The 54974-nt window shown below is 71.1% G+C and carries 56 protein-coding genes and 1 tRNA gene (2 of these 57 cut by a window edge); 23 read left to right on the forward strand and 34 right to left on the reverse strand.

The window, feature by feature from the left end; genetic code table 11:
• Window positions 1-534, forward strand: the 3' portion of a protein-coding gene (locus FCN18_RS27210; RefSeq protein WP_112272190.1) for an enoyl-CoA hydratase/isomerase family protein. Its footprint begins 225 nt before the window's first position; 534 of the gene's 759 nt are visible here — the last part of the coding sequence; its start codon lies beyond the left edge, outside the window; the stop codon is at window positions 532-534.
• A 199-nt stretch (window positions 535-733) separates the two neighbouring features.
• Here the strand turns inward: FCN18_RS27210 and FCN18_RS27215 are convergent, their stop codons facing one another.
• Window positions 734-1117, reverse strand: coding sequence for a VOC family protein (locus tag FCN18_RS27215; protein ID WP_112272191.1), 384 nt, complete (start codon window positions 1115-1117; stop codon window positions 734-736).
• A gap of 96 nt (window positions 1118-1213) precedes the next feature.
• Between FCN18_RS27215 and FCN18_RS27220 the strand changes: the two genes are divergently transcribed.
• Complete coding sequence (locus tag FCN18_RS27220; protein ID WP_112272192.1) at window positions 1214-1594, forward strand: VOC family protein; 381 nt, start codon at window positions 1214-1216, stop codon at window positions 1592-1594.
• A gap of 9 nt (window positions 1595-1603) precedes the next feature.
• Here FCN18_RS27220 and uvrB read toward each other — a convergent pair whose 3' ends face one another.
• The 3 genes from uvrB to FCN18_RS27235 form a co-directional block, all read right to left on the reverse strand.
• The gene (gene uvrB / locus FCN18_RS27225) at window positions 1604-3763 is read right to left on the reverse strand and encodes an excinuclease ABC subunit UvrB (protein ID WP_112272193.1); all 2160 of its coding nucleotides are present in this window, start codon (window positions 3761-3763) and stop codon (window positions 1604-1606) included.
• 55 nt (window positions 3764-3818) lie between these two features.
• Complete coding sequence (locus FCN18_RS27230; RefSeq protein ID WP_228714157.1) at window positions 3819-4052, reverse strand: hypothetical protein; 234 nt, start codon at window positions 4050-4052, stop codon at window positions 3819-3821.
• Between the two features lie 291 nt (window positions 4053-4343).
• Window positions 4344-5603 carry a PucR family transcriptional regulator gene (locus tag FCN18_RS27235; RefSeq protein WP_112272195.1) on the reverse strand — a complete coding sequence of 420 codons (1260 nt, stop codon included), beginning with the start codon at window positions 5601-5603 and terminating at the stop codon, window positions 4344-4346.
• Window positions 5604-5660: 57 nt separating this feature from the next.
• On the opposite strand from FCN18_RS27235, the gene FCN18_RS27240 reads away from it, so the two are divergent.
• The 5 genes from FCN18_RS27240 to FCN18_RS27260 all read left to right on the forward strand — a co-directional run bounded on the left by FCN18_RS27240 (window position 5661) and on the right by FCN18_RS27260 (window position 9884).
• Window positions 5661-6179 (forward strand): DUF402 domain-containing protein, encoded by a 519-nt coding sequence (locus tag FCN18_RS27240; RefSeq protein ID WP_112272196.1) that lies wholly within the window; start codon window positions 5661-5663, stop codon window positions 6177-6179.
• A gap of 81 nt (window positions 6180-6260) precedes the next feature.
• Complete coding sequence (locus FCN18_RS27245) at window positions 6261-7166, forward strand: ABC transporter ATP-binding protein (RefSeq protein WP_112272197.1); 906 nt, start codon at window positions 6261-6263, stop codon at window positions 7164-7166.
• A gap of 13 nt (window positions 7167-7179) precedes the next feature.
• Entirely contained in the window at window positions 7180-7923 is a 744-nt protein-coding gene (locus tag FCN18_RS27250) for an ABC transporter permease (protein WP_228714152.1), read from the forward strand.
• 12 nt (window positions 7924-7935) lie between these two features.
• Window positions 7936-9261, forward strand: a complete 1326-nt coding sequence (locus FCN18_RS27255; protein ID WP_137096446.1) for a sensor histidine kinase — start codon at window positions 7936-7938, stop codon at window positions 9259-9261.
• Entirely contained in the window at window positions 9258-9884 is a 627-nt protein-coding gene (locus FCN18_RS27260; protein WP_323808377.1) for a response regulator transcription factor, read from the forward strand. Before FCN18_RS27255 ends, FCN18_RS27260 begins: the two co-directional genes overlap by 4 nt.
• A gap of 5 nt (window positions 9885-9889) precedes the next feature.
• Here the strand turns inward: FCN18_RS27260 and FCN18_RS39235 are convergent, their stop codons facing one another.
• Window positions 9890-10420, reverse strand: a complete 531-nt coding sequence (locus FCN18_RS39235; RefSeq protein WP_158303185.1) for a helix-turn-helix domain-containing protein — start codon at window positions 10418-10420, stop codon at window positions 9890-9892.
• 99 nt (window positions 10421-10519) lie between these two features.
• On the opposite strand from FCN18_RS39235, the gene FCN18_RS39240 reads away from it, so the two are divergent.
• The gene (locus tag FCN18_RS39240; RefSeq protein WP_158303186.1) at window positions 10520-10876 is read left to right on the forward strand and encodes a hypothetical protein; all 357 of its coding nucleotides are present in this window, start codon (window positions 10520-10522) and stop codon (window positions 10874-10876) included.
• A gap of 188 nt (window positions 10877-11064) precedes the next feature.
• On the opposite strand, the gene coaE is transcribed toward FCN18_RS39240, so the two are convergent.
• A complete protein-coding gene (gene coaE / locus FCN18_RS27270) occupies window positions 11065-12270 on the reverse strand; it encodes a dephospho-CoA kinase (protein WP_112272201.1) in 1206 nt (401 codons plus the stop codon).
• A 156-nt stretch (window positions 12271-12426) separates the two neighbouring features.
• Between coaE and FCN18_RS27275 the strand changes: the two genes are divergently transcribed.
• A complete protein-coding gene (locus FCN18_RS27275) occupies window positions 12427-12639 on the forward strand; it encodes a hypothetical protein (protein WP_110339826.1) in 213 nt (70 codons plus the stop codon).
• Between the two features lie 222 nt (window positions 12640-12861).
• Here FCN18_RS27275 and rpsA read toward each other — a convergent pair whose 3' ends face one another.
• On the reverse strand, window positions 12862-14364 hold the full coding sequence (gene rpsA / locus FCN18_RS27280) for a 30S ribosomal protein S1 (RefSeq protein WP_112272203.1): 1503 nt from the start codon (window positions 14362-14364) through the stop codon (window positions 12862-12864).
• Between the two features lie 272 nt (window positions 14365-14636).
• Here rpsA and FCN18_RS27285 point away from each other — a divergent pair, with 272 nt between their 5' ends.
• The 6 genes from FCN18_RS27285 (at window position 14637) to FCN18_RS27310 (ending at window position 20497) form a co-directional block, all read left to right on the forward strand.
• The gene (locus FCN18_RS27285) at window positions 14637-15485 is read left to right on the forward strand and encodes a class I SAM-dependent methyltransferase (RefSeq protein ID WP_137096448.1); all 849 of its coding nucleotides are present in this window, start codon (window positions 14637-14639) and stop codon (window positions 15483-15485) included.
• Entirely contained in the window at window positions 15482-16354 is an 873-nt protein-coding gene (locus tag FCN18_RS27290) for a GNAT family N-acetyltransferase (RefSeq protein WP_137096449.1), read from the forward strand. Before FCN18_RS27285 ends, FCN18_RS27290 begins: the two co-directional genes overlap by 4 nt.
• Before the next feature lie 21 nt (window positions 16355-16375).
• Window positions 16376-17302: a GNAT family N-acetyltransferase gene (locus FCN18_RS27295; protein WP_113641363.1), complete on the forward strand. Its 927-nt coding sequence runs from the start codon at window positions 16376-16378 to the stop codon at window positions 17300-17302.
• Between the two features lie 71 nt (window positions 17303-17373).
• Window positions 17374-18030 carry an ATP-binding cassette domain-containing protein gene (locus FCN18_RS27300; RefSeq protein WP_113641362.1) on the forward strand — a complete coding sequence of 219 codons (657 nt, stop codon included), beginning with the start codon at window positions 17374-17376 and terminating at the stop codon, window positions 18028-18030.
• Window positions 18027-19922: a YhgE/Pip family protein gene (locus FCN18_RS27305; RefSeq protein ID WP_137096450.1), complete on the forward strand. Its 1896-nt coding sequence runs from the start codon at window positions 18027-18029 to the stop codon at window positions 19920-19922. The genes FCN18_RS27300 and FCN18_RS27305 overlap by 4 nt, the downstream gene beginning before the upstream one ends.
• On the forward strand, window positions 19919-20497 hold the full coding sequence (locus FCN18_RS27310) for a TetR/AcrR family transcriptional regulator (RefSeq protein WP_137096451.1): 579 nt from the start codon (window positions 19919-19921) through the stop codon (window positions 20495-20497). Before FCN18_RS27305 ends, FCN18_RS27310 begins: the two co-directional genes overlap by 4 nt.
• Here FCN18_RS27310 and FCN18_RS27315 read toward each other — a convergent pair.
• Window positions 20491-21096: a Rossmann-fold NAD(P)-binding domain-containing protein gene (locus FCN18_RS27315; RefSeq protein WP_228714153.1), complete on the reverse strand. Its 606-nt coding sequence runs from the start codon at window positions 21094-21096 to the stop codon at window positions 20491-20493. The two genes, FCN18_RS27310 and FCN18_RS27315, sit on opposite strands and share 7 nt — an antisense overlap.
• A 101-nt stretch (window positions 21097-21197) precedes the next feature.
• Window positions 21198-23918 (reverse strand): DNA polymerase I, encoded by a 2721-nt coding sequence (gene polA / locus FCN18_RS27320; RefSeq protein ID WP_137096452.1) that lies wholly within the window; start codon window positions 23916-23918, stop codon window positions 21198-21200.
• Between the two features lie 60 nt (window positions 23919-23978).
• Between polA and FCN18_RS27325 the strand changes: the two genes are divergently transcribed.
• A complete protein-coding gene (locus FCN18_RS27325; protein ID WP_112272218.1) occupies window positions 23979-24422 on the forward strand; it encodes a PaaI family thioesterase in 444 nt (147 codons plus the stop codon).
• A 31-nt stretch (window positions 24423-24453) separates the two neighbouring features.
• On the opposite strand, the gene FCN18_RS27330 is transcribed toward FCN18_RS27325, so the two are convergent.
• On the reverse strand, window positions 24454-25086 hold the full coding sequence (locus tag FCN18_RS27330; protein WP_112272220.1) for a dihydrofolate reductase family protein: 633 nt from the start codon (window positions 25084-25086) through the stop codon (window positions 24454-24456).
• Between the two features lie 156 nt (window positions 25087-25242).
• Here FCN18_RS27330 and FCN18_RS27335 point away from each other — a divergent pair, with 156 nt between their 5' ends.
• Window positions 25243-26202: a LysR family transcriptional regulator gene (locus FCN18_RS27335; RefSeq protein WP_112272222.1), complete on the forward strand. Its 960-nt coding sequence runs from the start codon at window positions 25243-25245 to the stop codon at window positions 26200-26202.
• On the opposite strand, the gene FCN18_RS27340 is transcribed toward FCN18_RS27335, so the two are convergent.
• The gene (locus tag FCN18_RS27340) at window positions 26197-26997 is read right to left on the reverse strand and encodes an alpha/beta hydrolase family protein (protein ID WP_113641357.1); all 801 of its coding nucleotides are present in this window, start codon (window positions 26995-26997) and stop codon (window positions 26197-26199) included. The two genes, FCN18_RS27335 and FCN18_RS27340, sit on opposite strands and share 6 nt — an antisense overlap.
• 152 nt (window positions 26998-27149) lie before the next feature.
• On the opposite strand from FCN18_RS27340, the gene FCN18_RS27345 reads away from it, so the two are divergent.
• A complete protein-coding gene (locus FCN18_RS27345) occupies window positions 27150-28787 on the forward strand; it encodes a hypothetical protein (protein WP_137096453.1) in 1638 nt (545 codons plus the stop codon).
• Window positions 28788-28959: 172 nt separating this feature from the next.
• On the opposite strand, the gene FCN18_RS27350 is transcribed toward FCN18_RS27345, so the two are convergent.
• The 6 genes from FCN18_RS27350 to FCN18_RS27375 form a co-directional block, all read right to left on the reverse strand.
• Entirely contained in the window at window positions 28960-29673 is a 714-nt protein-coding gene (locus tag FCN18_RS27350; RefSeq protein ID WP_112272228.1) for an ABC transporter ATP-binding protein, read from the reverse strand.
• Window positions 29660-30589 (reverse strand): ABC transporter ATP-binding protein, encoded by a 930-nt coding sequence (locus tag FCN18_RS27355; RefSeq protein WP_112272230.1) that lies wholly within the window; start codon window positions 30587-30589, stop codon window positions 29660-29662. The genes FCN18_RS27350 and FCN18_RS27355 overlap by 14 nt, the downstream gene beginning before the upstream one ends.
• On the reverse strand, window positions 30589-31725 hold the full coding sequence (locus FCN18_RS27360; RefSeq protein ID WP_112272232.1) for a branched-chain amino acid ABC transporter permease: 1137 nt from the start codon (window positions 31723-31725) through the stop codon (window positions 30589-30591). The genes FCN18_RS27355 and FCN18_RS27360 overlap by 1 nt, the downstream gene beginning before the upstream one ends.
• Window positions 31722-32732 (reverse strand): branched-chain amino acid ABC transporter permease, encoded by a 1011-nt coding sequence (locus tag FCN18_RS27365; protein WP_112273168.1) that lies wholly within the window; start codon window positions 32730-32732, stop codon window positions 31722-31724. Before FCN18_RS27365 ends, FCN18_RS27360 begins: the two co-directional genes overlap by 4 nt.
• A gap of 93 nt (window positions 32733-32825) precedes the next feature.
• Entirely contained in the window at window positions 32826-34019 is a 1194-nt protein-coding gene (locus FCN18_RS27370) for a branched-chain amino acid ABC transporter substrate-binding protein (protein ID WP_113641376.1), read from the reverse strand.
• A gap of 447 nt (window positions 34020-34466) precedes the next feature.
• Window positions 34467-35087 carry an ANTAR domain-containing response regulator gene (locus FCN18_RS27375; RefSeq protein WP_112272234.1) on the reverse strand — a complete coding sequence of 207 codons (621 nt, stop codon included), beginning with the start codon at window positions 35085-35087 and terminating at the stop codon, window positions 34467-34469.
• Between the two features lie 196 nt (window positions 35088-35283).
• On the opposite strand from FCN18_RS27375, the gene FCN18_RS27380 reads away from it, so the two are divergent.
• Window positions 35284-35357 (forward strand) — tRNA-Leu (locus FCN18_RS27380).
• Window positions 35358-35718: 361 nt separating this feature from the next.
• Here the strand turns inward: FCN18_RS27380 and FCN18_RS27390 are convergent.
• From FCN18_RS27390 to FCN18_RS27425, 8 genes are all read right to left on the reverse strand, one after another.
• On the reverse strand, window positions 35719-36156 hold the full coding sequence (locus tag FCN18_RS27390) for a DUF4383 domain-containing protein (protein ID WP_112273172.1): 438 nt from the start codon (window positions 36154-36156) through the stop codon (window positions 35719-35721).
• 93 nt (window positions 36157-36249) lie between these two features.
• The gene (locus FCN18_RS27395; RefSeq protein ID WP_112272236.1) at window positions 36250-36429 is read right to left on the reverse strand and encodes a hypothetical protein; all 180 of its coding nucleotides are present in this window, start codon (window positions 36427-36429) and stop codon (window positions 36250-36252) included.
• 249 nt (window positions 36430-36678) lie between these two features.
• Window positions 36679-37524 (reverse strand): ferredoxin, encoded by an 846-nt coding sequence (locus tag FCN18_RS27400; RefSeq protein WP_113641354.1) that lies wholly within the window; start codon window positions 37522-37524, stop codon window positions 36679-36681.
• Window positions 37525-37533: 9 nt separating this feature from the next.
• A complete protein-coding gene (locus FCN18_RS27405; protein ID WP_112272240.1) occupies window positions 37534-37962 on the reverse strand; it encodes an antitoxin YezG family protein in 429 nt (142 codons plus the stop codon).
• Window positions 37963-38003: 41 nt separating this feature from the next.
• A complete protein-coding gene (locus tag FCN18_RS27410) occupies window positions 38004-38444 on the reverse strand; it encodes a hypothetical protein (protein ID WP_113641353.1) in 441 nt (146 codons plus the stop codon).
• On the reverse strand, window positions 38431-42390 hold the full coding sequence (locus FCN18_RS27415) for a hypothetical protein (RefSeq protein WP_137096454.1): 3960 nt from the start codon (window positions 42388-42390) through the stop codon (window positions 38431-38433). Before FCN18_RS27415 ends, FCN18_RS27410 begins: the two co-directional genes overlap by 14 nt.
• Window positions 42390-42701, reverse strand: a complete 312-nt coding sequence (locus FCN18_RS27420) for a type VII secretion target (RefSeq protein ID WP_112272246.1) — start codon at window positions 42699-42701, stop codon at window positions 42390-42392. Before FCN18_RS27420 ends, FCN18_RS27415 begins: the two co-directional genes overlap by 1 nt.
• 25 nt (window positions 42702-42726) lie before the next feature.
• Window positions 42727-43308, reverse strand: coding sequence for a YbaB/EbfC family nucleoid-associated protein (locus FCN18_RS27425; RefSeq protein WP_112272248.1), 582 nt, complete (start codon window positions 43306-43308; stop codon window positions 42727-42729).
• 175 nt (window positions 43309-43483) lie between these two features.
• Between FCN18_RS27425 and FCN18_RS27430 the strand changes: the two genes are divergently transcribed.
• Window positions 43484-44044 (forward strand): hypothetical protein, encoded by a 561-nt coding sequence (locus tag FCN18_RS27430; protein ID WP_228714154.1) that lies wholly within the window; start codon window positions 43484-43486, stop codon window positions 44042-44044.
• Here FCN18_RS27430 and FCN18_RS27435 read toward each other — a convergent pair.
• From FCN18_RS27435 to FCN18_RS27445, 3 genes are read right to left on the reverse strand one after another with little or no spacing between them, the layout of a single operon-like run.
• Window positions 43999-44586, reverse strand: coding sequence for a hypothetical protein (locus FCN18_RS27435; protein ID WP_137096455.1), 588 nt, complete (start codon window positions 44584-44586; stop codon window positions 43999-44001). The two genes, FCN18_RS27430 and FCN18_RS27435, sit on opposite strands and share 46 nt — an antisense overlap.
• Window positions 44587-44601: 15 nt before the next feature.
• A complete protein-coding gene (locus FCN18_RS27440; RefSeq protein ID WP_137096456.1) occupies window positions 44602-45651 on the reverse strand; it encodes a hypothetical protein in 1050 nt (349 codons plus the stop codon).
• Window positions 45652-45676: 25 nt separating this feature from the next.
• Window positions 45677-47182, reverse strand: a complete 1506-nt coding sequence (locus FCN18_RS27445) for an MFS transporter (RefSeq protein ID WP_137096457.1) — start codon at window positions 47180-47182, stop codon at window positions 45677-45679.
• Between the two features lie 155 nt (window positions 47183-47337).
• Between FCN18_RS27445 and FCN18_RS27450 the strand changes: the two genes are divergently transcribed.
• On the forward strand, window positions 47338-47532 hold the full coding sequence (locus FCN18_RS27450; protein WP_137096458.1) for a hypothetical protein: 195 nt from the start codon (window positions 47338-47340) through the stop codon (window positions 47530-47532).
• Between the two features lie 91 nt (window positions 47533-47623).
• On the opposite strand, the gene FCN18_RS27455 is transcribed toward FCN18_RS27450, so the two are convergent.
• From FCN18_RS27455 to FCN18_RS27470, 4 genes are all read right to left on the reverse strand, one after another.
• The gene (locus tag FCN18_RS27455; RefSeq protein WP_137096459.1) at window positions 47624-48583 is read right to left on the reverse strand and encodes an NAD(P)/FAD-dependent oxidoreductase; all 960 of its coding nucleotides are present in this window, start codon (window positions 48581-48583) and stop codon (window positions 47624-47626) included.
• Window positions 48584-48669: 86 nt separating this feature from the next.
• Window positions 48670-49467, reverse strand: a complete 798-nt coding sequence (locus FCN18_RS27460) for an ABC transporter ATP-binding protein (RefSeq protein ID WP_113641347.1) — start codon at window positions 49465-49467, stop codon at window positions 48670-48672.
• Complete coding sequence (locus tag FCN18_RS27465) at window positions 49464-50168, reverse strand: FadR/GntR family transcriptional regulator (RefSeq protein ID WP_137096460.1); 705 nt, start codon at window positions 50166-50168, stop codon at window positions 49464-49466. The genes FCN18_RS27460 and FCN18_RS27465 overlap by 4 nt, the downstream gene beginning before the upstream one ends.
• A 97-nt stretch (window positions 50169-50265) precedes the next feature.
• Window positions 50266-50619 carry a hypothetical protein gene (locus FCN18_RS27470; protein ID WP_137096461.1) on the reverse strand — a complete coding sequence of 118 codons (354 nt, stop codon included), beginning with the start codon at window positions 50617-50619 and terminating at the stop codon, window positions 50266-50268.
• A gap of 235 nt (window positions 50620-50854) precedes the next feature.
• Between FCN18_RS27470 and FCN18_RS27475 the strand changes: the two genes are divergently transcribed.
• Window positions 50855-52126, forward strand: a complete 1272-nt coding sequence (locus FCN18_RS27475) for a YeeE/YedE family protein (protein ID WP_137096462.1) — start codon at window positions 50855-50857, stop codon at window positions 52124-52126.
• 84 nt (window positions 52127-52210) lie between these two features.
• On the opposite strand, the gene FCN18_RS27480 is transcribed toward FCN18_RS27475, so the two are convergent.
• Window positions 52211-52699, reverse strand: a complete 489-nt coding sequence (locus tag FCN18_RS27480; RefSeq protein ID WP_112272264.1) for a glutathione peroxidase — start codon at window positions 52697-52699, stop codon at window positions 52211-52213.
• Between the two features lie 23 nt (window positions 52700-52722).
• Window positions 52723-53172, reverse strand: a complete 450-nt coding sequence (locus FCN18_RS27485; protein ID WP_113641345.1) for a YdeI/OmpD-associated family protein — start codon at window positions 53170-53172, stop codon at window positions 52723-52725.
• A 373-nt stretch (window positions 53173-53545) separates the two neighbouring features.
• Between FCN18_RS27485 and FCN18_RS27490 the strand changes: the two genes are divergently transcribed.
• Window positions 53546-54974, forward strand: the 5' portion of a protein-coding gene (locus tag FCN18_RS27490; protein WP_137096463.1) for a glycosyltransferase family 39 protein. It continues 77 nt past the right edge of the window; the window shows 1429 of its 1506 coding nt (coding positions 1-1429); the start codon lies at window positions 53546-53548; its stop codon lies beyond the right edge, outside the window.

Consider the following 54974-nt stretch of genomic DNA (forward strand, 5'->3'; position numbering starts at 1 on the left):
GCGGAGTTCCTGCCCGCCCTTTCGGACGCGTTCCTGAGCGTGTTCGACTTCCCGCTCCCCGTGGTCGCGGCGGTGAACGGGCACGCGATCGCGGGCGGTGGCGTGCTCGCCGCCGCGTGCGACCACCGCGTGCTCGACGCGGGGCACGGGCGCGTCGGCTGGACCGAGCTGCTGGTCGGCGTGCCGTTCCCGCTCGTGGCGATGGAGATCCTGCGCTGCGCCTACGGCTCGGCGCGCCTGCCGGGGCTCACGTTCACCGCGGGCACCCCCTCCGGGGAGGAGGCGCTGGCGCTCGGCCTGGTCGACGAGCTCGCCGAGGCCGGCCGGGTGCTGCCGAGAGCGCTGGAGGCGGCCCGCGCGCTGGGCGCCGTGTCCCCGGCCGCGTTCGCGCACACGAAGAACCAGATCCACCGGCCGTACAACGAGCGCATCGGCGAGCAGCGCGCCGCCGACGACGCGAGGGTCGAGCAGCTCTGGTCGGCGCCGGAGACCCTCGCATCGATCGGCGACTACGTGCGCTCGGTGCTCGGCTAGGCCATCGCTGCGGCTCGGCAACGGTCAGCCCCACCGGTACTCGAGGAGCTTCCCGTCGAGGGCCACGACCCCGTCAGCCAGAGCCTCGTCTTCGCGGCGACGGCCGCCGGGCGGCTTCCTGCTTCGTCAACATGGCGCCGGCCGTAGTGCCGTTACGTTGCGCCGGTCTTCCGGCGAAGGGGCGGATCCTCGAGCCGGGTCACCGCACGCGGAACTCGTTGCCCTCCGGGTCCTGCAGGACCAGACACCGTCCCGTGGCGTCGTGCACCTCGCGCAGCACCGTCGCCCCGCCCTGGGTGAGCACCGCTGCGCGCGCCCGCACCTGCTCCCAGCCCTGCTCCGTGCCGGGGCGCGGTGCGCTGGCGTTGACGTCGATGCGCACGCGGTTCTTCACCGTCCTGCCGTCCGGCACGCGCTGGAACAGCAGCCGCGGCCCCTTGCCGGCCGGATCCACGACGGCGGCCAGCAGGCCCTCCTCCCCCGGCCCCTCCGGTTCGACCTCGTAGTCGAGCGCGAGCGCCCAGAACTGCGCGAGCCTGCGCGGGTTGGCCGCTTCGAAGGTCACCTGCACGCCGAGTGCCATGTGGACAAGTGTGCCCCGGGGGCACGGACGATTTCCGGCGTAAACTTCGCCGATCAACAGCTCGCACACGGCCCACCCCGGCAAGGAGGCCGCCATATGTCCCGCCCAGTCCACTTCGAGATCTACGCGAGCGACCCGGAACGCGCGATCACGTTCTACGCGACGGTCTTCGAGTGGTCGTTCGAGAGATGGGGCACCAACCCGTACTGGCTCGTGTCCACGGGCGAGGGGCCCGGCATCGACGGCGGGCTCACGCAGCGGGACGGACCGGAGCCGGCGAAGGACGCCCCGCTGAACGCGTGCCCGCTCACCATGGACGTCGAGCACCTCGACGCCGCGCTCCGGAACGTGGAGCAGGCGGGCGGCACCATCGCCGAGCCCCGGCGCGCCATCCCCGGCGTCGGCTGGGTCGCCTACTGCCGGGACACCGAGGGCAACCTGTTCGGGCTCATGGAGAACGACCCGAGCGCGGAGTGACCCTGCCCCCTACTTGACGCCCGCGGCGTCCATGCCGCGCATCTCCTTCTTCAGCTCGGCGATCTCATCACGCAGCCGGGCGGCCAGCTCGAACTGCAGATCGCGTGCGGCCTGCATCATCTGGTCGGTCATCTGCTGGATGAGGTCGGCCAGCTCCGCGCGCGGCATCGTGCTGACGTCGCGATCGGTGAGCACACCCGAGCTGCGCACGCGGTCGCCCTGCTCCGGCTTCTTGCCGCGCGACGCGTTGCGCCCCGAGCCACCGACCGCGATGCCCTCCTCGGAGTCCTCGGCCTCGGTGTAGACCCGGTCGAGGATGTCGGCGATCTTCTTGCGCAATGGCTGCGGGTCGAGGCCCCGCTCCTTGTTGTACGCGATCTGCTTCTCGCGCCTGCGGTTGGTCTCGTCGATCGCGTACCGCATCGAGTCGGTGATCGAGTCGGCGTACATGTGCACCTGGCCCGACACGTTCCGCGCGGCGCGGCCGATCGTCTGGATCAGCGACGTCCCGCTGCGCAGGAAGCCCTCCTTGTCCGCGTCGAGGATCGCCACGAGCGACACCTCGGGCAGGTCGAGCCCCTCCCGCAGGAGGTTGATGCCGACGAGCACGTCGAAGTCGCCGGAGCGCAGCTGCCGCAGCAGCTCCACCCGGCGCAGGGTGTCGACCTCGGAGTGCAGGTACCGGACCCGGATGCCGAGCTCCAGCAGGTAATCGGTGAGGTCCTCGGCCATCTTCTTGGTCAGCGTGGTGACGAGCACGCGCTCGTCCTTCTCGGCCCGGGTACGGATCTCGTGGACCAGGTCGTCGATCTGGCCCTCGGTCGGCTTGACGACCACCTCGGGGTCGACCAGCCCGGTCGGACGGATGACCTGCTCGACGAACTCGCCGCCGGCCTGGCCCATCTCGTACGGTCCCGGCGTAGCCGAGAGGTACACCGTCTGCCCGATGCGGTCGGAGAACTCCTCCCAGGTCAGCGGCCGGTTGTCCAGCGCGCTGGGCAGCCGGAACCCGTGCTCGACGAGCGTGCGCTTGCGGGAGGCGTCGCCCTCGTACATGCCACCGATCTGCGGCACCGTCTGGTGCGACTCGTCGATGACGAGCAGGAAGTCGTCGGGGAAGTAGTCGAGCAGCGTGGCCGGAGCCGAACCGGCCGGGCGGCCGTCGACGTGCCGCGAGTAGTTCTCGATGCCGGAGCAGAACCCGACCTGACGCATCATCTCGATGTCGTAGCTCGTGCGCATGCGCAGGCGCTGCGCCTCCAGCAGCCTGCCCTGCTTCTCCAGCTTCGCGAGCTGTTCCTCGAGCTCCGCCTCGATGCCCTGGATGGCCTTCTCCATCCGTTCGGGGCCCGCGACGTAGTGGGTGGCCGGGAAGATCCGTACCTCGCCGACCTCGCTGACGATGTCGCCGGTGAGCGGGTGCAGGTAGTACAGCTTGTCGATCTCGTCGCCGAAGAACTCCACGCGGATCGCGAGCTCCTCGTACGCCGGGATGATCTCGACGGTGTCGCCGCGCACCCGGAACGTGCCGCGCGCGAACGCGAGGTCGTTGCGCGTGTACTGCACGTCAACCAGCGCCCGCAGGAACGTGTCGCGCTCCACCTCCTGCCCGACCTCCAGCTTCGCCGAGCGGTCGAGGTACGACTGCGGGGTGCCGAGACCGTAGATGCACGACACGCTGGCCACCACGATGACGTCGCGCCGCGACAGCAGGTTCATCGTCGCGGAGTGCCGCAACCGCTCCACGTCGTCGTTGATCGACGAGTCCTTCTCGATGTAGGTGTCGGTCTGCGGAACGTAGGCTTCCGGCTGGTAGTAGTCGTAGTAGCTGACGAAGTACTCGACCGCGTTGTTCGGGAACAGCTCCCTCAGCTCGTTGGCCAGCTGCGCCGCGAGCGTCTTGTTCGGCGCCATCACCAGTGTCGGCCGCTGCACCCGCTCGATCAGCCACGCCGTGGTGGCCGACTTGCCGGTACCCGTGGCGCCAAGCAGCACGACGTCCTTCTCGCCTGCCTTCAGCCTGCGTTCGAGCTCGTCGATGGCCGCGGGCTGGTCGCCTGCGGGCCGGTAGTCGCTGACCACCTCGAACCGGCCGTCCGACCGCGGGATCTCGGAGACGGGCCGGAACTCGGAATGCGCCAGCACGGGGTGTTCGGTTGCGAAAGCCACGTTCCCCAGGGTAAGCGCAGCCACCGACAATTCCCGCCCGGCGGCGGAGAACCCGCTAGGAGGCGCGGACCAGCCTGGGCGGCAGGTTGCGCGCCGACACCGCGAGGCACGTCTCGCACGGCATGCCGGTGAAGCCGGAAAGCAGCTCGGCCTGGCCGGGCAGGATCTCCTCGCCGCAGAGGGCGGCCAGCTCGCGGGGCGGTGTGCCGAGGGCCGGGTCCGGTGCGGGCACCAGGTGACACACGCGTCTGGTCTCGCCGACGACACCGCGCCGCAGGCGGACGACCATCACCGCTTCACCTGGTTCTTGCACTACGGACCCCATATCAGAAGAGTAGGGGCTCGCCAGGGCTGACGCTTCGTGCCACCCGACCAATGATCGCCGACACGACTGGTCCGGCAGACCGAAGAAGTGTCTCACGACGGGCCTGCCCTTCCTGCCCGGATCTGCAGTGAAGGCCACCATGCCTGCGCCCACCCGTCTCCCCCCACCACCCAAACGGAGACGCTGCGCGCCGCTGTGTTCGATTCCACGCAGTGAAGGTGGCCTTCACTGCGGGCGATGCCGGGGCGAGGAGGATCATGAGCGGCGGGGCAGGACGGCGGCGCCGAGCCGGTGGCACAGGTTGAGGGCGAGCTCGACGTCGAGCCGGTTGTCCGTGACGGGCCTGCCGAGCAGCTCCACGGCCTTGCGCACGCGGTACTGCACCGAGTTCTTGTGCATCAGCAGCCGCGCCGCGGCGGCGGTGTAGCTGCTGCCCGTGGCGAGGAAGACCCGCAGCGTCTCCCGCAGTCGTTCGTGCTGGTCGTCGTCAACCGCGAGCCCCCTCAGGGTGTCCTCGACCCACATCCGCGCCGCCGAAAGGTCCGACGCCATCAGCGCGAACGCGCCGACGTCACGGAACGCTAGTACCCGTTCACAGCCCTTGCCCGCGGCCACCGCGAGCGCGTGCACGCGCGCGGCCTGCCGGTGGGTCCGCCGGAACCCGTCGAGGTCGCGGCCAGGGTCGCCCACCGCGAGACGCACGTCGGCGTCACCCGCGATCGCCCGCTCCAGCGCCTCCGCGGTGGGCACCTCCGGCTCCCTGACCGGCAGCCACACCCACGCGCACAGCTCGTCGTTGGGCACGAACAGCGGCCGCGCGTCGCGCGCGAGCTGCTCGGCGAACCGGCCTGCCAGCGCCTCCAGCCCGCCCAGCGGGTCGATCGGGTGCGCGTTGTCGGGGTACCAGACCACGAGGCCGACGTGGTTGCCGCGCAGCCGGTAGCCGAGCGCGGCCTCGCTGGCGCCGATGTCAAGGCCGTCCTCGTCCAGCAGGGCGCGCACCCGTGCCGCCCGCACCGCGCTGCGGTTGAGCAGCCAGTTGTCGCGCTCCTCCTCGTAGGCGGTGACGACCTGCTGGGTGACGCGGTCAATGAACGTGAACGCGCCGGACAGCGCGTCGCGCATGGCGACGCCGAGCACGTCCACCTCGCGGATCTGCCGGATGCCCTCGTCGATCGCCTGCTCCAGCACCTCCATCTGCCCGAGGTAGTAGGCGCGGATCAGGTCCACCACCGGGGTGCCGCGCTGCGCGAGGCGGCGAGCGTACTCGAGCGCGGCGGCGGGTGCCTCGACGCGGGCCGGGTCGATGCCGTGCATGAAGATGCGCACCGCGGTGTCGATGTTCTGGTAGACGCTCGCGGAGAGCAGGCTCACCATGCCCTCGTCGTCGTGCACGAGGTGCGGCAGCTCCCGTTCGTAGAGGCTCACCAGCTCGGCCGTGACCTCCGCGGCACGCTCGTTGAGCGCCGCGGCGATCCGCGAGAGCCTCTCCGAGTGGCCGGCCGCGTCCTCCACGTGATCACTCTAGGGTGTTCGCTCGCCCTGTGGGAGCGAACCCCGCAAGATGGCAGCATGCATCCGCCGAAGCGTGAGAGGTTCGACGTCGCCGCACGCACCAACACCGATCCGAAGGGGATCGTCCGGGAGGTGGAGGAGTACCGCCGGACGCCGTTCGGCCTCTACCTGGCCCGCCCCACGCCCGGCCGCGAGCAGTTCCACTACCTCGAGTCGTGGCTGCTGCCCGCGCTCGGCTTGCGCGTGACCGACTTCTGGTTCAGTCCGGGGCACGAACGCGACCAGGACTTCTACCTCGACGTGGTGAGCATCGAGACCGAGGGCGACACGTGGCTGGTCACCGACCTCTACCTCGACCTGGTGCTGCGCAACGGCAAGGGGGTCGAGGTGCTCGACACCGACGAGCTGCTCGCGGCGGTCGCGGGCGGCATCGTGCCGCGGGGGCAGGCGTGCCGCGCGCTGGAAACCACCTACGCGACCGTCGACGCGCTCGCCAGCCACGGCTACGACCTCGCGCGCTGGTTGTCCACTGTGGACATCTCGCTGACCTGGCGGCGGCATCCACCGAACGGTTGATGCCGGCTGCGCCTGTGGGTGGACCGGGGTATGGCCGCCGGGACGATCCGGACAGCGCCCTTACCAAGCGATGCTTGGCCCATGCCCATCATCGACGTGCAGAACCTGCACAAGCGCTACGGCGACAAGGTCGCCGTCGAGGACGTCTCGTTCACGGTCGAGCGCGGGGAGATCTTCGGGATCCTGGGGCCGAACGGAGCCGGTAAGACCACGACCGTCGAATGCATCGAGGGCCTGCGCAAGCCCGACGGAGGCACCGTCTCCGTGCTGGGGCTCGACCCGCGGCGCGACACCGCCGAGCTGCGCCAGCGGCTCGGCGTCCAGCTGCAGGAGAGCGAGCTGCCGGAGCGGATGAAGGTGCGGGAGGCGCTCGACCTCTACGCCTCCTTCTACCGCAACCCCGCGAACCCGGACGAGCTGCTGGACATCCTCGGCCTGACCGCCAAGCGCGACTCCGCGTACAAGAAGCTCTCCGGCGGCCAGAAGCAGCGGCTCTCGATCGCCCTTTCGCTCATCGGCAACCCCGAGGTCGCCGTGCTCGACGAGCTCACGACGGGGCTCGACCCGCAGGCACGGCGCGAGGTGTGGGACCTGATCGAGCACGTGCGCGCGGGCGGCGTGACGATCGTGCTCGTCACCCACTTCATGGAGGAGGCCGAGCGCCTCTGCGACCGGCTCGCTCTCATCGACTCGGGCAAGGTCGCCGCGATCGACACCCCGGCAGGGCTCGTCGCGGGCGTCAACGACGAGCAGCGGATCCGGTTCCGGCCTTCGCGGCCGATCGAGGACTCGGTGTTCGCCGAGCTGCCCGAGGTCCGCAGCGTCGAGCGCCGCGGAGCGCAGCTCGTGATCACCGGCACCGGCAACGTGCTGCACGCGGTCACGTCCGTGCTGGCGCGCAGGCAGATCATCGCCGGTGAGCTGCGGGTGGACCAGGCCAATCTCGACGACGCGTTCGTCGCGCTCACCGGCCGGAAACTGGACTGAGGGGAAGAAGGACATGTCCGCACTGGGCAAGATGACCGCCAGCGAGACCAGACTGTTCCTGCGCGATCCCGGGGCCCCGATCACCGTGGTCGGGATCCCCGTGGCGCTGCTGCTCGTCTTCAGCCTCATCCCCGGCGCCAGCGAGCCGAACGCCGAGTTCGGCGGCAACTCCGTGATGGCCAACCTGATCGCCCCGCTGGCCGTCGCGATCCTGCTGGGGATGCTCGCACTGACGATCTTCCCGGCCTTCATGGCGACCTACCGGGAGAAGGGCGTCCTGCGCAGGCTCTCGGCCAGCCCCGTCTCACCGAGCACGCTGCTGATGGCCCAGCTGATCGTCAACCTCGTCGCCGCGCTCGTGGTGGTGCTGCTGGTCGTGGTGATCGGCACCGCCGTCATCGGCATGGAGGCACCGGCCAACCCGCTGGGCCTGACGGTCTCGATCGTGCTCGGCACAGCGGCGCTGTTCGCGATGGGCCTGCTGATCGCCGCCGTGGCGCCGACCGGCCGCGCGGCCGGCGCGATCGGCTCGGCGGCGTTCTTCCCGATGCTCGCGCTGGGCGGCGTGTGGGTGCCCAAGGAGCACCTGCCGTCGTTCTTCCAGGGTGTGGCGGACGTGTTGCCGATGGGCGCCACGTACAACGCGTTGCGGGAGACGTGGGCAGGCGGCGACCCGCAGCTGCTGCAGCTCGGCTCCCTGGTGGTGTTCACCGTGGTGTGCCTCGTGCTCGCGGCGCGGTTGTTCCGCTGGCAGTGACGGGGGACGGCCATGAGCGGCTCGTGGCTCCTGAAGAGCGTCACCGGCGATAATCAGCCGGTGCACGACTGCGACGAGCCGCGATCGGCCTTCCTGACGACCGCCACGGACTCGCCGTGGCGGCCGTGGGTGCACCGGCTCGAACGCGTCATGCCCCTCGTCCTCCTCGGTCTGGCGACCTTCTTGAGCCTCCTGCAGGACCAGCCGTGGGAGCGGCGGTGGGGCACCCTCGCGCTGGTGGGCGTGGCGCTGTGCTGGGTACTCGCGACCGACACGTTCCTGCCCCGGCGCTGGCGCGAGTCGACCCCGGTGCTCGTGGTCGCCTTCGCGGGGCTGCTCACGATCGCGAGCGTGCTGATGGCCAGGGACCTGCTGTTCCTGATCTTCCTCATCACGTGCTTCTTCCGTGCGATCGTGCTGGGCCCGATGCCGCTGGTGCTGCTCGGGCTGACGGCGACGTCAGCGCTGATCAACAGCCTCGGCTCGGGCGGACCGCTGCAGGCGCTGCGCGAGTGGCCCGTCCCGTACCTGGCGATCGTGCTCATCCAGACGCTCGCCATCGGCGGCGGACTGGAGGTGTCGCGTCAGCTGGTGCGGCAGAACGAGCAGCGGCGCAAGGCCGTGGCCGCGCTGGAGGCGGCGCTGGAGGAGAACGCGGGACTGCACCGCCAGCTCCTCGCGCAGGCGAGGGAGGCGGGGGTGCTCGACGAACGCCAGCGCCTCAGCCAGGAGATCCACGACACCCTCGCGCAGGGCTTCACCGGGATCATCACGCAGCTGCAGGCCGCCGAGGAGGCCCACGGCGATCCGGCGGAGCGGCAGCGGCACCTCGACGCCGCGTCGGCTCTGGCCCGCGAGAACCTGCAGGAGGCACGGCGTGCGGTGCACGCGCTGGGCCCGGAAGCGCTCGACGGGGGCGCCGGGCTGCCCGAGGCGCTCGCCGGCGTGGTGCGCCGGTGGTCGCAACGCTTTGGCGTGCCCGCGGAGTTCACCACCACCGGCACCCCCGGCCCGATGCACCCGGAGATCGAGGCGACGCTGCTGCGGATCACGCAGGAGGCCCTCGGCAACGTCGCGGAGCACGCGAAGGCCGGCCGGGTCGGGCTCACCCTGTCCTACATGGAGGATCAGTTGACACTCGACGTGCGCGACGACGGGGTCGGTTTCGACCAGGACCGCCTGCGCCGCAACGGCAACGGGTACCGGGGCTTCGGGCTCAGCGGCATGCGCCAGCGAGTGCAGCGGCTCGCCGGATCGCTCGTGGTCGAGTCCGAGCCGGGCGGCGGCACCGCCATCTCGGCCACCGTGCCCGCCATCCCCTTCCAGGAGTCCCGATGACCGCGTTGATCAGCCTGCTCATCGTCGACGACCATCCGATCGTGCGCGACGGCCTGCACGGCATGTTCACGCGGGAGGCCGGCTTCGAGGTGCTCGGCGAGGCGGGTGACGGCGACCAGGCCGTCACGCTGGCCGAGCGGCTGCGCCCCGACGTGGTGCTCATGGACCTGCGCATGCCGGGCACGGGCGGGGTCGCGGCCATCGCCGAGCTCGCCAGGCGCGGCAACCCGGCGCGAGTGCTTGTGCTGACCACCTACGACACCGACTCCGACGTCGTGCCCGCGATCGAGGCCGGCGCGACCGGCTACCTGCTGAAGGACTCGCCACGCGACGAGCTGTTCCGCGCGGTGCGGGCGGCCGCCCGTGGCGAGTCGGTGCTCTCCCCCGCCGTCGCGAGCCGCCTGCTGGGGCGAGTGCGCGCCCCCGCCGAGGAGCCGCTGAGCCAGCGCGAGATCGAGGTGCTGGAGCTGGTCGCGCGCGGATGCACGAACAAGGAGGCGGCGAAGCGGCTGTTCATCAGCGAGGCGACCGTGAAGACACACCTGCTGCACCTGTACGCGAAGCTCGGCGTGAAGGACAGGGCGGCGGCCGTGGCCGTCGGCTACCAGCGCGGTCTGCTCTGACCGGGCTACGCCTCGGGGACGCTGATCAAGGAGAGCATGACGCGGTCCTTTCCCGGGGCGTGCTCGAAGTACGGCTCGAGCACCTCGAGGAGCCGTTCGCCGATCGCGGCGGCGTCGTCCTGGTCGACGTAGATCGCGACCTGCCGGTAGTTCAGCTGGTCGTTGCGGGTGTAGAGCTCGCCACGTTGGACGAGCCGGTCGAAGCTGCCCGCCACCTGAGCCAGCATCGTGAGCATGGCCTCCCGGTGCTGCTCGACGGTCATGGCCTGCGCCTCGTCCTCCCCCACACCGGGAGTGGTCTGGTGGAAGGTCACGGTCCGTTCGGTCGCGCCCCGCACGCGCCGTTCCCGGACCACCGTCAGGTATCCGGCGTCGATGAGCGCGGCCACGTGCCGGTAGAGGGTCGTGGACGGAACCTCGGGAAGCTCGCGCTTCAGGTCGGTCGTGGTCACTTCCCGTCCCATGACGTGCTGGACGATGCGCCAGCGGACGGGGTGGAGCAGGAGGTCGGCCGTCGGAGTGCCGGAGTTGCCCACAGTGTCACCGGTCCCAATGGTAGTATTGTTCCCACAGGTGGAAATATTACTGTTGTTCCCATCCGGAGCGTACGCGTCAGCCGAAACGGAGGCCTCGCCATGGCCACGACAGCAATCAGGGACAGCCGCCTCGTCATCCGGTTCTCGTGGTGGGAACGGCTCCTGGTGCGGCGAGCCACGTACGAGACGCCGCTGGCCGCTGTGACGGAGATCGAGGTCCGCGACCGCTGGTCGCCGGTGATCGGAGCGCGCGCGGGCCTGATCGTCACCGGGCTGCTCAAGGTCGGCACCTGGAGGTCCCCTGGCGCCGTGCGGCTCGTGTGCATGAAGCGGGGCCTGCCGACCCTGCGGGTCGTGCTCGACAGAGGACGATCCGGTGGCGGTTTCGACGAGTTGCTCATCGGCTCCAGTCACGCCCGTGAGACGCAGGCCGAGTTCCGGGCCACCCGTACCTAGGGGCGTGCTGAACAGCCCCGCCCGTAGCGAGCGGCGATCCAGAAGGCGGTGTCCCTGCGGGACACCCGCCACCCGAGCCCCGCAAGGCGGAGGGAAGCCCTCGCACCGGGTCGTACTCGGGCTTTCTGGCAACGCGGCGAGGGCCGTCTGGGCGTCGCGCAGTAGGGCAGCGGTTGCTCGGCGCACGCCTAGGGGCCGTCGGCGCTCCACCCGGTGCGCGCGGCCCACTCCTCGGCCCGCTTGAACCCGGCGTCCACCCACGCCTGCTTCTCCAGTGCGTAGCCCTCGGTGGTGCCGTCCTCGGAGTGCGCCCGCGCGAGCCTGCGCTTCTCCTCCGTGTAGGCGGCGACCTCGTCGGGGTTGGCCCGCAGCCAGTCGCGGAAGAGCAGCGCGAGCCGCCACGCCGGTCCCCGCACCGAGCGCACGTGCAGGTTGACCATGCGTGCCGGATCGGCGTTGTGGTGGAACCGCTTGTGCCACAGGTGTTCCGGCGCAGCCCCGCCGTCCTGCGGGAAGTCGAACCAGGCACCTTCCGCACGGACGAAACCGGCCTCGGACAGCGCGTCACTGATCGCGTCGGCATCGTCCAGTGTGGACACCGTCAGCTGCAGGTCGAGCACGTCCTTGGCCATGAGCCCCGGCACGGCCGTCGACCCGATGTGGTCGGCCCGCACCAGCCTTTCCCCCGCGACGAGCCGGATGCGCGCGAGCGCCCGCTCGGCCTGCGCCGGCCACGTCTCGTCGTGTTCCACCAGCCGCGGCGAGCGCGGCGGGCGCGGCTTGCGCAGCCGCACGTTGGCCTCGAAGGGAACGAGGCGGTCGGCCCACAGCGCGTCGACCTGCGCCAGCACGATGTCGCGGGTACCGCTGTTGTCGAGCCACACGTCGGCGGCCGCAAGCCGCTGCTCCCGGCTCGCCTGCGCGGCGATGCGCGCGCGGGCGTCCTCCTCGGCCATGCCCCGCGACTCGACGAGCCGCCGGATCCGCACGTCCTCCTCGGCGTCGACCACGAGCACGAGGTGGTAGTTCGGCGCCATGCCGCCCTCCACGAGGAGGGGGACGTCGTGGACCACGATCGCGTCCGGCGCGACCTGCGCCATCAGTTCCACCGTGCGGTCGCGGATGCGCGGGTGGACGATCGCGTTGAGCCGCAGCCGCGACTCCTCGCCGGTGAATGCCTTCGCGGCGAGCGCGGCACGGTCGAGAGCCCCGTCGGGTCCCAGGATCTCCTCGCCGAAAGCGGCGACGAGCTCCGCGAGGCCCTCGGTTCCCGGCTCGACGACCTCCCTCGCGATGCGGTCGGCATCGATCAGCACCGCCCCGTGCTCGGCGAGCCGCGCCGCCACGGTCGACTTGCCCGCCCCGATTCCCCCGGTGAGACCCACTCGCAGCATGCCTGCATTCAATCAGGCCGCGCGCGCATGCTGACTCTCAGCCAGCAACCCGATCGTGACGCAATTAGTTAGGGTGACACGCCGCGTGCTTACGACGATTCCGCTCATCGGTTGCGTACGGTGCCGGGCATAGGCGGTCGCCCACCCGGAGGAACGATGCCAGCCAGCAAGTACGTGGGGAGACACCGGCTCGGTACGCCCGGGCTGGTGCACTGCGTCATGCATCGTCCCGTGGCGGTCGCGCTCGACGAGTACCGCAGGAGCTGGCTGACGGCGCTGCTGGTTCCCGCCAAGCACAGCCTCGCCGGCCTGCGCCGTCGCGCCCGCGCCGCCGCCCACGAGCGCGCCTGGGCCCCGGCGACCACGTAAGGACCAACCCCTCAGCGGCCCGTATCCCGACAGGGATGCGGGCCGCTGCTTTTGTCAGCCCCGGCGGACTGCAGTGAAGGCCACCTTGCCTGCGTTCAACGCAGGCAAGGTGGCCTTCACTGCAGATGGGCTACGTCAGAGTGGGGGCACGGAAAAGGCGGTGGCCCCGGTCCGTGCGGACCGGGGCCACCGCCCTTACTCAGCTAGCTGCCGGGCTGCGGCTCACGCACCGCCGGAGAGCTTCTCGCGCAGAGCCGCGAGCTGCTCGTCGCTGGCCAGCGTGCCGCCGCTGCTCTTCGAGCTCTGGTCGGACTGGCCGCCCGAGGTGTAGCTCTGGTCGCCACCCTCGACGCCGGTCGCGCCCTCGGCGACCGCCGCGGCGTTGGCCTGGGCCGCCTCGGCGACCTGGCGCATGTGCTGCTCGTAGCGAGCGTGGGCGTCGGCGTACTGCTTCTCCCACTCCTCACGCTGCTTCTCGTAGCCTTCCTGCCACTCCTGCGTGTCGGGGTCGAAGCCCTCGGGGTAGATGTAGTTCCCCTGCTCGTCGTACTCGGCCGCCATGCCGTACTGGGTCGGGTCGAACTCCGAGTCCGGCGTGAAGCCCTCGTTCGCCTGCTTCAGCGACAGCGAGATCCGGCGACGCTCGAGGTCGATGTCGATGACCTTGACCATGACCTCGCCGCCGACCTGCACGACCTGCTCCGGGATCTCCACGTGGCGCTCGGCCAGCTCGGAGATGTGCACCAGGCCCTCGATGCCCTCCTCGACGCGGACGAACGCGCCGAACGGGACGAGCTTGGTGACCTTGCCCGGCACGATCTGGCCGATCGCGTGGGTGCGGGCGAACTGGCGCCACGGGTCTTCCTGGGTGGCCTTCAGCGACAGGGAAACGCGCTCGCGGTCCATGTCGACGTCGAGCACCTCGACGGTGACCTCCTGGCCGACCTCGACGACCTCGCTCGGGTGGTCGATGTGCTTCCAGGACAGCTCGGAGACGTGCACCAGGCCGTCGACACCACCGAGGTCCACGAAGGCACCGAAGTTGACGATCGACGAGACGACACCCTTGCGGACCTGGCCCTTGGCGAGCGCGTTGAGGAACTCGCTGCGCACCTCGGACTGGGTCTGCTCCAGGTAGGCCCGGCGGGACAGGACCACGTTGTTGCGGTTCTTGTCCAGCTCGATGATCTTGGCCTCGAGCTCGCGGCCCACGTAGGGCTGCAGGTCGCGCACGCGGCGCATCTCCACCAGCGAGGCGGGCAGGAAGCCGCGCAGGCCGATGTCCAGGATGAGGCCGCCCTTGACGACCTCGATGACGGTGCCCTTGACCGGCTCGTCCTTCTCCTTGAGCTCCTCGATCGTGCCCCAGGCGCGCTCGTACTGGGCGCGCTTCTTGGACAGGATCAGGCGACCTTCCTTGTCCTCCTTCTGCAGGACGAGGGCCTCCACCGCGTCACCGACGGCGACAACCTCTGCCGGGTCGACATCGTGCTTGATGGACAGCTCACGGGACGGGATGACGCCCTCGGTCTTGTACCCGATGTCGAGCAGCACTTCGTCGCGATCGACCTTGACGATCGTGCCTTCGACGATGTCGCCATCGTTGAAGTATTTGATCGTCTTGTCGATTGCAGCGAGGAAGTCTTCCTCCGTCCCGATGTCGTTGACGGCGACCTGCTGCGCCTGCGCGGGGGCACTCGGGGCGGTGGTGGTGTCGATGGTCATTAGGTGGGTTGCTCCGGTAGCGGATTGTGTTAGGAGATCTGCGGTTGCGTAGCGCATCGATGGGAACCAAGGCGACTACGATGCAATCGTTCACCCACGAACGGCCGCGAGCATCACCTCGAGGTGCGCGACCCTGACCACCCAGCGTTTGCCACTGAGCCGAAGGCAGCGCGAACCCACTGCGCTAGAGAACATCGTACGCGGCGCGCGGCGCAGGGCACAATCAGGGTCCACCGACGATCACCGTCCCGTCCGGCAGGGAGGATGAACCCGTGTCCACACCCTCTCCCGCCGACCGCCACGAGCGCGCCGAGCAGGCCCTCGGCACCGCCGGTGTCGCCTACCGCCCCGTCGGCTCCGCCGAGGCCGTCACGGCCAATTCGGCCTGGTGGGACGCGGACGCCGACACCTACCACGCGACCCACGGCGAGTTCCTCGGCGAGGCCGACTTCGTGTGGTGCCCCGAGGGGCTGCGCGAGGCCGACGCGCGCCTGCTCGGCGACGTCGCGGGCGCCGACGTGCTCGAGGTCGGCTGCGGCTCGGCGCCGTGCGCGCGCTGGCTGACGGCGCAGGGTGCCCGCACCGTGGCGCTCGACCTCTCGGCGGGCATGCTCCGGCACGCCCGCGAGGGCAACGCGCGCACCGGGCTGTATCCGGCCCTGCTGCGGGCGGGCGCCGAGCAGCTGCCGCTGCGGGACGACAGCTTCGACCTCGCGTGCTCCGCGTTCGGCGCCGTGCCGTTCGTCGCTTCCGTCGACGCCGTGTTCGCGGAGGTCGCGCGCGTGCTGCGGCCCGGTGGCCGCTGGGTGTTCGCGGTGACCCACCCGTTGCGCTGGATCTTCCCCGACGACCCCGGACCGAACGGGCTCACCGCCACGCAGCCGTACTTCGACCGCACGCCGTACGTCGAGGTGGACGAGGACGGCGCGGCGACCTACGTCGAGTACCACCGCACGGTCGGCGACTTCGTGCGCGCGCTCGCGGCAGCCGGATTCCGGCTGGTGGACCTCGTGGAGCCGGAGTGGCCAGCCGGGCACACACGCACGTGGGGGCAGTGGAGCCCGCTGCGCGGCAAGCTCTTCCCCGGCACGGCGATCTTCAGCGCGGTGCTCGATCCATGACCGGCTTCGCGGCGCTCGACCCGCTGCTGCCCGAGACCGTCGATCCCGGCGCGGGCGAGCGGCTCACGGCGTCGCTGCCGGACGGCCGCGAGGTCGAAGGCGTGCTCTACCGGGCCCGCTACGAGGGCTGGGCGAGCCTGTGGCACAGCAGGCGGACGTGGGAGCTGGCGCCGCTGGACGCCGGGCTCGGCGGCGAGGCGATGTCGGCGCTGCTCGGCGCGCTGCGCCAGCGCCTGGCCAGGGAGTCGCCGGGCCCGGACTCGGCGTGCACGGTGACCTGGCCGAGCCTCGACACCGGTGTGGTGCCCGCGCTGCTGCGGCACGGGCTCACGCCGAGCGCGGTACTCGCGGTCCGCGAGCGGGCACCCGTCCCCGAGGTGCGGGCGGGCGGCGTCGACGTGCGGGCCGCGACCGAGGCCGACGCGGAGGACCTCGCCGGGCTGTGGCTCGACGAGCTGCGCTACGCCACGCTCGTGGGCCCCGCCGTGGAGCGACCCGACGCGGCCCGACGGCTGCTGGCCGAGCTGCGCAGGACGCTCGCGCGAGGCGAGCCGGTGTGGCTCGCCGAGGCCGAGGGCGTGCCCGTCGGGCTCGCCGTGTGCGCTTGGCCTGCCCCGGCGCCGGACCGGATCGCGAACGGCCTGTGGGCCCGCGTCGGCACGGTGTCGGTCGCGCCGGAGGCCCGCGGCACCGGCGTCGGCCGCACACTCATGGCGACCGCGCACCGCGAGCTGCTCGCGCGGGGCGCACACGGCACCTACCTGTTCTACAGTCCGCACAACGCGTTGTCGTCGGTCTTCTGGCACCGGCAGGGATACCGTCCACTGTGGACGATATGGGAGGTCAGACCGGCTTCGGCGTTGAGCTAGCGAACGAAAGAGGGGGAGCAGATGAGGGAGGGAACGGACCTGGTCGCCGACCAGGCCGCGAGATTCGCCGCGATCGATCCACTGCTGCCGGTGATCACCGAGCCACCCGATGGCGAGACGCTCGTCGCCACGCTGCCCGACGGCGGCCGCGTCACCGGCGTCCTGCGCGTGACGTTCACGAAGCCGGGTGCGCCGGAGGCGGTGTGGTCGGCGCTGGAGGCGTGGGAGCTGACACCGCTGATCGGCACGCGCGGCGTCGAGGGGATGGACGCCGTGCTGCGCGCGTGCAGGGCGCGGCTGGACAAGGAGTCGCCTGGCGAGGACTCGTCGTGCCTGGTGGCCTGGCCGAGCCGGGACGCGGAGGCGACGCGGGCGCTGCTCGACCACGGGCTCGTGCCGCTGTCGGCGCTCGCCGTGCGGACCGGGGAGCAGCCGCCCGCCGCGGGGAACCCGGACGTCGCCGTGCGCACGGCGGAACCGGGCGACGTCGAGGCGATCGTGCGGCTCGAGTGCTCGGCGGTGGACTACTCGAGCCGCGTCGGCAACCTGCGTGTGCGGCAGGGCACGGCCGAACGACGGCGTGCCGCGCTGGCCGAACAGCTGGCCGAGGGGGCACCGGTCTGGCTGGCCGAGCTGGACGGCGAGCCGGTGGGCGCGGTCGACGGCGGCTGGGCCGACGTCGAGCGCGGCACGTGGCTCGGCACGGTGCTGCCCGAGGGGCGGTGGGCGTTCGTGCGCAGCCTTGGCGTGGGGCCGCGGGCGCGGGGGCTCGGCGTCGGCCGGACGCTCATGGCCGCGGCGCACGCCCGGCTGGGCGAGGCCGGGGTGCGCGGCACGTACCTCTACTACAACCCGCTGAACCCGCTGTCGTCGGTGTTCTGGCACCGGCAGGGCTACCGCCCGCTGTGGACGGTCTGGGAGGTTCGTCCGGCCTCGCTGTTGCGCTGAGCACCCGGCGTGGTCGCACTGGGCTGAATGGCCTAATTTTGCACTGACGAGTCAGTTCAAAAGGAGGCCTCATGCAGGTGGTCGCCGATCGGGTCTCACTCGACGGCCCGCACGGCACGCTCTTGCCGGAAACGTCGCTCACGGTGTCGAGCGGTGAGTTCGCGGTGGTCCACGGCGACCCCGGCACCGGGATCACGGCGTTCGGCCTGGCGCTGGCTGGCAGGCTCCACCCGACGACCGGCACGGTCACCGTGGACGGCGCTGCCGATCCCGGCCGCCTGCGTGAGCTGGTCGCCGTGGTGGACTCCCCCGGCGTCAGCGAGCCGGATGAGATGCTGCCACTGCGCGTTGTGGTGGCCGAGGAACTGGCGCTGGCGGGCAAGCCCGCCAGCCCGGCCGCCGTCACGGACTGGCTGGCCGGGCGCGACCTCGCCGCCTACGCCCGCACCCGCTTCGAGAACCTGTCGGCCGAGCCGCGCACCCGCCTGCTGACCGACCTGGCCGCGAGCAGGCCGAACGTCGGCATGCTCGTGCTCGACCGCCCCGACCGGCACACGAGCGACGTGGACTCCTGGTGGATGCTCGCCCACGAGCACGCCGAGCGCGGCCGCGCCGTCGTGGTGCTCACCGCGACCCTGCCCGTCTCCGCACTGCTCACCACACCCGCCCGCATCGGCAGGCTCGACCAGCCCGCCCCGCAACGCTGCCAGGAGGAGCCGGTCCCGTGAACCCACTGCGTATCGCGTCGGGAGAGCTGCGCAGGCTGACCAGCGGGACACTGCCCAAGCTGGCGGTCGCCGCGCTCGTGCTGGTCCCCCTGCTCTACGCCTCGCTCTACCTCTACGCGAACTACGACCCCTACGGCAGGCTCGACAAGCTGCCCGCGGCCGTCGTCAACGCCGACACCGGCGCCAAGGACGCCGACGGGCAACAGCGTGACCTCGGCAAGCAGGTCACCGACGAGCTGGTCTCCTCGGGCAGTTTCCAGTGGCACCAGGTCTCCGCGAGGGACGCCCGCGACGGCGTGCGCGACGACGACTACGCGTTCGCGATCACGATCCCGGAAGGCTTCTCCTCGGCGCTGCTCTCCAGCGGCGAGCTCGACCCCCGCCGGGCCGCGATCACGCTGACCACCAACGACGCCAACAACTACCTCTCGCGCACGATCGCCGACCAGGTGGCCGAGCAGATCCGCGACACGATCGCGAAGCAGGTCGGAGAGGAGGCCGCGAACCGGTTCCTGGTCGGCTTCTCCACCATCCACGGCCGGACGCAGGAGGCCGCGGGCGGCGCGTCCCGGCTGGCCGACGGCGCGAACCGGTTGCTCGACGGCCAGCAGGAGCTGGCGAACGGGGCTCAGCGACTCGCCACGGGCAGCACCCAGCTCGCGACGGGCCTCACCACGTTGCGCGGCAGCACCGAGCAGCTGCCGCAGCAGACCCGCCGGCTCGCGGACGGAGCCACCCAGGTCGCGACGGGCAACGCTCAGATCGCCGCGCTCGGCTCCGCGCTCGCGACCACCTCGGCGAACCTGCGCAGCGACCTCGACGGCGCCACCGGCCGGCTGGCGCAGCGGCTGCGGGACGGCGGGCTGTCGGAGCCCGAGGTGCGGCACGTGCTCGGCGTCGTCGGCGAGCTGCGCACCCCGCTCGACAACGCCAACACCCAGATCCAGCAGGCCGCGGGCCAGCTGAACACGCTCGCCGACGGCTCGCGGCAGGTCGCCACGGGCGCCGAGCAGCTCGCCGCCGCCGCGCCCCAGCTGGCCACGGGCATCGCGAGCGCGTCCGACGGCGCGAACCAGCTCGCGGGCGGGGCGGCGAGCCTCACCGACGGCGAATCGACCGCGCTCACCGGCACGCGAGAGCTGGCCGACGGCGCCGGGCAGCTGCGCGACGGGCTCATCGAGGGCCTCGAGCAGATCCCGAACGCCGACAAGGACACCCAGCGGGCCACCGCCGCCACGATCTCCGACCCGGTCACGATCAACTCGGTCGGCCTCGCCTCGGCGGCCACCTACGGCGCCGGACTCGCCCCGTTCTTCCTCGCGCTCGCCACGTGGATCGGCGCGTTCGTGCTGTTCCTGCTACTGCGGCCGTTGTCCACGCGCGCGCTCACGGCGGGCGCCTCGCCACTGAGGGTGGCGCTCGGCGGGTGGCTGCCGGCGGCGGTGCTCGGCATGGCGCAGGTGCTCGTGCTGTTCGCCGCGGTGACGTGGCTCGTCGGCATCGACGTCGCGAAGCCGGTCGCGGCCATCGGCTTCCTGCTGCTGGGGTCGCTGACGTTCACGGCGATCCTGCACGCGCTCAACGCGCTCTTCGGCGCGGTGGGCAAGTTCCTCGGGCTCGTGCTGCTGGTGCTCCAGCTGGTCACCGCCGGGGGCACGTTCCCGTGGCAGACGATCCCCGACGCGCTGCACCCGCTGCACGTCGTGCTTCCCATGAGCTACGTGATCGACGGGCTGCGGCACCTGCTCTACACCGGCGCCGCGACACGGCTCTGGCCCGACATCGCCGTGCTGCTCGCGTGGCTGGCGGGTGCGCTGGCGGTGTCGGTGTTCGCCGCGCAAAAGCGTCGCGTGTGGACGGTCCGGCAGCTGAGACCGGAGCTCGCGCTGTGAGCCCGCGCGCGGAGGCCACCCGGCGCAGGCTGTTCGAGGCCACGATGCGGCTCGCGCGCAGCCGTGGCCTCGTGGCGGTGACGGTGGACGAGATCGCCGCCGAGGCCGGGGTCGCCAAGGGCACCGTGTACTACAACTTCGGCAGCAAGGACGGTCTCGTCGAGGCGCTGCTGCGGTACGGGGTGGACCTGCTGGCCGAGCGGTTGCGCGCCCCGGCGTCCGACCCGGACCCGATGGCCGGGCTCGCGGCGATGGTCGACGCCGCGCTGGTGTTCATGAGCGAGTATCCGGGCTTCTCGCAGATCCTGGTGAGCGAGCTGTGGCGAGCGCCGGGGCGGTGGCAGGCCACCCTGCTGCCCCTGCGGGAGAACATCGTCTTGGTTCTCGAGGACCAGCTGCGGCGGGTGGCGGGGGCCGGACGGTTCCCTCAGGGGGTGCCGCTCCGGACGGCGGCCGCGGCGCTGTTCGGCACGCTGCTGGTGGTGGCCCTCGACTGGCTCGTGTTCGAGCCGGGGCGCAGCCGCGAGGAGGTGCGCGACGCCGTGCTGGCGCTGCTCGCGGCCCGCGCTCAGTGACCGTGCACGGGCCTGCGCTCGCCGAGCTGGTGCAGCGAGGATGGCCGGCCCTCCAGCGCGCGCTCGACGGCGTAGAGCACGCCACGCCCGATCTCGTCGTGACCGAGCGGCCGGGGGGCGGCGAGCTCGGAGACAGAGCCGAGCAGCACCTGCTGCGTCGGATGGCCGAACAGCACCGGCTCCGGATCGTCGGGCACCACGGCGAGGTCCGCGAGCGAGCGCACCTCGACGAAGGGCGCCGTGGCGGTCAGCAGTGGTTCGACCGCGCCGAGTACCGAGCGCCGGTACGACTCGTGTACCCACACCACCAGCAGCTCGGCAGGCGCCGTCAACGCCTTCTCCGCCTTGTGGGCGAGCTCGCGCGGGCGGTCCCAGTGGGCCTCGACCCAGATCGCCTTGCCCGCGCCGACGCGGTCCTTCCTCAGGCCGCGGGACCACCTCGGCGGGCGGGCCGCCCCGTCCGCGGCGTCGTCGGTGGCAGGCAGCGGGACGTAGCGCCTGCTTGGTGAGACCACTCGCCAGCCGTCGAGAGCGAGCTCCTGCACCACGACGCTGAGCATGCCGCTGCCGGCGAGGACCAGCGCGTTGCGGGCTGTCATACCCGCAAACCTACCCCTTTTCCGCGGATTTCAACCGGTGCCGATCACCGGAAAAGGCGTGCAATTCCCAGTTCTTGGCCCCCTGCAAACGAGAAACCGCGTCAGTGCGCCGCGTCGTTCCAGGACTGGCCGAAGCCCACCGACACCTCCAGCGGGACCGCCAGCTCGTAGGCGGCACCCATCTCCTTGCGCACCAAGGCTTCCACGCCCTCGTGCTCACTGTCGGCGACCTCCAGCACGAGCTCGTCGTGCACCTGCAGCAGCATCCGGCTGCGGAGGTCCGACTTGGCGAGCGCGCGGTGGACGCCCAGCATGGCGACCTTGATGATGTCGGCCGCGCTGCCCTGGATCGGCGCGTTGAGCGCCATCCGCTCGGCCATCTCACGGCGCTGCCGGTTGTCGCTCGTGAGGTCGGGCAGGTAGCGGCGGCGGCCGAAGATCGTCTCCGTGTACCCGACCTTGGCCGCCTTGTCGACCACGCTGTGCAGGTAGTCCCGCACGCCGCCGAACCGGGCGAAGTAGTCGTCCATCAGCCCGCGCGCCTCCTCGGTGGAGATGCGCAGCTGCTGGGAGAGCCCGTAGGCGGACAGGCCGTAGGCGAGGCCGTAGTTCATCGCCTTGATCTTGGCGCGCTGCGCGCCGGTGACCTCGGTGGGCTCCACCGAGAACACACGCGCGGCGGTGGCGGCGTGGAAGTCGAACCCGGACTGGAACGCCTCGATCAGCTCCGCGTCGCCGGAAAGGTGCGCCATGATGCGCATCTCGATCTGGCTGTAGTCGGCCGTCATGAGCTGGGTGTAGCCGGGCCCCACGACGAACGCCTCGCGGATGCGGCGGCCCTCGTCCGTCCTGATCGGAATGTTCTGCAGGTTCGGATCCACTGAGGACAGCCTGCCGGTTGCGGCGATGGTCTGGTGCAGCGTGGTGTGGATGCGGCCGTCGTCGGCGACCGACTTGATCAGGCCCTCGACCGTGGTCCGCAGCCGCGTCGCGTCCCGGTGCTCGAGCAGGTGCTGCAGGAACGGGTGCTCGGTCTTCTCGAACAGCGTCTGCAACGCATCCGCATCGGTCGTGTAGCCGGTCTTGGTGCGCTTGGTCTTCGGCATGCCCAGCTCGTCGAAGAGCACCACCTGCAGCTGCTTGGGCGAGCCGAGGTTGATCTGCTTGCCGATGACGGCGTAGGCCTCCTCCGTGGCCTGCCGGACGCGGTTGGCGTAGTGCGCCTCCAGGGTGGTGAGCTGCTCGAGATCGACGGCGATGCCCGCAGCCTCCAGGTTCGTGATCACCCCGAGCAGCGGCAGCTCGATCTCCGCGAGCAGGGGCGCGCCGCCGATGGCGGTGAGCTCGTCGGTGAGCGCGCCGGCCAGCTCGGCCACCGCGCGGGCACGGACCAGCTCACCGTGCACGATCTTGGTCTCGCCGTCCGGGTCCTCCGCCGTGTCGAGCAGCGACAGCTGCCCGTCGTCGGCGGAGCCCTCCGAGCGCAGCTCGCGGTGCAGGTAACGCAGCACGAGGTCGGCCAGCTCGAACGAGCGCTGGCCCGGCCGCACCAGGTAGGCCGCGAGCTCGGTGTCCATCGTCAGCCCCTCGACGCGCCAGCCCCTCGCGAGCAGCGCGTGCAGCGGCACCTTCAGAGCGTGCCCCACCTTGCGGGCGGCCGGGTCGGCCAGCCACGCGGTGAGCGTCTTCTCGTCGGCCTCGTCCAGCTTCGTCACGTCGAGGTAGACGCCCTCGCCGTCGGGCGCGGACAGCGCGATCGAGCGCAGGTCCGCCGACACCGACGCGCCGGTGGTGCGGAAGGCCAGTCCCGTGGGGCCCGTGTCGCCGGCGTGCCGGGAGAGCCAGTCGGCCAGCGCACCGGGCTGCAGCGCCCCGCCGCGGATCTCGAAACCCTCGTCGGCCTCCGGCTCCGCCGCCGACAGCGACGCGAACAGCCGGTCGCGCAGCACCCGGAACTCCAGCTCGTCGAACAGCCGGTGCACCGCGTCGCGGTCCCACTGCTGCACCCGCAGGCCCTCGGGCACCGTCTCGAGCGGCACGTCCCGGACCAGCTCGGTGAGCTGCCGGTTGAGCAGCACGGAATCGACGTGCGAGCGCAGCGCGTCGCCCACCTTGCCCTTCACCTCGTCGATGCGGTCGACGAGGTCTCCGAGCGTGCCGAACTGCTTGACCCACTTGGCCGCGGTCTTCTCCCCCACGCCGGGGATGCCGGGCAGGTTGTCCGACGGGTCGCCGCGCAGGGCGGCGAAGTCGGGGTACTGCGCCGGCGTGAGCCCGTACTTCTCCTCCACGGCCCCGGGGTCGTAGCGCACGAGGTCGGAGACGCCCTTGCGCGGGTACAGCACGGTCACGGAGTCGGTGACGAGCTGCAGCGCGTCGCGGTCACCCGTACAGATGAGGACCTCGTAGTCGTCGGCCGCCGCCTGGGTGGTGAGCGTGGCGATGATGTCGTCGGCCTCGTAGCCCTGCTTCTCCAGCACCGGGATGGCGAGCGCGGCGAGGATCTCCTTGATCAGCTCGACCTGGCCCTTGAAGTCGTCGGGTGTGGTCTGCCGGTTGGCCTTGTAGTCGGCGAAGGTCTCCGACCGGAACGTCTGGCGCGAGACGTCGAACGCCACCGCCAGGTGCGTCGGCGTCTCGTCCCGCAACAGGTTGATGAGCATCGAGGTGAACCCGAACACCGCGTTGGTGACCTGACCGGTCGACGTTCGGAACCGGTCCGCGGGCACGGCGAAGAACGCCCGGTACGCCATCGAGTGACCGTCGATTAGCAACAGCCGGGGTGTGTCGTTCGCTACTGAGGTGTTTTGCTTCGGGCTCACGACCGTGAGTCTAGGGTGAGCCTCTGACAGCCCCGCCTTGTGTCGAACTAGGAGCTTTGAGTGACCGAGCACGTGTCAGAAGAGGAGATCCGCGAGCAGCTCGCGGGCATCAGCCCGGAGATCGCGGAGCAGCAACTCAACGACAAGGTCGGTCTCACCTTCACGGAGCTGAGCCCAGAGCGGGTCGTCGGCACGATGCCCGTCGCGGGCAACCTCCAGCCCTACGGTCTGCTCCACGGCGGCGCCAACGCCGTGCTCGCCGAGGCGTTGGGCTCCACGCTCGCGGCCCTCAACGCCGGGGCCGGGCGGGCCGCGATGGGGCTGGAGCTGTCCTGCACGCACCACCGGGCGGCGATGAAGGGACTGGTGACCGGTGTGGCGGTGCCCCTACACGTCGGCCGCAGCACCATCACATCGGAGATCACCATCACCGACGAGTCGGGCCGCCGCACCTGCACCGCCCGGCTGACGTGCATCGTCCGGGACCGGCCGCCGGCCTCCTGAGAGAACCGGCGGGCCTGGCGTCGAGACGGGTTCAGGCACCGGCACGCGTGAACGTCACATGCGTGACTCCACTCGGCGAGGACGTGGCCTCGACCTGGTAGTCCTTCTCGACGGCCTCCAGCCCGTCCCAGAGGCGCACGCCTCGGCCGAGCACGATCGGGACCACCACGATGTGCAGGTGGTCGATGAGCCCGGCAGCGAGGAAGTCGCGAACCACGGTTGGACCACCACCGATGCGCACGTCCTTGCCGCCCGCGGCCTCGCGGGCCGTTTCGAGCGCCTTGACCGGCGACGCGTCGAGGAAGTGGAACGTCGTGCCGCCCTCCATCTCGATCGAGGGGCGAGGGTGATGGGTGAGGACGAAGACCGGTGTGTGGAAGGGCGGGTTGGGGCCCCACGCGCCCTTCCAGTCCGGGTCCTCGTGCCAGCCGGGGTGGCCCCACTTGCCTGCGCCCATGATCTCCGCGCCGATTCCCGGATCGTGCTGTTCGACGAAGGCGTTGTCGACGCCGCGGCTACCGCCGGGCTGCCACCACCGGGTGGTGAACATCCATTGGTGCAGCCGGTCCCCGGCGTGACCGAAGTGTGCGTCGTGACTCTGCCCCTCACCGGTGCCGAAGCCGTCGAGGGAGATGGCGAAGTTGTGGACGCGGGCGAGTGACATGGCTGCTCCTTCTGTGGCCGGAGGTACTGGTTTCCGCTCGCCTGGATGGACCACCGGCAAGCCGGAAACTCATCGGTTGCCGTCTCGATCGCCCTGACCTGCGGGTAACGTCTAGCTCGGCACCCATACCGACAGGGCAGGCAGGCACCGCACCCCATGGACCTCGACCTGGCGCAGGTCCGCGCCTTCGTCCTCACCGCCGAGCTGCTGAACTTCAGCAGGGCGGCCGAGCGGTTGTTCCTGTCGCAGCAGGCCCTTTCCAAGCGCATCGGCAGGCTCGAGGACACGCTCGGCGTCCGGCTGTTCGTCCGGACCAACCGCTCGGTTGAGCTCACCGCCGACGCCCAGCGGTTCCTGCCCCGCGCCCAGGACCTGCTGCGCGCCGCCGACGCCGCCGTCGCCGTGCTCGGCACCGCCGACGCGCCCGTGCGCCTCGACCTGCTCGACAACCGGCTCTCGCCGATGTTCATGCTGCGCCGCCTCGCCGCTCGGGACCCAGGGCTGCGGGTGGAGCGCAGCTGGCGGCGAGGGCTGGCGAACACGCTCGATCCCCTGCTGCGCGGCGAGGTCGACGTGGCGTTCGGCCGCGTCCACGACCTCGGCCGCGAGCTGCCAGCCGAGCTGGACCACCGGCTGGTCCGGCTGGAACCGCTCGTCGCGCTGCTGCCGCCGGAGCACCCGCTCGCGGGCGGCGACGTGGTCCGCATGGCCGATCTCCGGTCCGAAGGCATCTGGCTGCCTTCGCTCGCCGGGCCCGTCGAGTGGCTGGCGTTCCTGCGCCGGATGAGCGAGAGCCTCGGCGTGCCGCTCGACGACTCCGGGGTCAGCTTCGACCTGCGGCACACGCTGGAGCAGACCCGCTACGGCCCGCCGCGCGTGACGCTGGCCGGTGCCGACATGGAGCTGGCTCCAGACCTGAACCTGCGGGTGCTGCCGTTCGAGCCCTCACCGCTGTTCCCCTGGTCGGTCGTGTGGCGCAAGGGCAGGCAGCGCCCCGCCGTCAGCAAGCTGCTCGCCCTCGCGGGTCACACGAGCCGGGCCGAGGGCTGGTGCGACCACGACCCGGCGCGAACGTGGCTCCCCGACGCCCCCGCCTCGGCGAGGCGGTCGTCATAGCCGCCGCTGGAACCACTCGGTGAACTCGGCGTCGGCCACCGCCGCGTGCGGCGTCTGCGGCGCGGGCTCCAGCCCCGGCTCCTCGGCGAGCGCGTGCTCCATGCCGGGCACCACGACGAGCCTGCCGCGCTCGCCCAGCTCGCGGTACAGCGCCTCGGCGGGCTCGCGGAAGGCGACGTCGTCCTGCTCGCCGACCACCAGCAGCACGTCCGTGCCGAGCTCCCCCGCCCTGCGGACGAAGTCGAACCGCTCGGCCACCGCCCGCGAGCGCTCGCTCCAGTGGTAGGTCACGCCGAACCGCCGCGCGTTCGCCGCGACCACCGGCGCCAGCTGGATCACCGGGCTGACCAGCGCCGCCGCCGCGACGGGAACCTCTGCCCTCGCGAGCACCTCCAGCGCGACGGCCGACCCCGCCGAACCGCCCGCGACACCGATCGGCGCCTCCGTGATCGGCAACTGCTCGCGCAGCGCCTCCAGCGCGGCCGGCAGCTCGGCCGCGGCCTGGTCGGTCACCGGCTCCGCGATGTTGAGCACGTAGTCCTCGCCCGCCAGCCGGAAGAACTCGTCGGGCCCGCCGGGGAGCGGCCGTTCCCCGGACATCGGCAGTCCGAAGTAGACGCGCCACGCCGGCACCCCCGACATCGGCAGGGCCGAAGCCATGGCCCGCTCGCTGCGCGGCGCGTCCATCAGGTGCCACGTCACGACGGCCGGGGCCGGGCCACCGGTGCCCTCGGGGCGCAGCGCCACGTACGGCACTCCGGCGGCGACACCCTTGATCATGGCCGAGGTATCCATGGTTCCTCCTGTTGTCTTTCCCGTGTGAGAACAAGCAAACCGCCTGCTCAACGCCCCGTCCAACAGCTTTCGCGGTGCCCGTGACAACCTGCGGTTGTGATCGGGACCGGCCGCCCGCCCGCGGCCGCACCGGTCACCGATAGCCTGGCCAGATGGAGCAGGACAACGTCGGAGCGACACTCGACGAACTGGTGCAATGGGCGGACAAGGCGCTGCGGGAGCCTCCCGTCGACACCGGCCACGCGGAGCTGGCGTTGCGGCTGCTCTCCGAGGAGCTGGGCGTTCACGACCTCGCACAGCTGCGGCCAGGACACCTGGCCGAGCTGCTGCTCGGCGTGTACCAGGAGGCCGTCGAACCCGGGCACGAGGCGGACGCCGTCGTCGCGCTCCACCACCTGCTCACGTTCGCGGGCGACACCGGGCGGCTCACCGCCGAGGACGTGACCGCGCTGCGGGAGGAACTGGACTACATCGAACCGGAACTGGGCGCCGTCGCGGACGTGGACCTCAGGGAGGCGTACGGCCTTCCCGACCGCATCGGCCCCCTGCGACTGCCCACCGAACCGGAGCTCGCCGAGGCCGCGCGGCGGACAAGGGTGCTCGACCGCGCCAAGCGGCTCGCGCTGTGGTGCGGCGAGGGCCGCGCGACCTTCGAGTCCGTCGGCCTCGGCGCCGAGGACCGCGCCGCCGCCGCGAGCGAGCTCGGGGAGTCCGAAGAGGACATCATCCAGCTGTACCTGCTGGCCGAGGACGTCGACTTCATCATCCCCGGCCCCGAGGGCACACAGGTCGGCGAGGCCGTCGACGCCTGGCCGGAGGGCAGTGACGAGGACGTGCTGGACACCTGGGACCGGGCGCTGGCGGCCGTGCTCGCGTGGAGCCTGCTCACCGACGCCGACCGCGCCGGTGAGGACGGGCTGGACTTCGAGGGCGCGGGCGCGTGGTTCATGCCGCTCTTCCTCTCCCGCTACCGCGGTCTGCCGGTGGCCGCGATCAGCGAGATGATCTTCGAGCTCGCCACCACGGAGCTGGTCGCCGACGACGCCCGCGCCCGCTGGGACGCCTGGGTCGCCGAGCACGGCGAGCCGGCGGAGGTCCTGCTCCGCCGCCTCACCGAGCTCGGCGCCGTGGAGATCTCCGACGGCGTCGCGCGCGCCACGCCGCTCGCGGTGTGGGCCATGCGCGACGAGCTGATCGAGTCCGGCGTCGAGGTGCCCCTGCTGCCGCCGGCCGAGGAGCTGTCGGCGGCCGACCTGCTCGAGCTCGCTCTGTCTGGAATGGACGGTGAGCTGGAGGCCGAGATGGAGGCGTGGCTCGGGCGGCGCTCCGGCGACGCTGCGGCCGCGGAGTTGCTCGCGGCCGCCGCCGAGGGCGGGGCGCCCGAGCGGACGATCGCGGCAGGGCTCATCCGGGAGTGGATCGGCGCCGAGGCGGAGGCGCAGCTGCGCAAGGCACTCGACGTGCCCATGCTCCGGCGGCACGCCAAGGCGTCGCTGGAGCTGCTGCTCGGCCCGCACCCTGACTTCGCGGCCACCGAGGAGGACGGCGCGTGGCTGCTCGTCGACGAGATCGCAGGCAGCGCGCACGGCATCGCCGACGAGGACCTGCCCGTCCTGCTCGGCGCGACGGTGCCGGCCGAGTACGCGGCGCTGTTCGACACGATGTGGCGGCTCGACCATCCCGACACGCACCGGGTGCTCACGCTGCTCGGCGAGCACCACCCGGACAAGGCCGTCGCGAAACAGGCCCGGAAGGCCGCCTACAAGGCAGCCGACCGAGCCCGCTCCTGACCTTGCCCCTACTGCACCTACTGCACCTACTGCACCTACTGCACCTACTGCAGTGAAGGCCACCATGCCTGCGCCCACCCGTCTCCCACCACCGCCCAAACGGAGACGCTGACGCGCCGCTGTGTTTGATCAACGCAGTGAAGGTGGCCTTCACTGCAGTAGGGCGCTCGGCTCAGGCGACGCCGAGGTAGGCCTCCTTGATCGACTCGTCGGCGAGCAGCTCCCTGCCCGTGCCCGACTTGACGATCGAGCCGGTCTCCAGCACGTAGGCGCGGTGGGCCCGCGACAGCGCCTGCTGCGCGTTCTGCTCCACGAGCAGCACCGTGGTGCCTTCCTTGTTGATCTCCGTGATGATCCGGAAGATCTGCTGGATGAACTGCGGCGCCAGCCCCATCGAGGGCTCGTCGAGCAGCAGCAGCTTCGGCTTCGACATCAGCGCGCGCCCGATGGCGAGCATCTGCTGCTCACCGCCGGAGAGCGTGCCGCCCGCCTGCGTGCGCCGCTCCGCGAGCCGGGGGAACAGCTCGAAGACGTGGTCCATCTCCGCGGCCAGATTCTTGCGGTCCTTGCGCGCGTAGGCGCCCATGTCGAGGTTCTCGTGAACCGTCATCCCGGGGAAGATGCCCCGGCCCTCGGGTGCCTGCGAGATCCCTCGCACCACCCGCAGGTCGGCTCGCAGCCGCGTGATGTCCTCACCCGCGAACGTGATCGTGCCCGCGGAGACGGGCCGGATCCCGGAGATCGCGCGCATCGTGGTGGACTTGCCGGCCCCGTTGGCCCCGATGAGGGTGACGATCTCGCCCTCGTTGACGGTGATCGTCAGTTCCGAAACCGCCTTGATCCGTCCGTAGTGGACGGACACGCCGGAAAGCTCAAGCAATGTCATCGTCGGGAACTCCCAGGTAGGCGGCGATCACGGCGGGGTTCTCCCTGATCTCGGCTGGCACGCCCTCGGCGATCTTCTTGCCGAACTCCAGCACCACGATCCGGTCGGTCACGCCCATCACGAGCTTCATGTCGTGCTCGATGAGCAGCACCGTGTACCCGTCGTCGCGGATCTTGCGGATCAGCCCCATCAGCTCTTCCTTCTCGATGGGGTTGAACCCGGCGGCGGGCTCGTCGAGGCACAGCAGCTTGGGCTCGGTCGCGAGCGCGCGGGCGATCTCCAGCCGCCGCTGGTAGCCGTACGGCAGGTTCTTCGCCTTGTCGGCGGCCCGGTCGACGATGCCGACGAAGTCGAGCAGCGCCATGGCCCGCTCGATCGCCGACTTCTCCTCCCGGAAGTGCCTCGGCGAGCGCACGAGCGCGCCGATGACACTCGTCTTGTGCCGCGCGTCGGTGCCGACGACCACGTTCTCCAGCGCCGTCATCTCGCCGAAGAGGCGGATGTTCTGGAACGTCCTGGCGATGCCGCGCCGGGTGATGTTGTGCTTGGCGAGCTTGCCGAGCGGCTTGCCCTCCAGCAACACCCGGCCGGATGTCGGCCGGTAGACGCCGGTCATGGCGTTGAAGCACGTGGTCTTGCCGGCGCCGTTCGGGCCGATGAGGCCGAGGATCTCGCCGCGGCGGATGCCGAACGACACCGAGTCCAGCGCCGTCAGGCCGCCGAAGCGCACGGTCAGGTCCTCGATCTCGAGCAGCGTCTGCCCGACGTCGACGGCCATCTCACGGTCGGAGGCGACGACCTCCGCGACCTCGGCCTCGTGCTCGGCGAGCTCCGCCTCGGTCATCTGCTGCAGCTCGGCGACGAGACCGCCCTCGGCCTTCACCTCAGGGCCGTTGCCGTTCTCCGGCTGGGTCATCACACGCCCCCGTTCCGGTCCGTCGACACCGACGTGTCGTGACTGATCTGCTCGCCCCGGCCCAGCAGGCGTTGGTACGCCTGTCTCCCGTAGGTGAGCAACCGCTGCCGCGCGCCGAGCAGGCCCTGCGGACGGAAGATCATCAGCACGATCAGCGCGAAGCCGAAGATCAGGTACCGGTACTCGGCGATGCCGAGGAACCTGGCCGGGATGTAGGCGACGATGATCGCGCCGAGTATCACGCCGACCTTGTTGCCCGACCCACCGAGGATCACGGCCGCCAGGAACAGCATCGACGTCACCACGTCGAACTTCTGGTTGTTCACGAACGCCAGCTGGCCCGCGTACAGCGCGCCGGAGAGGCCACCGATCGCGGCGCCGATGACGAACGCCCAGATCTTGAACTTGAACGTGTTGACGCCCATGATCGCGGCGGCGTCCTCGTCGTCGCGGATCGCCACCCACGAGCGGCCGACGCGGCTGCGTTCGAGGTTTCCGACGAGCACCAGGATCACGATGATGATCGTGACCGTGAGCCAGTACCACGGCGTGCCGTCGGTGTTGTTGAAGATGGCCGTGCCGTCGGCGTGCGTGCCCGGCGGGTGCCCGACCTGCTGGAAGCCCTGGTTGCCGCGCAACGGCTCCAGGTTGTCCGCCAGCAGTCGCACGATCTCACCGAAGCCGAGGGTGACGATGGCGAGGTAGTCACCGCGCAGCCGCAGTGTCGGCGAGCCCAGGATGACACCGAACACCATGGTGATCGCCATCGCGATCGGCAGCACAGCGAGGAACGGCAGCTTGGTGAGGGCGGAGTCAGGGCTGGTGAACAACGCGGCGACGTACGCGCCGACCGCGAAGAAGCCCACGTACCCGAGGTCGAGCAGGCCCGCCTGCCCCACCACGACGTTCAGTCCGATGGCGATCAGCGCGTATCGCGCCACCTCGAACATCGCGATCGGGAAGTCGTAGCCGGGTTCGGTGGTGATGATGGGCGGGTTCAGCACCGGCAGCGCGTAGATGAACACCACCAGCGGGATCATGATCGCCCACTGCTGGAACCGGTTGAGGTTGTTCCACCACTCGCCGAGCGAACGGCGGCCGGTGGTCGTCGGCGTCCTGGTCGTCGTGGTGGTCATACCCGCGCCTTTCCGAGGGACTCGCCGAGGATGCCGGTCGGGCGGAACATCAGGATCAGCACGAGCAGCGCGAAGGCGACGACGTCACGCCATTCACCGCCGAACAGCGACTGCCCGTAGTTCTCCATCAGCCCGAGCAGCAGCCCGCCGAGCAGCGCGCCGCGCAGGTTGCCGATGCCGCCGAGCACGGCGGCGGTGAACGCCTTGATCCCGAGCAGGAAACCACCCTGGTACGCGGCGCCCTGCGGGATCTTCATCATGTAGAACAGCGCCGCGGCGCCGGCGAGCAGACCCCCGATGAGGAACGTCGTCATGATGACGCGTTCCTTGTTGACGCCCATGAGGGTCGCCGTGTCGGGATCCTGTGCGACGGCGCGGATGCCACGGCCGAACCGCGTTCTGTTGACGAACGTGTCGGCGACCAGCCAGAGCAGGATCGACGCCAGCACGATGATGATCGTGATGTTGGTGACGCTGGCGCCGAAGATCTCGAAGACCGGTTCGGGGCGCAGCAACCGGATGGCCTGCTCCGGGTTGCCGCCGCGCCAGATGAAGATCAGCTGCTGCAGCACGAACGAGGCGCCGATCGCGGTGATCAGGAAGACCAGCCTGGGGGCGCCGCGGTTGCGCAACGGGCGGTAGGCCACGCGTTCGAGCACGACGGCCGTCGCGCCGGACGCCAGCACCGCGGCGAGCAGCGCCAGCAGCAGGAAGCCGACCAGTTCGAAGATCGCGAGCTCGGCGGTGGGGCCGGGCCGGAAACCGAGGGCGTAGAAGGTGAACCACGTCGCGTAGGCGCCGTAGATGAACACCTCGGAGTGGGCGAAGTTGATGAGCTTGAGCACGCCGTAGACGAGCGTGTAGCCGAGCGCGACGAGCGCGTAGATGCTGCCCTGCGCGAGCCCGTCGACCGTGTTGCTCCAGAACTGGTCGATCAGGCCCTCGACGTCGAAGCTGATCAGGCTGTCACTCTGCGCAAGGTACAGCGAGGACAGGTGGTGATGAATGGACAAGTCGTTCTCCACGTGGGGGCCGGGGCGCGCGCCGGCGGGATCGGCCGCCGGGCGCGCGCCCCGACAAGGAAGTGCGTGACCCGGAGATCAGCCCTTGGGCTTGATCTCGGTGTTGCGGACGATCTGACCGTTCTCGACCTTGTAGGTCCAGACGGTGCTCTCTGCCAGCTCGCCCTTCTCGTTCCACTTGAAGCTCTTGGTCAGGCCCTGTCCCTCGTAGCCCTTGACGAACTCGAGCATGCCCGCGCGGTCCTTGACGCCCGAGTCGATGCCCTTCAGCAGGATCGTCGCGAGGTCGTAGCCCTCCGGGGAGTACGTGCCGGGCGCCCTGCCCCCGGACACCTGCTTGTAGCCCTCGTTGAACTCGGTGAACTGGTCGGCGGGAACGCACGGGCACGTGAAGTACACGCCCTCGGCCGCGTCACCGGCGCCCTTGACGAACTCGTCGTCCTTCACGCCGTCGGGGCCGACGAACTGGGCCTCGACACCGGCGTCGAACAGCTGCTGCGCGAACGGCGCGGCCTCCTGGTAGTAGCCGGAGAAGAAGATCGCGTCCGGGTTCTCGCCCTTGATGCTGTTGACGACCGCGGAGAAGTCCGTCTGCTTGGTCTTGATCTGTTCCTGGCAGCTCGCCTTGTCACCGAGGCGATCGGTGATCGAGTTCGCGAGGCCGATGCCGTACTCGGAGTCGTCGCGGACGACGCAGACGGTCTGCGCGCCCAGCTCCTCGGTGATGAACTGCGCGGCGGCGGGGCCCTGTGTGTTGTCGTTGCCGAGACCGCGGAAGAAGGTCTTCCAGCCGTTCTCGCTCAGCGCGGGGTTGGTGGCCGACGGTGTGACCTGCACCAGGCCGGCGTCGTCGAAGATGTTGCCCGCGGCCTTCGACTCGCCGGAGAACGGCAGGCCGACGACGCCGATGATGTCCTGCGTGTTGACGATCTGCGTGACGATGCCGGGAGCGCGGTCGGGGGTGCCCTCGGTTTCGAACTCCTGCAGCTCGACCTGGCAGTTCGGGTTGTTCGAGTTGTGCCGCTCGATGGCGACCTTCACGCCGTTGAGGATGTTCTGCCCCAGTGCGGCGTTCGCGCCGTTGATCGTGCCCGCGTAGGCCAGCTTGGTGCCGGCGTCGCAGGTGGCGTTGCCGTCGCCGGCGGGGTCAGCGGCGTTGGCTGCCTGAGCTGGTGCGCTGGCCTGCGGCTGCGAACCCGTGTCGTCGCCACCCCCGTCCTCGGTGCGCGCGGCGCACGCGCCGAGAACCAGCGACGCCGTCGCCGCCAGCACCACAACCCGCCCAAAGCGTGCTCTTGACACATTTCCTCCCGATGTCCTTCAAAGACGCAGGAACGCGACCCCACCCCGAAAGGTCGAGACCTGACTGGGCGATGAAGTTAGCCGCGCGTCAGGTGATTGCACAGCAACCGTCAGCCGTTGTATCCACATCGTGACGGTTTCAGGGACGGTTAGCCGACAGCTCAGGCCCGATCGAAGCAACGCGACAATCAGGTCTGTACCAGCGGTAGTCAACGAGCGCACTTGCGATGCGATCTCCCCAGCCCCTGCCACCCCGTGTCCCCTTCTCGAGTGAGAGGAACCGTACAGCACGCGAACCAGCCGAAAGTCGCACTCGGCGGCCGACCCGCCAGCCGGACCAGCACCATCGCACAAAAGCACCCCAGGCTTGTGTTCTACATCACAAGCCTGGGGTGCTTTTGTGTCCGGGCGGGCCGGTTACTTGGCGATGTTGTCGACGACGGCCTGCGCGACGGCCTTCATCGTGGTCCTGCGGTCCATCGCGGTGCGCTGGATCCAGCGGAAGGCATCGGGCTCGCTGAGTCCCTGCTGGCTCATGAGCAGGCCCTTCGCGCGGTCGATCAGCTTGCGCGTCTCGAGCCGCTCGTTGAGCCCGGCGACCTCGGACTCGAGCGCCTGCAACTCGGCGAACCGGCTGACGGCGAGCTCGATGGCGGGCACCAGGTCACGCTTCGCGAAGGGCTTCACCAGGTAGGCCATGGTTCCGGCCTCGCGGGCGCGTTCCACCAGGTCACGCTGGCTGAAGGCGGTGAGGATGACGACGGGCGCGACCCGGTCACCGGTGATCTTGGCGGCTGCCTCGATGCCGTCGAGCTTGGGCATCTTGACGTCGAGGATCACGAGATCGGGCTTGAGATCGGCGGCGAGTTTGATAGCTTCTTCCCCGTCGCCGGCCTCGCCGACCACCTCGTAGCCTTCCTCGCGCAACATTTCGACGAGGTCAAGCCGGATCAGTGCCTCGTCCTCCGCGACGAGCACACGACGCTGCGGTGCGGTGACAACACCGTTGGCCTCGGCCTCGGTAGCCGCTTCGGTCACCGGGGTCCTCCTGGGCGATCGACGGGATGTGAATACGTGCGGCGTGCCGCGGTTCCAGGTTACCGGTGAACGGCGTATCCAGAGAGATGGCGTTCGCCACGTGCGGTGATCGCCGCGTTGGCACATCGGACGAAACATTCCCGTGGTAGCCCGAATGCCGGGGCCCGTGCGACGGCGAGTAAAGTTCGGGGCCCAGGCCCCCGTAGCCCAATTGGCAGAGGCACACGACTCAAAATCGTGCAAGTGTGAGTTCGAGTCTCACCGGGGGCACCCTCCAAGGACACCCGAGCTCGGCCTTCTTACCAGGGCAAACCCCGTGAGGGACCGATCTTGTGCTGCCTCACTGTGTCTCGCTGTGCCCCTTCGCCATCCGGTGTCACTGAGTGCCCGCCCATTCGGCCCACCTGGGCCGACGGCAAGCAAGCAGCAAGCCAGGTCGACACACACGCGTGCCGGAGGTCGTAGGGGCGGCGCCTTGCGTGTCTTCTCCTGCACCCGCGCCACTATGGATTTCCAACGCGGCCGCCAGTGAGGTGCCGGTGTCGTTCCAAGTGTCGAACAGCAGCCGTAAGCGGTCGAGGACAGGGACTGGCCATCCGGGTTCCGCGGGGACAGCCCCGCACAGGGTGCCTTACCTTTCCCCGCTCGGTCGGCGTACTTCGGCGGCTCGGTTCATCCGAATGCCCAACAAGAGTCCCAGGCCGATCATTCCGATGGCCAGACCAAGGTGCAGCCAGTTGTCAGCGTTGTTCAGGGGCACGAAGTTGGCCGAAGAGTCGTGGTCGATCACGAGCCCGTAGATCCAGAGGACCAAATAGATCACGCCCCCGCCGATGAGGAACGCTCGCGAGCCGGATGCGCTGCGCGCCAGGGCGAGACCCACGACGCCGAAGAGAAGATGCACGATGTTGTGCAAGATCGAGACCTTGAAGACACCGAGGAGCATGGCCTCGGATTCGTGGCCAGCGAAAGTCATAGCGTCATAATTCGTGGTCACACCTGGAATGAACCCCAGGATGCCCACCAGTAGAAAGACCGCGGCCACGATCGCCGCCGTCCTCCGCAACATCACACCCAGGTTGCCCCCGAGCTGCTCTTGTCGACCGGTCATGTCCGTTCCCTCCACATTCTGGTCTCGAGCGAGTGCCCAATGCGAGGCGTCCTACACCTGTGCCGCGCCAGCAGTCACGGCGGCAGACCGGGTCGAGCCCGGCTCGGCGTAGGCGGCGACGTCCTCCTCGCTGTCGAACGCCGGGATCCCGTCGGCCGCACCCAGGCTCATCAGCACGAAGAGGCCGACGTAGCCGAGTCCTGCGGTCGGCACCCAGGTCACCGTGATCATCACCGTCGACGGTGTACGTGCCGCGGGTGCCGCCCAGCCTGGCGGGTGCGCCCGGCTGCCGAACCTGCGACCACGGTCGCGGGGGACCTGGGTCATCCTCGGGCGGTTCACGATCGGGTGCCCACCACCCTCATGGTCGCCGCGGGCGAGGGCATCGTGGCCAGGTGCCGTGGCCAGCAGAGCACGCGGCCGCTCCCACCAGGTGTCCTCGCGGCTCGACGAGCTGATCCGGAACGCGATGCGAGCGGGTCAGTCCTCTGTGGACGACTGCCCGGTGATGGCCGCGACGGCCTTCTTCCTCGCCGGTTCACCGACCTCGGGCAGAACGAAGTTGCGCGCCCGCAAATACGCCATGAGATCGGGGTCCGGCGCGATCGCGTGCTCACGCAGGTAGTAGCCCACCGACCCCGGCCACACCCACACGCCGTCGGTGCGGAAGTTCAGCGGCACCGCCGGCTCGCGGTCCGGCGCGAACGCGTCGGTGTCGTAGCTGCGGGCGGCCATCACGACGGGCGCCTTCGTGAGGTAGTCGAGCGCGCGGTCCCGCTCGGCGGGCGGCAGCGGTGGCCGGTTGACGACGGGCCTGCCGTCGGGGTCGAGCCCGTCGTAGACGCGGGGCTGGCGCAGCCCGTACTCGTCGGCTGGCCGGTCGCCCGAATCCCCCCTGGCCCGCTTCGTCAGCCACTCCGGGACGAACTGGTCGGCCCTCGGGAAGAACCGCAGCTCGTCGGCGAAACCGATCGGCGGCGGCACGCGCCGCCAGCCCGGCTCCTCGTCGATCACGAACTCCGTGCGAGGAGGACCGCCCGGCACGAAGACGAGCGCGGCCGCCAGCCACGTGCCGCGACCAGGCTGGTACATGCCCGTGCGCAGGGTGCCGAGCAGCTGCACCGCCGGGGGCGGCGGCTGCAGGGGCACCGGCGTGCCGTCGGGCCTGGTGACCACGACGTCTGCCTCGATGTGCCTGCCCGCGGCGCGGTACTCGACGCGCACCTGCCGCCAGCCGGGCGGCAGACCGGCGGTGACCGCCTGGCCGATCTGCCCAATCAGCTGTTGCCGCTGCTGCGGGTTCAGCGGGCCCGGTGGCTGGCTCATCGGGTACTCCTAACCCTGCAACCCGCGCTGGAACCAGTCGGGCATGTTCTCCGGCGAGCGCGGGAAACGTTCCTGCTCGCGCTGGAAGTGCTCCCGTTCCGGCGCCGACGGAAACGACGGCAGGTCGTTGTAGTTGTACTTCACGGAGAACGTGTCGGGCGGATCGATGATCAGGCGGAACGAGTACCAGGTGCCCACGTCCTGGGTGTACATGCCGCTCCGCAGATCGGAGAACAGCGGTGCGAGCGTGCGCGGCGGCGAAAGCCTGACCACACGGCCGTCGGCCAGCATGGCGCTCGCCCCGACGTTGACCTTTCCGCCCAGCGTCAGGTAGTCCATGATGATTCGCTGCCAACCGGAGGGGGCTTGCTCGAGCACGACCTTGGTCGCCTCACCGAGCAGGCGGTACTGCTCGTCCGGCGGCATCGGCGTCGTCATCCTGGTTTCGTCCTCTCGCCTCGTCCAGTGTCCCGCGTACCTTAGGACACCGCGTTGGACGCGTTGTCCTGGCCCGCCTCGTCGATCCGCTGCCGCAGCCAGCCCGGAACGTGCTCCTCCGACCTCGGAAAAGCCGCCAGGTCATGGGCGAAAACCCACGGTGGGACATCGGGAACCCACGCCGGGTCCTCGTCCAGGTTGAAGGAGACCTCGGGCTGCCCGCCGGAGGTGAGCACGAACCTCGCGGAGAACCACGTACCCCTGTCCTGCTCGTACATTTCCTTGCGCAGCGCGGAAATCTCGTCCTCCATGGAGCGGGGCGAGATGTCCGGGGTCGACCCGTCCGCCATCGTCACGGCGAACTCGGTCTGCACGACGGCCGCCAGAGCCCAGACGGAGAAGACGATGCGCCGCCAGCCTTCGGGCGCTTCTTGCGTGAGCCGCGCGAAGATCGCCTGGATCGCGTCGTCAGTCGTCGCCATAGTGCTTCACCTTCGACCAGTCGTCGACCGGCATGTTCTCCGGCACGTTGATGAACTTTCGCTCGAACACGCGCACCCTCGGCTCGCCGGTCTCCGGGTCGGTGTCCTTGACCCGCCAGCGCATGGTCTCCTCGACGGCCATCCCGTCCTCGGTCCGCCGTGGCACCGAGACCTCGAGCAGCTCGACGTCGGCGCCGGACGCCTGAGCGTACCTCGCGATCTGCTCTTCCTGATGCCGCCACGACTCCGAGCGATCCACCTGGTCCCAGCCGTCCCTGGCGTTGCCGCTGTTGGACGCGGCCATCTGACCGTGCATGTTGCCGTAACCGCCGGGACCGCCGCCTTCCGTCGGCATGAGGTGGCCGCCCGCCCAACGGATCTTCCGGTACGCGGGTTCTTCGGCGTTCTTGTACGCGTCGCGCCCCTCGTTGCCGGCGCGGTTCTGGGCGGCCTGGTCACGGTAGTTGTCGTTGGACGGCCCGTAGTCCGGCTGGCCGCTCATCTTCTCCGTCTGCGCGCGCTCGTTCGTCTCGAAGTGGATCTTCTTGTCGGGATCCCGCCAGTTGTCGACCTCGTACTTGCACTCCGGCAGCATGTGATTGAAGTCCGGGTTCGTTCCCGCCTTGATGTCCGCCTTCTCGGCGTCGGACATCCCTTCGATGTCCTTCCAGTCGGCGTCCGTGTCGTACTGCCTTCCGGGCGTCAGTTCGACCCACTTGATGTCGCCGTTCTCATCGGTGTAGAACCTGGTGCTCGCGGCGACTTCCCCGTTCTTTCCCTTGTACTCGACCGGGATCTCCATGTTCGGCTTCAGCTTGCCGGTCTCATCGAACAGCTCCGGGTGGTCCCGCAGAGCCCGCGGGATCTGGTACCTCTCGGACGGCTCCGCGTTCTTCGGCGGGAACTGGTTCCTGCTCGGCATGTCGGTCTGGATCGTGCTGCTCGGCGACCGCGGCGGATCGTTGTACGGGTTGTCCGGCGGTCCGGCAGCGGGATTGTCGCGGCCGGGGCGGTCGTAGTCGACGATCGGCGCGTGGTCGGCGTGACCGGGGCGGTAGAAGTCCGGGTCGTCGGAATGGACCTGGTAGTCGCCCCACTCCTCGTCCAGGTTCGCATGATCCTCACCGCGAGCCTGCGCGCTGTCGACGTCGATGTCCTGCTTGTCGGCATCGGCGGTGTGCGGGGTGAAGGCATCGTCGCTTCCACTGGAGGTCGAACCGTCCGGGCTGTGCACCGACCATTCGCCGTTCGGCGGGATCCTTGGCCGCACCTGTCCGTCCGGGCCGACCTCGTAGTCGGACGAGAACACCCGGCCGTCCGAGTCGGTCCACGCGGGCTTGTTCGGTGCCAGCACCTCGGTGTCCAGCTCGCGGGACAGGCGCTGGGCGAAGTCGTTGGAGCCCGCGTCGCAGCCGATCAGCCGGATCGGCCTGCCGTCGTAGTCGCCGTTGCGGCGCAGGATGTCCGCGAACTCCTCGGGCGTGTAGAGCTGGTTGCCGATGCGGGCGTGCCCGTCGGGAGTGACGTGCACGTCCGCCGTGTAGCGGCCGTCCGGATCGGGCTGCACGCGGTGCGGCAGATCGCCCATCTCCGGGTCGTTCCGGTGGAACGACGTGCCCGCCGGAGTGGACTCCGCGTGCCGCTGGTTCACCTCGTCCGGACCGAGCTTCTCCGGGTCGTGGTGGGGCGGCGTGTTCGGGTCGGCCGCGTCGTCCGGACCGCGGTTCCCGTTGTTGTCCGGGGTGTGCTGCCCCGGCTGGCCGTTCGGGTGCGACGGCCCTCCGTCGGGTGGCTGGGTGCCGGGCGGAGGGGTGCCGTGGTGCGACGGCGCCGAGTGGGCCGGGCTGTTCGGGCCGCCGGGGCCGAACCCGCGGGGTGCCGCCTGCGGCGGGGTGTTCGGGCTCGGCGGGCTCGGGCGGCCCCCCGGACCGTCCGGCCTGGCGGCGGGAGCGTCCGGGGTGCGCGGGGAGGGCGCGCCGGGGCCGCCCGCGGGACCGCCCGCAACCGGGGTGCCCTGCTGTCCTGAGGGAGAGGAGCCGCCGCCGTCGGGACCGCGCTGCGAGGGCACCGCCGACGGGCCCGCGTCCGGGGTGCGCGGCAACGTGCCGCTGGGCTGCGCCGACGCGCTCGTGGACGTGCCGGAGTCGTGGTGGGCGCTCGGCGACGGGCCGCCCGAGCCGCTGTGCGGCGCGGGGCCGCTGCCGCCCCCGCCGGTGTGGGTGCCCGGCGACGACGGCGAGCCCGACGGGCTGTCCCCGCCGCCGTTCGGGGTCGGAGACGGCGAGCTGTGCGAGGGCGACGGGGAGGAGGGCGGCGCGCCGCCGCCGTCGGGGTTCGGAGTGTTCGGCGTGTTCGGGGTGCCCGGTGTGTTCGGGGTGTTCGGCGTGCCCGAGGCATCCGGCGTGCTCGGCGTACCCGGAGTGTTCGGAGCACTCGGTGTGTTCGGCGTGCTCGGCGTACCCGAGGCATCCGGCGTGCTCGGGGTGCTCGGCGTACCCGGACTGTGCGGAGCGCTCGGCGCGCCCGAGCCATCCGGCGTGCTCGGCGTGCCCGGGGTGTTCGGAGTGCTGTGGCCCGCGGGCGGCGTGCTCGTCGTGGTCGACGGGGAGTCGCTCGAACCGCTCGACGACGGGGAGTCCGCCCGGCTCTGGTAGCTGGAGGGAGAGTCGGTGCTCGACCCACCGTTCGACGACGGCGAGTTCGTGGTCGTTCCGCTGCCGGACGGCGAGTCGCTGGACCGGCTCGACGGGGAGCCACCGTCGCCGCCCGCGTCCGGACTGCTGTCGCCGGGGCTGTCGGTGGTGTTGCCCGAGGACGACGAGTCGCTACCCGAACCGTTGCGCGTGCTCGTGGACGGGGTGTCGGTGGTGGTCGCTCCTGTGTCCGAACCGGATCCTTCAACATCCGAAGAGGACGATCCACTGTCCGAAGAGGACCCGCCGTCCCCGGAGTCCCCGCCCGAACCGTCGCTGGAGTTGCCAGAGTCCCCGCCATCGGAACCACCGCCGTCGGAACCGCCGCCGGACCCGGAACCGGAACCGCCTCCGGAACCACCACCGCCCGGCGTGTCGACATCCGGGCCGCCGCGCTGCAGGAAACCACCAGGAGTGATGTTCCTCGTGTTGATCACGTCGAGGCCGGTGACCTTACCCGCGATCTTGCCGCTGACCTTGAGGATCTTGGCGAGGATGTCGCCCAGCTTGCCCAGCAGCGGCGAGACCTTGCGAATGGTCTCCAGCAGCTTCTTGAGCAGCTCGGCGATCTTCGCGCCCCACTTCGAGATCGCCGTGACCGCCTGCGCGACCACCACGGGCGTCCCGAAACCCAGCGAGAACACCGTCTCCAGCACCCAGGCGATCAGCTTGCCGACGAGGTCGGCGATCAGGTCGCGCACCGTCTCCCTGACGAAGCTCACGACCTCGCCGAAGATCATCACGACGGTGCTGATCGACCCGGCGACCGAGGCCGCGCCCGCGATGGTCTCCTCCTGCTCCTTGCAGGATTCCCGGTAGGAGTCGGCGGCGGCGCCGGTCCAGCCGGTGGTGCCGTTCGCGACGGCGTTCGCGAACGAAACCTTGGTCTCGTCGAGATGCGTGGCGACGTTGCTCCACGTCTCCGAATAGGACTGGATCACCGGCGGGTCACCGCACACCGAGTCCAGCATGTCCTTGAGCGGCTGGATGTGCTCCATCAGGAACGACGCGACCGACGACATCAGCCAGCCGAACGGGTCGATGGCGGCCGCGGCGCCCTCCGCGGCCAGGCCCAGCACGCCGAGACCACCCTCGACCCAGTTGCCGTCCTTGATGCCGTTGAACGTGTCGATCGCCGACTCGGCGATCCCGATGCCGCCCGCGTAGCCGTAGTCGCCGTTGCCCGACGTCAGCGGACCCGGGCCGTCACCGTCCTGCGGCGCGTCCGCGACGAGCGAGTTCCCCTCGGGCATCAGACCTCACCGCCCTTGAACGCGTCCGTGACGCTGTCCTCGGTCCCCTGGTAGGTCTCCGCCGCCTTGCGCACCTTGTCGGCGGTGGCCTGCATCGCGCTCACGGCCTCCTTGAGCGCGTCGATCCCGTACTGCTCCACCGGGTCCAGCAACATCCGGAACGGCTGGCAGAGGATCCCGTAGGCGTCGGTCGGCATGCTGACCGTGTTCGCGGCGTCGACCGCCTGGTTCAGCTGGTCCGTGCAGCCGTCGAGCTGCGCGGCGTGTGCCGTCAGGTCCGAGCCGAGCTCGAAGCCACCGCCGTCTGGCATGGTTCCCCCTAGTCAAGCCGATCGGTCAGGACAGAATCGAACGCCCGCCGAAATCGTCGTCATCGTCGTCGGCCGGCCGCCTGCGTGGCCTCGCCTGCGGCTTCGGCGGCATCGCGGGCGGCGGGCCCTGGCTGGGCGGCGGCGCTTGCGGACGCGGCGGCTGGGCCGGTGGCTCCTCGTCCTCGGGTCCGAACCGCATCTCGCGCTGCGGCGGCTGCTGCGCGGGCGGCTCGTCCTCCGGCGGCTCGGGGAAGGTCTTCTTCGCGTCCTCGAAGACCTTGTTGGCGGCCTGGTCCTCCGTGCCGATGGTCTCGGCCATCGTCTGCTGGAGCAGCTCGGGAATCCGCGACTGCGCGGTCTGCACGGTGCGCATGATCTGCATGGCCACCTCGGCCATGCGCTTGCCCTGCGCGCTCTCCGCGATCGAAAGGTTGGTGAGCAAGCCCTTCGCGTTGATGGTCACCTCGATGGTGTTGTCCGGGGAGCGCTCGGTGACCGAGAGCTCCTGGACCCGCGAAGCCATCGCCTGGTAGCGCTGTGCCTGCTCCTGGATGCGCCGGTTCCAGTCGTCGACCATGCGCTCGCTGGCCTCGATGCCGTCCGGCATGTGCATCCTTCCGTCGTGCGCGTGCTGACTCCCCATAGTGACGGTGGCGTCCCCCGTCTGGTTCCGGCTCGCGCGGATTCTGCCCGAACAGCGCAAGCATAGAACCTGGTCCGGACCTCGGTCTCACCGATCAGGTGACTGCCGTCGGACGCCCGTTGTTCCTAGGTTGATTCGTGTGGGCGCGCTGCATCGGAGGACCGGACCGGCTCCCCGGCGCGGCCGCGACGCGGCCGGGACCTTCCTCACCCGCTCGCCCGGCGTGCCCGCCGACCTGCCCGCCTACGTCTTCGGCGAGGGCTTCTACGCGCGGCTGGCCGACCGCCTCCTCGGCGACCTGCCGTGGCACCGGCGCGTGCTGCGCGGCCACCGCCTGTGCACCCTGCTCGACGGCCAGTCCGCGAAGCTCGATCCCGCCGCCTACGCCATGCTCGCGCAGACGCCGGTGCGCGATGCCTTGCGCGGGCTCGGTTTTCCGCCCTTTCTCGCCGACACCCTCGGCGACGACACGGCACTGGGCGCGCACTGCATCCTCGGCGGCATCCACCGGCCCGACCTCGGCGCGACGCTGCGCGTGCTGATCGCGCTGGTCTGCCCGGAGCTCGGAGCCTGCCCCGCCTGCGTCGCCGTGCACACGACGTTCGCCTCGCCAGGGCTGCTCCAGCGACTGCGTGTACTGGCGGGGCACGACCGTCAGCAGGCGCGATCGAGGATGGGGCGGACGAGGAACGGGCGGTAGCCGAGGCTCGACGGCAGCGGGACGTGTTCGAGCGCGCCCGTCGGCAGGTGGCAGCGGACCAGGCCCGAGAATCCGCGGACGGCTCGCAGGCCCTCGGCCGTGAACAGCGCCGTGTGCCGGTCCTCCCACACCGGCCCGGTCGGCACGCTCGTGCCGGTCCGGGTGCCCTCCGGCAGCGCGATCGCCGTACGGGAACCACTGCCGGGCTCGATGGTCTCCAGCGTCGGCGGTGCGTACCGGCAGGTGTGGACCAGCTCGCCCCCGGGCACCAGCTGGACGGGTTCCCTCGGCGGCAGCCGCAGCCGCGTGCCGCCGGGCGTGAGCACGGCCAGCTCGTCCCCGTCGACGATCACGGCAGCGCCGCTCAGCGCGTCGAGCTGGACGTACTGCACCGGCAGCGGCTCCGGTCGCTCACCGGGCACCCAGCGGAACGACTCGCCCAGTCGCGTGTAGAACACCGCGCCGCCGTGGACCCCGTGGACGCGGGTGCCGAGCTCGTCCTGCCGGGGCAGGCTCGCCACGCTCCCGTCGGCGAGATTCACGACGTGCACCTGGTCCTACGAGCGGCGGCCGACGTGCGTCTCCGTGCCGGCCACGAGCCTGCCGTCGGCACTGCGGGCCGGATGGCTGCCGACGTCGGCGGGCAGCCGCTCGGCCTCGCCGTCCCAGCGGACCAGCGTGCCGGCTCCCGCCGTGGTGAAGACCGCGATGCCCCGCGGCGTCTCCCACGCGGTGTAGAGGTGGCGCCCCTCGGCCTTGCCCAGCGGGAGCGGATCGCCGCCGCGCCACACCACGACCGTGCCGTCGGCGGCGACCATGCCCGCAGCCGGTGGCCAGCCGGGCGTGCTGACCGGCTCGGTCTCGTGCCGTGGGGGCGTCCAGGCCACCGAGCGCGCCCGTTCCGGTGGCCGCCTCGGCACGGCGGTGACGGTGCCGCCGTCGACCGCGACCAGCCGGCCTGCCACGGCGTGCTCCAGCAGCGCGGGCAGTTCCTCCTCGGGCAGCAGCAGCCGCTCGGCGAGACCTTCGGTGCGCGCCGGGTCACTCCAGACCGCGACGGACACGAGGTCCGACGCCGCCCGGAGGTAGCGTTCGCGCCCGTTGCCGGACAGCGCCGGCCTGCCACGGCGGAGCCAGCGCGGCGGCTCCTGTGTCGTCGGCGCCGGCCAGAACTGGACGAGCCAGACGTCCCCTTCCTCGTCCTCCTCGGCGGGACGGCGCGAGACGCGCGCCCGGAACGGCCCCCGCGCGCCGAGCTCCAGCGCGCCGTCGTAGGTGCCGCCCGTCAGCAGGCCCAGCGCGACGGCCCCGGCGCGGCTTCGAAACGGGGTCTCGACCACGTCCTCCCACTCGTCCCCGGCCGCGGGCGGCTCGGCGTCGTGTGCCTCCAGCCGCACGGACTGGTACGGATCCCCCGCGTGGCCGTGCAACCAGCCGTCGCCGGCCGTCGCGATCGTTCCCGCGAGCGCCTCGGTGGCCAGTTCGCCGAGCAACGCGTTCTCGTGCTCTGGCGACGACTCCCCGCCCGCGGGCCATTCGTCCCTGACCACGACGGTGCCGTACTCGGGCAGGTACTCCGCATCCTCGTGAACCCCCAGCAGTGCCATGCCGGGACGCTAACAGCACCCTCCGTCAATCCCGCTCCGCGTCGCTGTGCGGGTGCAGCGGCGTGCCCGCGACGGCACAGTGCACGCGCACCGGGCTCGTCTCCGGCTCCGGCTCGCGCCCGCGCAGCGCGGCCGGGACTCCGATGACGGCGATGACCGCGCCCGCGAGCAGCAGGCCCGCGCAGATCAGCATCGCCGTGCGGTAGGCGGGCGCGAGCGCGACGGGGTCGGTGAGGCTGCCGGTGCCCAGGCCCGCCGCGAGCGGCAGCACCGCGACGGCGAGCAGCCCGGCCGCGCGGGCCACCGCGTTGTTGACGCCGCTGGCGATCCCGGCATGCCGGTCGTCGACCGAGCCGAGGGCCGTCGCCGTCAACGGCGCAACGGTGAGCGAGAGGCCCAGGCCGAGCAGGACCACCGGTGGCAGTACGTCACGCAGGTACGACGCGCCGGCGCCGATCCGCGCGAGCAGCACGAGCGCACCCGCGCACACCACCGGGCCCGCGGTCATCGGGATCCGGGGCCCGATGCGCTGGGCGAGCGCACCGGCGCGCGCCGACAGCAGCAGCATCAGCACGGTCACCGGCAGCAGCGCGAGCCCGGCATCGAGCGGCGGGAACCCCGACACCACCTGGAGGTTGAGCACCACCAGGAAGAACACCCCGCCGAGCGCCGCGTAGACCACGAAGGTGACCACGTTGGTGGCGGAGAAGGCGCGGGAGCGGAAAATCCCCAGTGGCAGCATCGGGTGCGCCGAACGCCACTCCACCACGACGAAGCCCGCCATGCCCGCGACGCCGAGGCCGAGGCTGCCCAGGACCACCGCGGAGGCGGGGCCCAGCTCCGGCCACGCGGTGAAGCCGTAGGTGAGCCCGGCGAGCCCGAGCGCGCCGAGCACGGCCCCGGTCGCGTCCAGCCCGCCGACCGCACCGGGATCCCTCGTCTCCGGGATGTGCCGCACCGCGACGGCACACACGAGCAGCGCCACCGGCACGTTGATGAGGAAGATCAGCCGCCAGCTCGCGATCTCGACGAGCCAGCCGCCCAGAAAGGGGCCCAGCGCACCCGCGACACCGGCGAGCCCCGACCACGCCCCGATGGCCTTCGCCCGGTCGTCGGGATGGAACGACGCCTCCAGTATCGCCAGCGCTCCGGGCGTGAGGAGGGCGCCGCCGACGCCCTGCAGCAGGCGGGCGGCCACGAGCATCCCGACCGTCGGCGCCACGGCGCACAGCAGGGACGCCACGGCGAACCAGGCGACGCCGAGCAGGAAGATCCGCTTGCGGCCGAACCGATCGCCGAGCGAGCCGCCCAGCAGGATCAGCGCGGCGAGGCTGAGCGTGTAGCCATTGACCGTCCACTGTAGAGCGGCGGTGCCCGCGCGGAGGCTCTCGCCGATGTCCGGCAGCGCGATGTTCACCACCGTGGCGTCGATGAACGTGAGCCCGGAACCCAGCACGGTCGCCAGCAGTACCCACCGGCCCGCGGCCTGCCCGTAGCGCAGTGCGGGCGCGCTCGCGCCACTCGTCGTCATGAGGGCTCATGGTCGTCTCCGGCACCTGGACGTGCAAGACGCCGCGGTTGCTGTGGGTTCCCTGGGAGAACCCCGTTCTGACCGCTGTCTGACGACTTCCTGACAGCGCCGCGGCACGCTCGCGGCAGCGACCACGACGACGAGGAGAGCAATCGGTGACCACAGCAGCGTCCAGACGTTCCGTGCTCGGCCTGCTCGCCGCGGCACCGCTGGCCGCGAGCGCCGTCACGGCGGCGCCCGCGCGGGCCGCGGACCTTCCCCGCGTGCCCGGGCAACTGCGCCCAGGCGGCGCGTCCGACCGCCCGGCCAAGCCACCTTCGTCGAGGTCTACCCGGACCTGGACTGGGTGACCGTGGTGCTCGCCAACGTCGACAGCGCGGTCTCGCCGATCGTCGACGCCGCCAGCCGCGTCCTCACCGCCGAGCCGCCCCGGCGTCGGGGTCAGCGGCTCGCGCGACGCGCCGCCACGGCCGCGCGGGCGTCCTCGTGCACGAGATCGGCGTTGATCGCCGCCGCGGCGCCGACCCCGGCCGCCGCCGAGGCGATCACCTGCGCACGCGGGTCGGCGACGTTGCCCGCCACCCACACGCCGGGCACCGACGTGGCGCCCTGCGCGTCGGCGGGGACGTAGGTGGCGATCACGTGGCCGCCGACCTCCAGCTCCGCCGTCTCCAGGCCCAGGCCCGCGAGCACGCCGGCGCGGGCGGTGGCGCGCGGGGCTACGGCGAGCGCCTCCCTGGCCACGACCTCGCCCGAGCGCAGGCGTACCCCGGTGAGCCGGTCGCCGGTCACCTCCAATGCCGTGACCTCTCCCTCCACGACGGTCACGCCGACCGCGTCGAGCTCCTCACGCTCGTCGGCGGAGAGCGAGGGAGCCGTGTGCGTGAAGAGGGTGACGTCGTCGCTCAGCTGCCGGAACAGCAGCGTCTGGTGCATCGCCATCGGTCCGGTGGCGAGCACGCCGATCGCGCGGTCGCGCACCTCCCACCCGTGGCAGTACGGGCAGTGCAGGACGTCCCGACCCCAGCGTCCCGCGAGCCCTTCGACGTCGGGCAGCTCGTCGGTGAGCCCGGTGGTCACCAGCAGCCGCCGCGCGAGCACCTGCCCGCCGTCGGCGAGCCGTACGCGGAAGCCGCCATCTCCCAGGGCTTGCGCCGAGGACACCGTGCCGCTCACGAGCTCGCCGCCGTACGCCTTGAGCTCGGCACGGCCCAGCGCGAGCAGCTCGCCGGGCGGCGTGCCCTCGCGGCCGAGGTAGTTGTGCACGCCCTCGGCGGGTGCGTTGCGTGGGTCACCCGCGTCGACCACCAGCACCGAACGGCGCGACCGCGCCAGCGTCACGGCGCCGCCGAGCCCCGCGGCGCCGCCCCCGACCACCACCACGTCGTACTTCTCGTTCACCTGCGAATCCCTCCACTCGTCCTCTTCCGGCACTATGCGCCCAGTCCGGCGAGAACGACAAAGGAAATTGCCAGAACAGCAAACGCTCAGGCTCGGGCGGCCCAGCGGCCGTCCTCCCGGCTGATGCGCACGGGGTGGTCGAACGTCTTGGTGACGTTGTCGCTCGTGAGCACCTCGCCGGCGGCGCCGATGGCGAGCACGCGGCCCTCGCGCAGCAGCAACGCGTGCGACGTGCTCGCGGGCAGCTCCTCCAGGTGGTGGGTCACGAGCACGGTCGCGAGCCGTGGGTGCTCCCGGCGCAGCGCGTCGAGGCTCGTGAGCAGCTGTTCGCGGGCGGCGAGGTCGAGTCCGGTGGCGGGCTCGTCGAGCAGCAGCAGCCTCGGACGGGGCAGCAGCGCCCTGGCGATCAGCGCCCGGCCGCGCTCCCCCTGGGACAGCACGGGCCAGCGCGCGTCCCTCCGCGTGGCGAGGCCGAGCATGCCGATCAGCTCGTCGGCCCTCGCGACCTGTTCCGGCGTGGGCTGCCAGCGCGGCACCGGTTCCGTCGTGTTGGTCAGCCCGGTCAGCACCACGTCCCGCAGGCGCAGTGGCGAGGTCAGGGGGTGGCGCGGGTCGACGTGACCCACGAAGGTCCGCAGCGTCCGCAGGTCGACCTTGCCGAGCCGGTGGCCGAGCACCTCCACGGTCCCGCGCGTGGGGTGGGTGCGCGCGCCGAGCAGGCCGAGCAGCGTGCTCTTGCCCGCGCCGTTGCCGCCGAGCAGGGCCCAGTGCTCGCCGGGCTCGACGGTGAACGACACCGATCGCAGCAGGTAGTTGCCCTGGCGCACGAGGTCGACGTCGCGAACGTCCAGCACCGGCCCGGTGCCCTCCGGGTGCACGCTCACCGCTCTCCCACCGCCGCCCTGATCGCCGACAGCACGCTCTCCAGGTTGTCCACGGTCGCCGCGACCGCAGCGGCCGCGTCGCCGCGTTCCAGCGCGGCCAGCAGAGCGGTGTGCGCGTGCGCGACGTCGGGCAGGTTCTCCTCGTGCCGCACCATTTCCGTCAGCGCCTCGAACAGGACCGGCCGCACGGCGGTGAAGAGGCTGAGCAGCAGGGCGTTGCCGGACAGCTCCACCACTGAGCGGTGGAACTCCAGGTCGGCGGCCACGAACGCGGCGGCGTCGCCGCCTGCCAGCTCACCCCGCCGGTGCAGGCCCGCGCGCAGGCGCTCGACGTCCTCCGGGCGCACCCGGTGCGCCGCGAGCCGCGCGGCCTCCACCTCGAGCGCCCTGCGGACCTCGTACACCTCGAGCAGCCGCGCGCGCCGGACGAGCCGTCCGACGTCGACCACGCCGGCCCCCTCGTCCGGCGGGTCGGCGACGAACGTGCCCGCTCCGTGGCGCACGACCAGCAGCCCGTCCCGCGCGAGCAGCCGCACCGCCTCCCGCACCGACGACCGGCCGACGCCCAGCTCGGCGGCGAGCCGGACCTCGTTCGGCAGCCGTTCGCCCGGCCGCCACTCCCCGCTCCGCAGCCGATGGCGCAACAGGTTCTCGACCTGTGGCACCACCGGCCCGTGCCGCAGCACCGGCGCCTTGGCCACGCGCCACCTCCCCCAAATGATCGCCGGGGCCGACCCTAACAAGGGTCAGCAGAGGTCTGAGGACCTGCCGGGCCGAGGTGGGACGCCCGTCACGCCGCTAGCCGGCCTCGCCGGACAGCAGAGCCTCGCCGGGAGCGGTGACGTGGTGGACGACGGCGCCGCCGTGTCTCGTGCTGTCGGCCAGTCCCGACTCCCCCAGCGCGGCGACCCGCTTGCTCGCGGCGCCGGCGGACGTGCCGAGGCGGACGGCCGGCGCGCTCGCGCTCAGCGGCGTGGTCAGCGCCCGCAGGCGGCCGGCTCGGCGTTCGCCCGAGCAGCGGGACGGGGCACCGGCCCCGCGACGGCCGTTCCCCGCCGCCGCCTTCGCCCGCCGGGTAGATGGGCACCGGGCGGCAGGCCGTGGTCGATGACGGTCACGGGGCGTCCGGCGCATCCCCTCGACGGCCAGCACGGCGCGTAGTCACGGAGGACCCGCTCCAACCCGTGCCGGGCTGGCGACGGAGACCAACCACTGCCCCGTTTTCCGTGGCGGGCGCCACAATGAACGGTTCCCGCGCACTTCTCCTCCCTTTCCGAGAAGCGTGGTGACCGGGATGCCCACACCGTGAGACCGATTCCCCCACCCATTCACGGTGACTTAGCCTGGCAGGTGATTTTCCTACAGTGACGCCGGTTTTGGAGTGCTCGTGTCGGCAACGACGGACAAACTTTCAGCACGTGATTTTCTCCTGAGATCACCGACCTCGTGCGCGGCGCCACAACCGGCTCCAGAGGAACCGGTCCGGGCGGCACCGCTCGTGATCGCCGGCGCACTCGCCGTGGGGCTCAGCTGGTACGTGTGGGCGGTGCACGGCCAGCGCTTCGGCGCGCTGCTCATCATCGGGCTGTTCCTCGGCGTCGCGCTGTTCCACTCGCGCTTCGGGTTCACGTCGGCATGGCGGCAGCTGATCTCCGTCGGCAACGGGGACGGCCTGCGTGCGCACACGCTCCTGATCGGGACGGCGACCACGCTCATCGCGCTCATCGCCGCCTCCGGCGCTGGCCTCTTCGGCGCCGGCCCGGACCTGTCGGCCGGCTCGATCGGGCTGCCGCTCTTCCTCGGCGCGGCGGTGTTCGCGATCGGCATGCAGCTCGGCGGCGCCTGCGCGTCGGGAACGCTGTTCGCCGTCGGAGCGGGCCAGTCGACCATCGTGCTGACCCTCGGCGGGTTCATCGTGGGCTCGGTGTTCTACACGTGGGCGTTTCCCGCGTTCGACGGCTGGCCCGAGGTCGAGGGGGTCCTGCTCTCCGACCACGTCGGCTGGTTCGGCTCATGGGCCATCACCATCGTTGCGCTGCTCGCGATCGTGGTCGTGACCAGGGTGGTCCAGGCCAGGCGCACACCGCCGCCGGTGGGCGCCGTGCCGACGGCCCGTGGTTTCGCGCGGGTGTTCCGCGGCTCGTGGCCGATGCTCGCCGGCGCGGTGGTGCTCGGTGTGCTGGCCGCCGCGGTGGTGCTCGTCTCCGGCGGCATCTGGGGCGTCACGACGGCGTTCGCCCTGTGGGGCGCCAAGCTGCTGCAGCTGTTCGGCCTGCACCCGGAGACGTGGGAGTTCTGGCAGCAGAGCAGGTACGCCACGATGCTCGAGGGTCCGATCTGGACGGAGAAGACCAGCCTCACCAACATCGGCATCATCCTCGGCGCGGCCGTCGCCGCGTCGCTGGCCGGCACCTGGAAGATCCGCGCCGAGATCCCGTGGCGCACCGCGCTCGCCGCCGTGCTGGGCGGCATCCTGATGGGCATCGGCGCACGCATGGCGGGCGGCTGCAACATCGGCGCCTACCTCGGCGGCATCTCCACCGGGAGCCTGCACGGCTGGCTGTGGGGCCTCTTCGCGCTCGGCGGCACCTGGCTCGGCCTCAAGCTGCGTCCCCTGTTCGGCCTGGCGACCCCGAAGCCCACCGACAGCGCCTGCTGACCCGCTGACGAAAAGGCCCCCAAGGCCACCTTTGTTGCGTTGAACGCAACAAAGGTGGCCTTGGGGGCCGGGTGCCCGCCGGTGCTACCGGCTGAGCGCGGCCTCGATGGCGTCGACGATCTCGGCCGACTCGGGCTCGGTGCGGGGCCGGAAGCGCGCGAGCACCTCGCCGTCGCCCGCCACGAGGAACTTCTCGAAGTTCCACTGCACGTCGCCCGCGGCGCCCTCGGCGTCGGGCACGCGCACGAGTTCCGCGTAGAGCGGATGCCTGCCGTCACCGTTGACCTCGATCTTCTCGAACATCGGGAAGCTCACGCCGTAGGTGGCCGAGCAGAACTGGGCGATCTCCTCGGACGTGCCCGGCTCCTGCCCCATGAACTGGTTGCACGGGAAGCCCGCCACCGAGAAACCGCGGTCGGCGTAGCGCCGCTGGAGCCGCTCCAGCCCCTCGTACTGCGGCGTCAGGCCGCACCGGGATGCCACGTTGACCACGAGCAGGGCCTTGGCGCCCAGTCCGCCCAGCGTCGCGGGGTCGCCGGAGAGGGTGCGCAGTTCGATCTCGGAAACCGACATGATCCCGACCCTACCCGCAGCGGTCAGCGGGCTCGCCCCTCCTTGAGCCGCGCGATCGCCTTGTCGATTCGGCGCCGCCGCGTCTCCGGCTTCTTGGCACCCTCGATGCCGAGCACGTGGAACCGCTTGTCGCTGTAGGAGATCCCCTCGAAGAACCGCTTCGCCGCGGGCTCGTTCTCGAGCGCCTCGGCGAAGTCGGCGGGAAGCTCCACCTCGCGCGGCGCGGTGTCCGGCTCCACGTCGACATCCACCTCCTCCCCCGCGGCGACCCCCGCCTTGCCACGGTTCTCCGCGCTCAGCGGAAGCATGAACCTGCCGTCCATGACGGCGACCGTGCTGCGGTAGGTGTGCCCGCCGACCGTCACGCGCACCCTGGGCTTCTTGCCCGACCCCAGTGCCGCGACGACGTCGGCGGGCAACTCGAGACCGGTCGCCGCCTTGCCACTGAGCAGGACCGTGCTGCGGAACCTCATCGACGCCTGCTGTGCTCTTGGTGCCACCAAGCGTCGCTCCGACAAACAAATTTGTCAAGACAGCGTGTGTGTTCGGCTGTGCGCCAGCACGGCCTGATGGTGCTCGATGACGATCACGTGTGCCGTCACCGACGGCGCGGACGGCCGCCGACTCGCGGCGCGCCGCCCCGGCGACAGGTGTGTCCGATGGGGACTGACCTCGACGACGAAACCGTCCCCTGCCTGGAGCAGGAGCCGGCTTCGCGCTCGCCGGGCCGCTCGACGGGATCGAGGCGCGTTGCCCGCGCGGGACTGAGCGTCCGTCGTCCGGTGGACAGCCGGTTCCGTCCTGCGGTCGTCGTCGCGGTGTGCGGGGCCGCGCGACGATCGGGCCATGGACGCACTGAGCGTGTCCCGGCGGGCGGCGTCGCCGCCCCGGTTCGCCGGGGGCCCCGTGGGCGTGGTCGTCGCGGTGCAGTTCGCGGTTCTCACCGCGCTGTCGGGCCGCTACGGGTTCCACCGCGACGAGCTGTACTTCCTCGCGGCCGGCGCGCGGCCCGCGTGGGGCTACGCCGACCAGCCGCCGCTCACGCCACTGCTCGCGCGGCTCTCCGTGGAGCTGTTCGGCAGCACCCCGGTGGGCCTGCGGGTGGTGGCGAGCGTGCTCGGCGCCGCGACGGTCGTGGTGGTGGCACTGGTGGCCAGGGAGCTGGGCGGCGGCAAGGGTGCACAGGTGCTCGCGGCCTCGGCGACGGCGCTGTCGGCGTTCGGGCTCGTGGTGTCGCACATGCTGTCCACCACGACCGTCGACGTGCTCATGTGGACGGTGCTCGGGTTGCTGACGCTGCGGCTGCTGCGCACCGGGGACGGGCGCTGGTGGGTGGCCATCGGCACCGCGGCAGGCATCGCGCTGGAGAACAAGTGGCTGGCGCCGCTGCTGCTCGTGGCGCTAGGGGCCGGCGTGCTCGCCGCGGGGCCCCGGTCGGTGCTGCGGAGCGGCTGGCTCGCCGTGGGCGTGGCGGTGGCCGCGATCCTCGCGGCGCCGGCGATCGCGTGGCAGGCGGCGCACGACTTCCCGCTGCTCGGAGTGGCGGCGGGCATCAGTGAGGACGACGGCGCTGGCAACCGGATGCTGTTCGTGCCGATGCAGGTGGTGTACCTGTCGCCCGTGCTCGTGCCGGTGTGGGTCGCGGGGCTCGTGCGGCTGTGGCGGGAGCCGGAACTGCGCTGGGCGCGCGCTCTCGCGGTGGGCTACCCGGTGCTGGGCGCGGTGCTGCTCGTGCTCGGCGGGAAGCCGTACTACGCCGTGCCGGCGCTGTTCCTGCTGACCGCCGCCGGAGCCCCGGCCGCGCTCCGCTGGCTCGGCACGGGCAGGTACGCGGCGCGGCGGTCGGCGGCCGGGGCGCTCGCCGTGGTGGGTGCGGCGATGTCGGTGGTGGTCGCCCTGCCGGTGCTGCCCCCGGCCGCGCTCGGTCCGGTGCTCGCGATGAACCCGGAGCAGGGCGAGCAGGTGGGCTGGCCGGAGTTCACGGCCACCGTCGCGGGCGTGTGGCACAGCATCCCGCCCGGGGAGCGTGCCGGGGCCGTGATCCTCACCCGCAACTACGGGCAGGCCGGCGCGATCGAGCACTACGGCCCTCGGCACGGCCTCCCGCGCGCCTACTCGGGCCATATGTCCTATGCGGACTGGGGGCCGCCGCCGGAGGAGAAGACCGGCCCGGTGGTGCTCGTCGGCGCGCCCGGCCCGGCTGCCGACGTCCTCACCGGCTGCCGCGTGGCCGCCGTGCACGACAACGGTCTCGGCCTCGGCAACGACGAGCAGG

This window comes from Prauserella endophytica, from assembly GCF_005146945.1.
In the GTDB taxonomy this organism is placed as follows: Bacteria; Actinomycetota; Actinomycetes; order Mycobacteriales; family Pseudonocardiaceae; genus Prauserella_A; species Prauserella_A endophytica.

What these genes read in the sequence shown, in the direction of transcription:
- FCN18_RS27215 (WP_112272191.1), bottom strand. Translation starts at nt 1,117, where the DNA reads ATGGCACTCGGCGTGCAGGTGACCTTCGAAGCGGCCAACCCGCGCAGG.
- FCN18_RS27220 (WP_112272192.1), top strand. Translation starts at nt 1,214, where the DNA reads ATGTCCCGCCCAGTCCACTTCGAGATCTACGCGAGCGACCCGGAACGC.
- FCN18_RS27230 (WP_228714157.1), bottom strand. Translation starts at nt 4,052, where the DNA reads ATGGTCGTCCGCCTGCGGCGCGGTGTCGTCGGCGAGACCAGACGCGTG.
- FCN18_RS27240 (WP_112272196.1), top strand. Translation starts at nt 5,661, where the DNA reads ATGCATCCGCCGAAGCGTGAGAGGTTCGACGTCGCCGCACGCACCAAC.
- FCN18_RS27245 (WP_112272197.1), top strand. Translation starts at nt 6,261, where the DNA reads ATGCCCATCATCGACGTGCAGAACCTGCACAAGCGCTACGGCGACAAG.
- FCN18_RS27250 (WP_228714152.1), top strand. Translation starts at nt 7,180, where the DNA reads ATGTCCGCACTGGGCAAGATGACCGCCAGCGAGACCAGACTGTTCCTG.
- FCN18_RS27255 (WP_137096446.1), top strand. Translation starts at nt 7,936, where the DNA reads ATGAGCGGCTCGTGGCTCCTGAAGAGCGTCACCGGCGATAATCAGCCG.
- FCN18_RS27260 (WP_323808377.1), top strand. Translation starts at nt 9,258, where the DNA reads ATGACCGCGTTGATCAGCCTGCTCATCGTCGACGACCATCCGATCGTG.
- FCN18_RS39240 (WP_158303186.1), top strand. Translation starts at nt 10,520, where the DNA reads ATGGCCACGACAGCAATCAGGGACAGCCGCCTCGTCATCCGGTTCTCG.
- coaE (WP_112272201.1), bottom strand. Translation starts at nt 12,270, where the DNA reads ATGCTGCGAGTGGGTCTCACCGGGGGAATCGGGGCGGGCAAGTCGACC.
- FCN18_RS27275 (WP_110339826.1), top strand. Translation starts at nt 12,427, where the DNA reads ATGCCAGCCAGCAAGTACGTGGGGAGACACCGGCTCGGTACGCCCGGG.
- rpsA (WP_112272203.1), bottom strand. Translation starts at nt 14,364, where the DNA reads ATGACCATCGACACCACCACCGCCCCGAGTGCCCCCGCGCAGGCGCAG.
- FCN18_RS27290 (WP_137096449.1), top strand. Translation starts at nt 15,482, where the DNA reads ATGACCGGCTTCGCGGCGCTCGACCCGCTGCTGCCCGAGACCGTCGAT.
- FCN18_RS27295 (WP_113641363.1), top strand. Translation starts at nt 16,376, where the DNA reads ATGAGGGAGGGAACGGACCTGGTCGCCGACCAGGCCGCGAGATTCGCC.
- FCN18_RS27300 (WP_113641362.1), top strand. Translation starts at nt 17,374, where the DNA reads ATGCAGGTGGTCGCCGATCGGGTCTCACTCGACGGCCCGCACGGCACG.
- FCN18_RS27315 (WP_228714153.1), bottom strand. Translation starts at nt 21,096, where the DNA reads ATGACAGCCCGCAACGCGCTGGTCCTCGCCGGCAGCGGCATGCTCAGC.
- FCN18_RS27330 (WP_112272220.1), bottom strand. Translation starts at nt 25,086, where the DNA reads ATGTCACTCGCCCGCGTCCACAACTTCGCCATCTCCCTCGACGGCTTC.
- FCN18_RS27335 (WP_112272222.1), top strand. Translation starts at nt 25,243, where the DNA reads ATGGACCTCGACCTGGCGCAGGTCCGCGCCTTCGTCCTCACCGCCGAG.
- FCN18_RS27340 (WP_113641357.1), bottom strand. Translation starts at nt 26,997, where the DNA reads ATGGATACCTCGGCCATGATCAAGGGTGTCGCCGCCGGAGTGCCGTAC.
- FCN18_RS27345 (WP_137096453.1), top strand. Translation starts at nt 27,150, where the DNA reads ATGGAGCAGGACAACGTCGGAGCGACACTCGACGAACTGGTGCAATGG.
- FCN18_RS27350 (WP_112272228.1), bottom strand. Translation starts at nt 29,673, where the DNA reads ATGACATTGCTTGAGCTTTCCGGCGTGTCCGTCCACTACGGACGGATC.
- FCN18_RS27355 (WP_112272230.1), bottom strand. Translation starts at nt 30,589, where the DNA reads ATGACCCAGCCGGAGAACGGCAACGGCCCTGAGGTGAAGGCCGAGGGC.
- FCN18_RS27360 (WP_112272232.1), bottom strand. Translation starts at nt 31,725, where the DNA reads ATGACCACCACGACGACCAGGACGCCGACGACCACCGGCCGCCGTTCG.
- FCN18_RS27390 (WP_112273172.1), bottom strand. Translation starts at nt 36,156, where the DNA reads ATGTTGCGGAGGACGGCGGCGATCGTGGCCGCGGTCTTTCTACTGGTG.
- FCN18_RS27395 (WP_112272236.1), bottom strand. Translation starts at nt 36,429, where the DNA reads ATGATCACGGTGACCTGGGTGCCGACCGCAGGACTCGGCTACGTCGGC.
- FCN18_RS27400 (WP_113641354.1), bottom strand. Translation starts at nt 37,524, where the DNA reads ATGAGCCAGCCACCGGGCCCGCTGAACCCGCAGCAGCGGCAACAGCTG.
- FCN18_RS27405 (WP_112272240.1), bottom strand. Translation starts at nt 37,962, where the DNA reads ATGACGACGCCGATGCCGCCGGACGAGCAGTACCGCCTGCTCGGTGAG.
- FCN18_RS27410 (WP_113641353.1), bottom strand. Translation starts at nt 38,444, where the DNA reads ATGGCGACGACTGACGACGCGATCCAGGCGATCTTCGCGCGGCTCACG.
- FCN18_RS27415 (WP_137096454.1), bottom strand. Translation starts at nt 42,390, where the DNA reads ATGCCCGAGGGGAACTCGCTCGTCGCGGACGCGCCGCAGGACGGTGAC.
- FCN18_RS27420 (WP_112272246.1), bottom strand. Translation starts at nt 42,701, where the DNA reads ATGCCAGACGGCGGTGGCTTCGAGCTCGGCTCGGACCTGACGGCACAC.
- FCN18_RS27425 (WP_112272248.1), bottom strand. Translation starts at nt 43,308, where the DNA reads ATGCCGGACGGCATCGAGGCCAGCGAGCGCATGGTCGACGACTGGAAC.
- FCN18_RS27440 (WP_137096456.1), bottom strand. Translation starts at nt 45,651, where the DNA reads ATGGCACTGCTGGGGGTTCACGAGGATGCGGAGTACCTGCCCGAGTAC.
- FCN18_RS27445 (WP_137096457.1), bottom strand. Translation starts at nt 47,182, where the DNA reads ATGACGACGAGTGGCGCGAGCGCGCCCGCACTGCGCTACGGGCAGGCC.
- FCN18_RS27480 (WP_112272264.1), bottom strand. Translation starts at nt 52,699, where the DNA reads ATGTCGGTTTCCGAGATCGAACTGCGCACCCTCTCCGGCGACCCCGCG.
- FCN18_RS27485 (WP_113641345.1), bottom strand. Translation starts at nt 53,172, where the DNA reads ATGAGGTTCCGCAGCACGGTCCTGCTCAGTGGCAAGGCGGCGACCGGT.